This window comes from Rhodococcus sp. NPDC056960 (assembly GCF_042674125.1).
Taxonomy (GTDB): domain Bacteria; phylum Actinomycetota; class Actinomycetes; order Mycobacteriales; family Mycobacteriaceae; genus Rhodococcus_F.
In genome coordinates, this window is the sequence record NZ_JBHURF010000032.1 from 57,672 (window position 1) to 98,608 (window position 40,937).

Below are 40,937 nucleotides of genomic sequence, written 5' to 3' on the forward strand. Positions count from 1 at the left end.
CGACCGCCATGGCTGCCGCACCGACCGCCGCGGTCGACATGCTGCCACCTCCGACGAGGTCGAGGAGGACATGCGGATCGTCAACCCCGAGGCTGTGCGCCACCGCCGAGGCGGGAACCGCATCACCGACGCTGTGAGTGATCAGCCCGTCGACGTCGCCGGGCTGTAGACCCGCGTCGTCGAGCGCATCCTTGATTGCTCGAAGCGCGAGCTCGAGCGTGCTGACCCCCGAGTTCTTGAAGTAGGGAGTCATGCCGATACCGGCGATCGCCGTACGATCACGCACTGTAGCCGTCCGAGCCCGCCGCGACCTCGCCCCGTTGAGAAAGAATCACTTTGTCTCCTACTTGAGCTAGCGCTTGGTTTACAACTCAGGCTATGGTCGGTGAGGCACGGTGTCAAAGCCGGATTCCGGCATTGACCCACCTCACGGTTTCCTCGTACAGTCTATTTGAGCAAGCAGTTGCTTGTTTTTGCGGAAGGACACAGCGTGGCACGCGGCATCTACCTCTTGGAAGAGGTCTACTTTCACCCGATGAACTCGACGAACCCGCGGGAGTATCTCCAGTGGCTCGTCGACTACAAGAAGGAAGACGAACAGCGGGCGGACTCGGATGCGGAGCTGACCAAGGGACTCTCCGTGCGCTCGCGTGCGATCGACCTCATCGGCGCCTTCTACGCCATCGGAATCACCGGCCACGAGCAGTTCAAAGCGGTCACACTCTGGGACTGCCATGGCGGCTGGGACGGCGGATGGCGTCAGCAGCTCGAGATCTACAACGGCGTCAAGCCCGAACTCTTCCTTTCCAACATCGACGATCTCCGCCACAAGGCCTTTTCCCGGCCGATGGGAGCGGTCCTGGGAACGCCGGACCTCCAGGAGCTGCGTACCGAAAAGTACACGGCCCCGTTCTTCCTGCACGAGATTGCCCAGGTTCGCCCCGGCGCGGCGCAGGACTATCTCGCGGCAGTCCGAGAAGAACGCGCACCCATCCTCGCCGACCACGGCCACCGATTGGTCGGACTCTACGAGGTGATGCTGTCGGACACGGAAGTGGTCACGTTCTGGGGAACCGACATCGACAGTCACCTCCAGACCCAGCGGGCGTACGACGCCGCCGTCGGGCTCGACGCGGAAGCGAGCGCGGATCCGCGACTGGTCGAGTGGCGCAAGACCGCGCGGCAGTATCTGGATGGACCGTGGCGCGAGACGCTGTTGGCACCTTTCCCTGGTTCGGTTCTCGCTCCCAAGTAGCCCGTTCACCGTTCGGCGCAGTCGCAAGGAAAGGAAGAATCTGATGCGGTACGTACTCGGTCTGCCCACCGATCAGGTCGACAGACCCGCGGAGTTTCTCACTGCTGATGCAGTCGCTGACGTAGCACAAGCAGCCGAGAAGGCCGGGTTCGACGCCGTGTCCGTGACCGACCATCCCTTCCCTCAGGACAAGTGGCTCAGCCGCGGTGGCCACCAGGCGCTCGATCCGATGGTGGCCTTGTCCTTCGCGGCCGCGCGTACCACCCGGGTGAAACTCTTGACGAACGTGCTCGTACTGCCTTATCGCAACCCGTTTCTCACGGCCAGGGCGGTGGCGAGCCTCGACGTGCTCTCGGGTGGTCGGGTCATCTTCGGAACAGCGGTCGGCTACTTGAGATCGGAGTTCGCCGCCCTCGGGCTCGGCTATGACGATCGGGGGGCACGCACCGATCAAGCACTCCGGCTGATGAAGACGGCATGGACAGGCCGATCCGTCACCGTCGACGATCCGCCCTACTCGGTCACCGAGCACACGATGCGACCCGCCCCTCTGCAACAACCTCATCCTCCGATCTGGTTCGGTGGCAACAGTAAGCGAGCGATGCGTCGCGTGATCGAGTTCGGACAGGGTTGGATGCCGATGCCGCAGCCGGCCGAGGCGGCGAAACTGACAAGAACCCCGGGTCTGGAGACGATCGACGACCTCGCCGGGCGCATCGAATATCTGCGATCAGGAGCGCGGGAGGCCGGCAGAGACCGTCCGGACGTCTGCTTCGTCCCGTTCGGGATGCGCATGACCGACAGCCCGGATCTCGAATCCTTCGACCAACTCGGTCAGCAGGTCGACACCTACACAGACGCAGGTGTCGACTGGCTGTCCGTCCCCTTCTCGGGGACCGACCGCGATTCACTCCTGAAGTCGATCGAAGAGTTCGGCGCCCGCGTAATCGATCGATAGTCGCCTCAAACGTCCACGACCATGCCCCGCAATGCGCCCACCTGGCGGAAGTCACGCCGCCGTGGCCACACCGTCGAAAGGCTGTACACATGACTGTTCCCGTCGAGAATCGGCCGATGAAGTTTTCGGCCTTCCTGCTGTTTCACCGGCCGGACCGCAACAACAGCATCAAGGAGGTGTACGACTACAACCTCCGGGTCGCCGAACTGCTCGAAGAACTCGGCTTCGACGGCGTCTGGGTATCAGAACACCACTTCCGCGACTACGGCACGGTACCGAGCATCTTCACCATGCTCGGCTACCTGGCCGGCCGGACAGAGAACCTCCGACTCGGCACGGGTGTTGTCGTCCTCCCGCTCCACAATCCGATCCATGTCGCCGAACAGGCGGCACAGCTCGACCTTCTCTCGAACGGCCGCCTCGATCTCGGTCTCGGTCGCGGGTACCAGAGCATCGAATTCGATGGGTTCGGAATGAGTCTCAGCGAGGCCCGGGACCGCTTCGACGAGGGACTCGAAGCGATTACCGGTCTGTGGACCAGTGACCCCTACCAGCACCAAGGCCAGTTCTACCAAAGCGGCGAGGTGTCCCTCACCCCGAAGCCACTGCAGTCGCCGCACCCGCCGATCTACGTGGCCGCCGTGAGCCCCGAAACCGTCGAACGATATGCCCGCCGAGGCCTTCCGATCCTCGCCGACCCCGCGGCGCCGTTCAAGAAGATCCACCAGGCCGCCGAGACGTGGCACCGGATCGCGGGCGAATCAGGTCACGATACCGCCGGCACCGACCTCGTGGTCTCGCGGTCGGTGTGGTTGGCGCCGACGGTCGAACAGGCCAAGCGGGACCAGGCGTCTTTCGAAGCCAGCTTCGACCGATCGCGCATCTTCAACGACAAGAGCGCTCCGATCGATTCGAAGACCGGCGAAGTCGCCAAGGGCTTCGAGTTCTGGGAAGGCCGTTACCTCAAGGGCGGTGAGGTCGGCAACGACTTTCGCTGGGAGCAGCTTGAGGTGATCGGTGATCCGAAGCGTGTCATCGGCCAGGTCGCGATGCTGCAGGAATTCGGGTTCAACCACCTCATGTGCGATTTCGGCAGTACCCGGCACATTCCTTTCGACGAGATGGCAAAAGCCATCACGTTCTTCGCCAAGGAAGTCATCCCGGCATTCCGCTGATGCCGCCCACCAGCCCCTCGTGAAAGGCGCGCTTCGTGTACACAGAGTTGTCTCTGGCCGACGTGGTCCGTGAAAACTGTCGCGGCCGCGGCGATGGGATCGCCGTCGTCGACGGCAACCGGCGCTTCACCTATGCGCAGTTCGATCGCAGAACGGATCGGCTGGCCCACGCTCTTCAGAGTGAAGGGGTGCAGGCCGGCGACCGCGTGCTCTGGCTGGGGGCGAACTCCCACCGCCTCCTCGAGTTGCTCGTTGCCGCGGCCAAAGCCGGCGCCCTGCTGTGCCCGGCGAACTGGCGCCAGAGCGTCAACGAAATCCACTTCATCATCGATGACCTGACACCGAAGGTGGTCGTGTTCGAGCCGGGCACCGTCGGCGAACTTCACGAGACCATGAACGTCGGTTCCGCAGCCTGGATACGAAGCGAGAGGGACACCGACGACGAGTACGAGCGCTGGCTGCAGTCGTTCTCGCCGGAGTACACCGTGGGTGAGGGGTCGGATCGCGACGGGGTGCTCTTGCTCTACACCGCCGCGTTCGACGGCCACCCCAACGGCGCTGTCATCTCGCACCGTGCGCTCATCACGCATGCCATGGTCCTTTCCGCACAACGACGGATCGAAGAAGGGTTCGTGTTCCTCGAAAGTGGTCCGATGTTCCATGTCGGTACCATGATGTTCGCGGTGGCGACTCTCCTGTGCGGAGGAACGAACGTCGTTCTTGCCCAGTTCGATCCACGATTGGCATGTGAGCTGATCGAGCGTGAACGATGCACCGGCGCAATGCTGTTTCCGGCGATGATCGATCAGCTCGTCGCCGCGAACGGAGACGACCGCTTCGACCTCTCGAGCCTGCACTTCGCCCAGGGAAGTCCCACCTGGAACCATATGGTCAGCATCGACTACAGCCCGTGGGGGCGATCGAACGCGGGATACGGGCAGACGGAGGTCGGCGGGATGCTGACCTTTCACGCGCTCGGGTTGGGTGGATCGGGTACGCACGGGAGATCGAGCCCCCTCATGCAAGTCCGGATCGTCGATCCCGAAGGGCGGGAGGTGCCGGTCGGTGAAGTCGGGGAAATGACGACACGTGGATTGCATCTGTTCAACGGGTACTTCAACCGTCCCGAACTGAATGCTGCACGATTCCGCGATGGTTGGTACTTCACGGGTGACCTGGGACGGCGGGAAACCGATGGCACCCTGTCGTTCGTGGGTCCGAAGCTGCGGATGATCAAGTCCGGCGGCGAGAACATCTATCCCGCCGAGGTGGAGCGTGTGCTGCTCGCCCACCCCGATGTCACGGACGCCGCGGTCATCGGGCGGCCCAACGAGGTGTGGGGGCAGTCGGTAGTGGCGATCGTCGTGCGGAACGGTGCGACGGCGGTGTCCGAAGAGGAACTCATCGCCCACGTACGGACGCAGATCGCGTCGTACAAGAAGCCCAAGTTCGTTGTCTTCGTCGACACTATTCCCCGGCGTGGCTACCTGACGGACTACGACGTACTGGACGAGTTACACGGGGGCGGGGGATACCCCGGCGGCGAGAGCGACCGCGCTGCTCAAGACTCAATCGAGACACACAGGTGAAACCCATGACACGCTCCCGCTACTCGAACTTCGGCTACACGGTGTTGTCGGCGCAGCGCGATCGCGCGCCCCACCGTCTCGCGTTGTCCTACGGATCGACCCGACAGCTCACCTACGCGGAGCTGGACAGCCGCGTCAATCGGACGGCCAACGCTCTCCTCTCTGCAGGGGTTCAACCGGGTGAGCGCGTCGCGACGCTCCTCGATTCCACACTGTCGGTCGCCGAGAACTACCTGGCGCAAACGAAGCTGGGGTCGGTGCTGTGCGCACTGAACCCGTATTGGGACGCCGCGACATTCGAGAAGATCGTGACCTCGATCGAGGCCACCGCCTTCGTGTACGACGTGAAGTTCGACGAGCTGGCCGACCGATTGCGGCCGCGACTCCCGCAGGTGACACGATGGATTCGAGCGGGTGCGCAGCGGGACGGCTCCGAAGTGCTCGATCTCGACGAACTCACGGCAGAGGCGTCGGATGCCGAACCCCCGCTCGGCGCCGGTGGCGACGATCCCCTCGCACTCTTCTTCACCTCGGGGACTACCGGACTGCCGAAAGCCGTGCAGTACACCCACGCGTCGGGCATCGCGATCGCACAGGGACTGTGGGCCGATGTACCGGCTCTGCAGGACGCGGCATTGGGCACGGGACCGATCATCTGGGGCGTCGGGTTCATCGCGGTCGCCGCGCCCGCACTGGCAGCCGGAATTCGGCTGGTGCTCGAGGACGACTTCGGCCCCGTTCAGTTCCTCGAGACGGTGCCTCGCGAGGGCATCACCCACATCAGCGTAACCCCCAGCTTCTTTGCCGAATTACTGGCCAATTCCGATCACTCGGCCGCAAACCTCGATTCGCTCCGTGTGGCATTGCTTGGCGGAGAGCCACTGCTGTCGTCGTTGCAGGAGCGGATCGCACAGCGACTACCGAATCTGTCGCTCTACGGCTACTACGGTCAGACGGAAGCGCCGTACAGCGTGATCGGCAGACGCGACGACGGTAGCGTCCCCGACGGCGTCGTGGGACGAGCGCGTTTCGGTGGTGCAGTGCGAGTGGTCGACTCTACCGGTGTGCCCGTCCTGGACACCGTTGGTGAGATTCAGATCAGCGGTCCCCACGTGACGGCCGGGTACTTCAGCCAACCCGAGGCCACCGCCGAGGCACTCCGGGACGGATGGTTCGTGGGCGGTGACGTCGGATCGATCGATGCCCAGGGGCTGCTCACCGTGCTCGGACGTCGGGCGGATTCGATCGAACGAGGTGGCGTGCTGACCCTCCCCGCACAGATCGAGGACGCCGCCTCCCGGGTGGAGGGAGTCGCCGAAGCCGGTGCCATCGGACTTCCCGTTCCCAATGCGGAACCCCAGATTCTGTTGGTTCTGTCGCCCGAGCGTGGGTGCGAACTCGACAGCGGGGTCGTAGCCGACCGACTCGCGGTCGCGCTGCCGGCACCGTCACGACCGGATCACATCGTCATCGTCGACAGCCTTCCGCATGCCAATGACGGCTCCGGTGGAAAAGGGAAGCTGTTACGCCGGGTGCTGGTCGAACAGTTCGGACACCTCGCTGCTTCGTCGACGGAACGAGGGTGACAATGGGATTTCTCGAGGGGCAGGTCGTCGTCGTCACCGGCGGCGCCCGTGGACAAGGGCGTTCCCACGCGATCGCTGCGGCGCAGGAGGGTGCGGACGTCGTATTGCTGGACCGCTGTGCCGATGTGCCGTCGATCCGGTACCCGCAAGCGGCCGAATCGGATCTGCGTGAGACCGAGGCTATGGTCCGCGTGCACGGTGTCCAAGCGCTCGGCATCGTGTGTGACGTCGGAGACCGCGACCAGACGGCTGCCGCCTTCGACGACATCCATGACCGCTTCGGGCGGGTGGATGTGCTGATCGCGAATGCCGGGGTGTACGGCGGTGGGTCCATCCAGGACGCTGATGCGGATGTGTGGGACGAAGTGATCGGCAGCAACCTCACCGGTGTCTTCCACAGCATGCGCGCCGTGAGTCCGCGGATGATTGCACAGGGCTACGGGCGAATCGTGGTGACCGCGTCGAACCAGGGGCGCAGCGCGGTGCCCGGTTCGGTTCCCTATGTCGCCTCGAAATGGGGGGTGATCGGCCTGGTGAAGGCGGCGGCGCACGATCTTGCGCCGTTCGGCGTCACGGTCAACGGTGTGGCACCCGGGAATACTTCCACGAAGATGGTCCACAACGAGACCTTGTACCGCGCAATGCGACCGGACCTTCCGAACCCCTGCTGGGATGATGTCGAACCCGCCCTGAGAGTGCATCACGTCCAGCCGATCGCGCTCCTCGAGCCGAGCGAGATCACCGCCGCCGTCATGTTCCTCATCGGGCCCGGCACCCCGCATGTCACCGGCAGCATCATCGACGTCAACGCCGGTACGGCCGCCCGGACCACCGCCTAGCGACAGCCTTCTGGCGCTCGCACGAGAAACCGAAGGACACGTGATGACGATCCGCGACCAGGTGATCGACTATTTGCAGCTAATCGACGGTGAACTGCTTCCCGCCCGCAACGGTGAGTGGATCGACAGCGTCAATCCAGCATCGGGACGGGTGTGGGCACGGGTTCCGGCGGGCACCGCCGACGACATCGATGACGCAGTCCGCGCGGCACGGGGTGCGCTCGGCCCGTGGCGGTCGTTGCCGGCGGCGGCCCGCGCGGACGCGCTCCGCGCCTGGGCGGCGACTGTCCGCGAGAACCTCGACACGCTGTGGCGGTTGGACGCAACAGACAACGGTCGGGCACGCAGAGAGGCGGAACCCGCGATTGCCGGTGCCGCGGCCCAAATCGACTTCCATGCCGGCCTCGCTGAAACAATCACTGGCGATACGGTTCTCGTATCAGGAACCGCCACGACGTACTCGCTTCGTGAACCCTACGGTGTCGTCGGCCTGATCATTCCGTGGAACGCTCCGCTGGCGATGTTCCTCGCCAAGGTCTCCGCGGCGATCGCTGCGGGAAACACGATCGTCGTCAAACCACCCGAACGGGCCTCGGTGTCGGTCCTCGCCGCCGCGCAGCTGCTCGGAAAGGCGGGCATACCAGACGGAGTGGTGAATGTTGTCACCGGCGACGGTGCCATGGCAGGCGAGGCGCTGGTCAAGCATCCGGATGTTCGGAAGATCAGTTTCACCGGGTCGACGGCGACGGGCCGCCGTATCACCGAGAACTCGGTAGGCAACGTCAAGGCCCTTGCGCTCGAACTCGGCGGGAAATCGCCGAACATCGTCTTCGCTGATGCGGATCTCGATTCGGCGGCCGACAGCGTCGCGGCGGGAATCTATACAGCGAGCGCGGGACAGGCCTGCATTGCGGGCTCGCGAATTTTGATTCAGCGGGAAATCTTCGACGAATTCGTGGAGCGGCTCCGCGCGCGGGCATCTGCAATGACTTTGGGGGACCCACTCGATTCTGGGACCGATATGGGACCGCTGGCATTCGGCGGTCAGTACGAGAAGGTCCGCGAGTACCTCCGGAGCGGGCGCGAGGACGGTGCGACGGTTGCGTTCGGCGGTCGCTGCGGCAGCGCGCTGTTCCCCATGGAGAGTCCCTTCGCGGCGGGCTACTTCGTCGAGCCGACACTGTTCGTCACCGAAGATCCGCATCTGCGGGTATGCCGGGAGGAGATCTTCGGCCCCGTCGCGGTGGCATTGCCGTTCGCGGACGACGACGAGGCGGTCAGGTTGGCCAACGACAGTGGCTACGGCCTAGCTGCCGGTGTGTGGACGCAGGACCTTTCGCGCGGCCACCGACTCACGCGCCGTCTCGAGGCGGGCACCGTGTGGGTCAATACCTATCGTCGTCTCCACTGGGCACTGCCGTTCGGCGGGCAGAAGGAAAGCGGAAATGGGATCTCGAACGGCCCAGGCACCCTGGACGAGTGGCTCGAACACAAGAGCGTGTGGATCGAGCACGGGTAGCGCCTCGACCTGCCTGGCGTCGCTCGCGTGCGATTCCGTGTCCAGTGCCTTGTGAACGGCGGCTTTCTGTGAACTAGAGTTGCAGTTCAATCGGTATACAGGAGGTAGGTCTACGACATGACCGACGTGGTGCGCACGAACATGCGCGACCTCCAGAAGGAGATGACCAGAAATCGGCTGAAGGAAGCTGCCGTCGCCTGCTTCGTAGAGAACGGGTACCTGGCGACTGCGGTCACCGACATCACCAAGACCGCCGGTGCCACCCGCGCCACGTTCTATCTGCACTACAAGACGAAGGCCGACGTCGTCAATGCACTCCTCGACGAGCTCGACGTCGCCTACGCGCAACCCTTCGCCGAGCTCGCCACAGTACTGGCGGAACCGACTCTGGAAGGTTTCCGTACCTGGCTGACCGCGATCATCGGCATGTGGGAGCAGACCCGCGATGTCTCGATTGCCGTAAGTGACGCGGCCAGCGTGGAGCGGGAAATTGGGGATCGCCGTGCTCGCAGCTTCGAGTTCGAAACGGACAGGATCGCCAAGGCGCTCTCGACGTCGGGCCAGTGGTCCGCGAAGCAGGCACGGATCCGCGCAGTTTTGCTCTTTTCGCAGCTCGGGAGCCTGTTCATGCAGTGGTCGGCGCGCGATTCAGACCTTGACGCAGAAGAAGCCATCGACGTTCTGGCGGCGATGTGGATGGCCGCGCTGGATCCCCAAAATTTTCACTAGACTCGCTGCCTCTTGACTAGACGCTGTGATCGCGGTTACATAGGCGATACCCCACCTTGTCCGGAGGAATCGCCCCATGTTGGTCAGCTCAGATCTCGCGCCCCGTTTCTCCCGTCTCGCCGTCGCTCGTGTCGAGGAACCTTCATTCGGTCTCGCAGGCACGACTCCGAGATTGCGCCGTCACGGGGGATCTCGCGCGGCGGCCGGCCGGGCGCAGTTGGCTGCTCACGCCTACCGTGACGCCGAGAATTGGGGCGATCAGGCCTCCGCTCACATGATGGACGCCGCCCTCGGCGCGATCTTCGACGCCGTCGCCGTACAACCCGACGCGGACGAGACCGGACCGGGTCTCGACGGACTCGTCCTGATCGTGGAATCGGGAAATCGTTCCGCTGGGCGCGACGAGCTGCGGCGTCTGGTCACCCTCGAACATGCGCACGCGAGCATGCGGTACGCGGCCGTGGGCGTCGTCGTCATCGGCGCGTCCGCCGCCACCGCGGCGACCGATGTCGACTTTCTCGCGCGTTCGGTGCGCAACCTCGGTGGATACGTCGTCGGCGGCGCCGGCACGGTAATCACCAAGAGAGACGCAGATACCGAGACGTCGTGGGACGGAGACGCGCAGTTTTCCGATGTGACGCTGGCATCGAATATCAGCCTGCTCGGACGCCGAGTTGCTACCCTGGCCCGCTCTGGGCACACCCTCCGCGCTGCCTGACTGCGCGCACCATCCGTATCTCCGCTGTCTCGAGCTCAACGGGCTGAGGCAAAAAGCAATCGCTTGCTCAACGAAGGGACAAAAATGAAGTTTTCCATGATTTTCGAGGCGCAGATCGCCGACCCGACCCCCGAGAAGGAACGCCAGACCTACCACGACTCGATCGAGCAGGCTGTGTACGCCGAAGAAATGGGTTTCGACGGCATCTGGGCAGTCGAACACCATGGGCTCGAACACTACTCACACATGTCGGCGCCGGAGCTGTTCCTCGCGACCGTGGCGGCGAAGACCTCACGCATCCGGATCGGACACGGCGCCGTCTGTATGCCGTTCAACTTCAACTACCCCACGAGGGTCGCCGAACGCGCAGCCATGCTCGACGTGCTCTCCAACGGCCGCCTCGACCTGGGAGCCGCACGCGGCGGCACACTGCAAGAAGCAGCGATGTGCAACGTCGACCCCGCGGAAACCGCAGCGCAGGTGGAGGAGGCTCTGCGCGTCGTCTCGGCGGCGTGGCGTTCGCCCGACTTCGAGTATCACGGTGAGCTTCTCGACATCCAGGCTCCGGAGGGCAACTCACCGCTGCGCGTCCTGCCCCGGCCCGTGCAGACACCGCATCCACCGCTCTTCCTGGCCAGCACCAAGCCCGACACCGTCGTCCACTCGGCCGAACTCGGTGTCGGTGCCCTCGTCTTCGGATTCGGCGGCCTCGACAGCATCAACATGCAGCACCGACTGTATTGGGACCGGGTAGCGAGCCGCACCGGTGAGAAGTTCGTCTCCGACGTCGTCAACGATCACTTCGTCGCGCTCTGCCCGACGATCGTCCTCGACGACGAGCAGGCAGCCAAGGAAATCGGTGCACGCGGGCAACGATTCTTCGGCGAATCGATCGGGTACTGGCACCTCGGTGGAGCGAAGCCGCCCACGGGGGACACGGTGAACGACGACAACATCGCATACATGCACGCGAAGGCGGAGGCGGAAAAGGCCGCGTTCGACCGCGGAGACCGACCTCAGTACTCCGAACGATCACTTGCCGCAGCCAACTTCAACATCGACCACGCGTACGGCACCGTCGACACCGCGATCAAGTATGTCGAAGAGCTGGAGACGGTCGGTGTGGACGAGGTACTTTGCCTCATCCAGATGGGCACCGTTCCGCAAGACGTCTGCATGGCAACCATCAAGGCGTGGGGTGAACACATCATTCCGCACTTCCGCCTTCCGGTGACCGACCGCCAGCGGGCCACGGCCGCAGTATGAGCCGGCTTGCCGGAAAGGTCGCACTCGTCACCGGAGGCGCTCGCGGACAAGGCGCAGCAGAGGCCCGGGCCTTCGCACGCGAGGGGGCCAGAGTGCTCATCGCCGATGTCGACGATGATCTCGGCGCTACAACGGCAGCCGACATAGATGGCGATGTCCGCTTCGCTCGTCTGGACGTATCCGACGCGGACTCGTGGAAGGCGGTGGTCGCCGCGGTTGAGACCGATTTCGGCCGACTCGACGTGCTCGTCAACAATGCTGCGCGATACTGGACACGTTCGATTCTGGAGGAGTCCGACGACGCGCTCGACGCGATGATCGCCGTCAACCTCAAAGGCTCGTTCCTCGGCATCCGAGCCGCCGCACCGCTGATGATTGACTCCGGCGGCGGCTCGATCATCAACGTTTCGTCCACCGCCGGGTTGGGCGGACACGTCGGACACGCGGCATACGGGATGACGAAGTGGGGCCTGCGGGGCCTGACCCGCGTTGCCGCAGCGGAGTTGTCGCCGTCGAATGTCCGCGTAAACTGCCTCGTACCCGGCGCGATCACAGGACCGATGCTGGGCGTCAACATCCCCGAGCAACAGCAGCGGGACCCCGACCTCTGGAGTGGACTTCCCCTGCGCCGACCCGGGGAGCCCGAGGAAATAGCCGAAGGTGCGGTATTCCTGGCCTCCGACGAGTCTTCATACATCACGGGTACAGACCTCGTGCTCGACGGTGGTGCTACCGGAACAGGTTGACCCGCAGACGTGTTCGCTCACAACTCGACACAGGAGAACCAGTGGATGCCGAATTCGAAGGTATAGTAGCCAACTTTCCACCGTTGCAGTTCGACGACCCCGCCGCCCAGCGGGCGAGTTTCGCGGAACTGCACGCGTCGATCGAGCCACCACGGCTACCCGGAAACATAGAGATACTCGTCGACCGCAGCGTTCGTAGCGTCGACGGGCACCACGTAGAGACGAGGCTCTACCTGCCGACCGACCTGTCGGCTCATTCCCCGACACTCGTGTGGATCCACGGCGGCGGCTACGTTGTCGGAACCGCGGACGAGGACGACAGTCTCTGTGCGCGAATCGCATCCGACCTCGGGATCGGGGTCGTTTCGGTCGACTACCGGCTCGCGCCGGAGCATCCCTATCCCGCCGGATTCGAGGATTGCTACGCCGTGGTGACGGCGCTGGCAGCGGCCGGTGGGTCAGCGCAATTCGACAGGCTGGGCGACGGAAATATCGTGATCGGCGGTGGAAGCGCCGGCGCCGGACTTGCGGCCGCCGTTGCTCTGAGGCTGCGCGACGAGGGTCTCACCTTCGTGACGGGTCAGATCCTCCTCTACCCGTTCATCGATTCCACGCTCGGCTTCGACTCGATGCGCAGGTACGCCGATGGCGCGATCTTCAACGCTCACGACGCTGAGGTATGCTGGCAGCACTATCTGGGCGCCGAGCGGTCCGCGCCACCTGCTTATGCATCTCCTTCCGCAACGACGAACCTGGTCGGACTTCCGCCCGCGTACGTCGTGGCGGCGGGCGCGGACTGTCTGCACGACGAGGCCATCGACTATGCCCTCCGGATGATCCGTGCGGGCGTATCGGTCGAGTTGCACTCCTTTCCCGATGTGCCACATGGCTTCACAGGAGTCGCGCCCCGAACCTCGGCGAGCAAGCGGGCGCTCTCCGACCTGCTGGAAGCAGTTCGCCGATTCGGCGGACTGCGGGAGGCAGCACCGAAGCCCGTTCTGGTAGCAGTGAGCGAGGAATGAAGGCAGATGACAACTGACAATGTGACTAAGCAATTCAAGTTCGGCGTGGTCGTTCGGAAGGCCGAGTCGGGTCGGGCTTGGGCGGAGCGGGCGCGGCTCGTGGAGCAATCCGGCTTCTCGACGATGCTGATGCCTGACCATTTCGTGGGTCCTCGGTTTGCGCCGATCGCGGCGTTGTCCGCCGCGGCAGCAGCAACATCGACACTCCGCATCGGAACACTGGTGTTCTCGAACGACTATCGTCACCCGGTCGTACTGGGGAAGGAACTGGCGACCCTGGATGTGTTGTCCGATGGCCGACTCGATGTCGGGCTCGGCACGGGCTGGATGCGCGAGGACTACGATCGCGCCGGACTGAGTTTCGATCCGCCGAAGGTGCGATTCGATCGCTTCGTCGAATCACTCGAGGTCCTGCGTGGGGTGTGGGGCGAGGGGCCATTCTCGTACCGGGGCGAGTACTACCAGATCGATGAACTGGTGCAGGAGCCGAAGCCGGTACAGAAACCGTATCCGAAGTTCCTCTTCCCTGGCGGTGGCCCGAAGATGTTGCGTCTGGCCGGCAAATACGCTGACTACGTCAACTTGACCTTGCGGGTTCGGGCCGACGGCACGGCGCCCGACGAGAAGGACGGTGGTCTGGAATCGTTCCTCGGCAAGATCGACACCATCCGGGAGTCGGCAGGCACGCGATTCGACGACATCGCGATCGGCACGAGCATCCAGGAAGTGGGAATTCCGCAGAGCACGGAAAGCTGGAGTGCGGTCAATCTGTCTCGGCAGGAGGACACTCCGCAGATCTTGCGCGGTGATGTCAGCGAGATGGTCGACAAATTGCGGTTCTGGCGGGACACGCATGGCCTGAACTTCTTCGTCCTGCACAACGACAAGGATCTGGAAGCATTCATCCCGGTCGTCGAAAAACTGGCCGGAGAATAGCGGCCCGGTGACGACGATGGGGGCGGCTCGGACCGAGCCGCCCCCACAGTTCATATGCGAAAGGCTCTAGACGCCATATCCTCCGTCGACGTCGAGAGTCTGCCCGGAGATGAAGTCAGCCCGGTCGGACGCCAGGAACGCGACGGCTTCGGCGATGTCGTCGGCGTCGCCGAACCGGCGCAGCGGAATGTTGCCACGGGTGATCTCCAAGGCTCGGTCGTCGAGGTCGCCGGATCCGATGAGTCGCGCAGCCATACCGTCGGTGAGCATTCCCGGTCCTACGCAGTTCGCGCGCAGACCGAATCGTCCCTCCTCGGCAGCCAACGCCCGAACGACGGATTCGACGGCGCCCTTGGGGGCCGATGACAGGCCGTCGCGGACAGGGAACCGCCGGGTTGCGGCGGTGGTGACGGCGACGATGTTGCCGCGTGTTTCGCGCAGGAGCGGGAGCGTGGGATGGACCAGGTTGAAAAAGGCAGCAGCGTCGCTGTCGAGTTGATGTCGAAATTGTTCAGGCGTGACCTTGCTCAGGTGGGTCATCGGGACATGAGGACCGGCGGCGTAGACCACGGTATGGATTGCGCCGAACGAGGCCCGTACCTGGGTGACGAGCTCGCCGACCTCGTCGCTATTCGCGAGGTCCACTCGTGCGAACTCCGCTTTGGCGCCCAGCGCGCTGAGTTCGGATGCCAGGCCGGCGGCACCTTCTTGATTTCCGCGGTAGGTGAAGAACACGTCGCTGCCGCGTTCGGCGAACAGACGGCTGATCGCGCGACCGATGCCGCCCGTTCCACCCGCGATGAGGGCCGCACCGGGCCGTTTCTCGAAGTCGAGCATTCGCCCGCTCCTTTCCTCGGATAATGGTGTGAGGACTATACCAAGCAATCGCTTGCTCTAGTAGCGTGGAGGAAAATCAACAGGAAGGAACGGGCTAATGGTCGACTGGGATGGAAAGGTCGCGATCGTCACCGGCGCAGCACAGGGGGTGGGACGAACCGTGTCGCTGCGACTGGCGGAGCTGGGTGCATCCGTGGTGATCAACGACATTCAGGAGGAGAAGCTCCTAGCGGTAGCGGACGAAATCGCCGCAGCGGGAGGATCGGTGCATGCCGTCGTCGCCGACGTAGGCGTGCAATCGGACGTCGAGAAGCTCATCGCTCAGGCCGAGACCACGTTCGGTCGAATCGACAGCCTGATCAACAACGCCGTCGCCTACGGCGGCGTGGAGAAGGCTGATGTGAACGTCGAAATCACACCAGACGACGCGTGGGAACGCACCTTCGCCGTCAACTTCTACGGTGCCGTCTGGGCGACGCGTTACGCCATTCCGATCATGCAGCAAAGCGGCGGAGGAGTGATCGTCAACGTCGGTTCTACATCGGGATTCAGCGGGGACACCGTGCACGTCGCCTACGCGGCGTCGATGGCAGCGAAATACTCACTCACCCGCTCGGTCGCCACCTCGCACGGCAAGAGGGGAATCCGGGTCAATGCCGTTGCCAGCGGCCTGATTCTGAGCCCTACTGCTCAGCAGAACCTGTCCCCGGACAAGCTCGCGGCGTACAACGCCAATCTATTGGTCGACGACTTCGGCGAGACCGCCGACCTGGCCTCGGTCATCACCTTTCTTGCCGGGCCGGAATCGCGATACGTCACCGGTCAGACCATCATCGTGGACGGCGGGTTCCAGGCGCACCAACCGTGGCACGCGCAGAACCACATCGTGCATCCGCAGGCGCCGATCTGAGATCCTGTCCGGCTCCACCGACCTACCCGCCAGAGGAAGAATAGAGATGACCACAGAAGCCACAATCCCAACCGCGACCGGCGAAGTGCCGGTATCCGCGCTCGGTCGCACTCTGATGCACGAGCACATCTTCGTCATCAGCCCCGAAGTGCAACAGAATTGGCCTGACTACCCCGAACAGTGGGACGAGGATGCTCAGATCGCGGAAGCGGTTCAACGGTTGACAGCCCTCAAGGCTGAGGGTTTCGACACGCTGGTCGATCTCACCGTCATCGGTCTCGGCAGGTACGTCCCACGGGTGGTGCGCGTTGCCGAACAGTCCGACGTCAACATCGTGGTCGCAACCGGCGCATATGTGCTCAGCGAACTTCCCGTGTACTTCCACTACCGCGGGCCCGGTACGCCGGCGGGCGGACCCGACCGCCTTGCGGAGTTCTTTGTCCGCGACATCACCGAAGGCATCACCGGCACCGGAGTCCGGGCGGCACTGCTCAAGTGCGTCACCGACGAGGCGGGACTGACCAAAGACGTCGACCGCGTGCTGCGGTCGGTCGCGCACGCACACCGGGAGACCGGTGCCCCGATCACCACGCATACGCACTCGGGACTGCGCCGAGGATTGGACCAGCAGAAGGTCTTCAAGGAAGAGGGCGTCGACCTCACTCGCGTGGTGATCGGTCATTCGGGTGATACCGACGACTACGGATATCTTGCCGAACTTGCCGACGAGGGTTCATATCTGGGGATGGACCGATTCGGGCTCAACACCGTTCCTTTTGCGAAGCGGGTCGAGATCGTCGCCGAGATGTGTCGACGCGGGTATGCCGAACGCATGGTTCTGTCGCACGACACCTCGTGCTTCTCCGACATGTCGGATCCCGTCAGGCGGCGGGAGTTGAACCCGCAATGGAGGTGGACCCACATCCCACAGGATGTCGTTCCTGCCCTGTTGGAGAGCGGAGTGAGTCAACAGGACATCGACACCATGCTCGTCGACAATCCGCGCCGGATCTTCACCGCCCAGGGCGGCTATTGATCCGTGACGTTCCGGTTTGTCGGAACGATGAAGGCTATTGCCAAGCATGCGCTTGGTCAATTAATGTGACTCCGAGCACGTAGTGTCGTGCGTCACATCATCCTCCGTCATCGTTCCGGATCGGACAGGAGCCGTGCATGACAACAAATTCCCCCTCCCTCGACCCCCTCGACGAAACCCGCCAGATACCAGCGGCCGACGAGAAGGCCAAGTACTGGACACCACGCTGGATCGGGGCGCTCGTCGTCGTGGTCATGCTCGGTGAACTTGCGACCTTCTCATACAGTCTCGTCGGAACTGCATTGCCCGGGATCGGTTTACACTTTCAGACAGCCGACCTCGGCTGGACGATCACCGTCGCTAACCTTGTCACCGCGGTCGGCGTCGCCCTGATCGGAAAGCTCGCCGACTTACGCGGCAAGCGCAACCTTCTGGTCATCGTCACCGGCTTGTCGGCCATCGGCGGAGTCGTGTCAGCGATGGCACCGAACTATGAGATCTTCCTCGTCGGCCGCGGCCTGCAAGGACTGCTCTACGTAACCCCAGCACTCGGGTACTCCCTCATCCGGGATGTCTTCCCGAAACCGCTGATCGCCTTCGCAATCACGGTGACCTTCACCGGCGCCGGCGCATTGTTGGTGGTGGCGCCGTTCATTGCCGGCTGGCTGATCGACTCGTACGGCCCACTTTCGGTGTTCTGGTGTATCGCCGCCTTCCAGGCGGTATGCATCGTCGGTGTGCTGGCACTGTTGCCGGAGTCGCCACTGAGGGTGAAGTCCCGACTCGACTGGCTCGGTGCGATTCTGCTCGGCCTCGGCGGCGCGCTGCTCGTATACGGCCTGGGCAACGCAGGCACATGGGGATGGACCTCACTCTCCTTCCTCGGACTTATGGCGGCGGGTCTAGCCTGCTTCGCGGCCTGGGTCTGGTGGGACAGCTCCTTCCCGGAGCCGATCATCGAGATCTCGCTTCTGCGCACACGGCCGATGTGGACGACCCTCGTCCTCAACTTCGCCGTATACGGGCCCGCTGCAATCGTGGTCTCGCTCATCCCCCTGATCGTTCAGATGCCGCGGGATCCGAGCGGGGAGATCGGTTTCGGTTCGGACGCTTTCGGCGTCGCCGCCTACATGGCTCCGCACGGAGCCGCCATGGTCATCGGCGGCTTCGTCTGCGGAGCAAAGGCGATGCGGTGGGGTATCCGCTATCCGATGATGGTCGGGTGCAGCGCCCTCGCGGTCGGCAGTATCGGCCTCGGCTTCCTTCACTCACAGTCGTGGCAGGTGCTGCTGTGGCTGCTGTTCTGTGGCATCGGCATGGGTGCGACCTACGGTGGCCTGCCCAACCTCGTCGTCCAGTCGGCACCTCCCGAAAAGCAGGGCATCACGTCCTCGATCATGCTGTCCGCGCAAAATCTGTCGAGCGCGCTCGCAGTGCAGCTGGTCTTCGCGATGCTCGCGATGCACACGTTCACCACCGAACTGGGAACGTTCTTCGGACCGCAGGGATATCGCATCGCGTTCCTCATCGCTGCCGCATTCGCGCTGACCGGCTTGCTCGTGTTGAAGATCATGCCGCACGGCCGCGCCTCCGACGTCCGCACCGTCAAAACGGCCTCGGACGTTGTTGCGCACTGATATCTAGGCCAGATTGTCAGGTCCGCGAGGCGAAGCGGCGCCCATGACTGTCGTCGTGGGCGCCGCTTGTTGCGTTCGGCGCCGGGTGTGCGCGATATCGTGACCGACAGCAAAGCGCCGGGCTCGAGCCCGGCGCTTTGCGCTTCTCGGGAGCGATCAGGCCTCGGTTATCCGGCAAGCGTCGAAACACTGAGCTGCGGCGACTGCGCTCGCGGCCTCGTCGAAGCCGCGGTACACCGCGAGACCGGTTTCCCTCACGAATGAGTTCATGAGCTCGATGTCGGACGGCGGGCACACGTCTGCGTTCCGGATGACCACTGCGACGCGAACCGGCAGTTCGGCCCCGATGACGGTGTGCAGCGAATCGATCAGGGGTTGGATGCCCGCGGTCCCGTAGTTGTAGTAGGCGGCCGCGTTGAAATGAATGAGGAGATCCTGGTAACTCTGCCCTTCGGAGGCGAATACGGGTGTGAGGGCATCGACGAGAATCGACGGGGGTGATGCGGGACCGACCGGCACCTCGAGAGGATTGGCCACGCTGGTTCCCGCTCCGTAGCCGCGCTCGCGCAGTTCTCGTCGCAGATCGTCGCGCAGGGGACTGAGCCGAAGCCCGGCCCGATCGCAGGCATCGGTCGCGAGTACGGATGCGCCGCCGCCCAGTCCGATGACGAGGACCCCGTCGGCGTCGGCGGCAGGTCGGTGGTCGATGTACTGCTGAAAATAGCTCAGGCAGGACAGGAAATCTTCGAGGGAACCGACCTGGACGGCACCGGTGGATTCGGCGACAGCGGACCACACCTTCGTGCTGCTGGCCATCGATCCGGTGTGAGAACTGACCGCCACCGAGCCTTGGGCGCTCGAACCTCCGCGCAACACCACCACCGGTTTGGTGCCCTTCGCGCGACGCAATGCATGCAGGAGAGTCGAACCGTCCCGGGTGCCCTCCAGGTAGATGCCGATCACTCGCGTCTCGGGGTCGTCAACGAGCCAGTCGACGAGTTCGCCTTGGGTTACGTCAATGGCATTGCCGATGCTGACCAGCTTGGAGAAGCGGATACCCCTGCGCGACCCGACAGTGATCATGTCACCGGACAGACCGCCGCTCTGCGACACCACGGAAACGAATCCGGCCTCGATCGGTGCGCCGAGGGTGAATGTCTGCCTTCCTCCGGGCGCGAATACTCCGAGGCAGTTCGGCCCGAGAATGCGCGTCGTCGTGCCGTCTGCGCCGCGCGTCAGTTCGTTCTGTAGGGCGGCACCGGCCTCGCCCATCTCGGCGAAGCCGCCGGTGACGACGTGGACGAAGCCGACTCCGGCGGTGGCCGCATCCGCCACGACCTTCGGTGCCGCGTTTGCGGGTACGGCCACCACGACGTAGTCGACGGCGGACGGCATCGCCTCGATCGAGGGGAAGGCGGGTACGCCGTCGACCTCTGTGGCCTGCGGGTGAAGCGCGTAGAGACGTTCGCTCCATCCGGCCGCTCGATAGGCGGCGAGGAAACGGTTGCCGAAGGTGGAGCGACTGGTGGATGCGCCGGCGACGGCGATCGCGCGTGGCGCGAACAGGCGTGAGAAGTCGGTGGCGGGTGCAGGTTCAGCTTGGGCGTGCGTGGTAGAGGTGAGGATGAGACGTGCATCGAGCGCCTGCACGCCAGTCGACGTCACGACGATCGGGTTGCACTCGAATTCCTCCAACCGGTCGCCGAGATCGTGGATCAGGCCCTGTTCGCCGGCGATTGCCAGCAGGAAGTCGACGAGTGCGCCACGATCGGCCGGCGTGCGACCCCGGGCTCCTTCCAGTAGTGGGGCGCCCGGGAAGCCGTCCACGAGTGCCTCGGCATCCTCACGGGTGAGCGGTGCGACGCGCAGCGCAGACAGGTCGAGCATTTCCGTGGCGATACCACCGAGCCCGAGGAGAACGACGGGACCGAAGGTGGAATCGCGGACGACGCCGACGATCAGCTCGAGCCCGCCCGGGTGCTGTTGCTCGACCAGGTACCCGGTCGGGACGAGATCCCTGCCGGCCAGTGAGGTTTCCATCTTGGCGGCCGCTGCCGGAACGTCGTCGGCGTCGAGGCCGAGGACGACGGCGCCGACATCACTCTTGTGGAGGAGGCCGGGGCCGAAGGCCTTCAGGACAAGTGGACCACGCAATCCGCTCACGGCCTCGGCTGCTTCACCGGCGCAACTGAAGGTCGCGCCGGCGGGCACGTCGATTCCGTACTGCGTGAGCATCGCCTTGACTCGGTGCTCCGGAACTTGCTCGTGAGCCGGTGCCGCCGAGCTGTGTGGCTCCGGTGCTGCGCCGTCGGCGGGCTCGGACGGATGGAGGACGGGGCTCGAATTCTGGGGCATCGGCGCATCCTTCTTCATAGGAAAGTATTTAAGCAAGCGATTGCTTGGTATCATACGCTGAAGGTCAGATGCTGCGCCGAAAGGATGGACGACATGGCGGAACCGACTGAACACGACAGGGACGAGCACTTCGGGAACTGGGGTCGGTGGGGAGCAGATGACGAACGCGGCGCCGCGAACCTCTTGACCGCGGAAGTTGTGCGAAACGCGGTCGACTCCGTCCGGGACGGGACGGTCATCTCGCTGGCCCTGCCCATCCGGGGGGCGACCTCCGGGCCGGCCGCATCCCGCATCCCCCATCTCGCCGGGCGGCCACTGCCGCAGCATTTCATGTCGATGGACGGCGGGGACTATGCCGCCGGGACAGGTCGGATCAAGGGCGAGATGTCGGTGGCAGATGATGCATTGATGCTCTCGCCGCACGGCACGACTACTCACATCGATGCGCTGTCGCACATGTGGCGCGGTGATTCGTTGTTCAACGGTCATTCGGCAAATCGGGTGCGCAGTTACGGCGCGACACGGTGTGGGATCGACAAACTCGGCCCGCTCATCACCCGCGGTGTGATGCTCGACGTTGCCAGTCATCTCGGCGTACCGCACCTGTCGGCGTCGGTGCGAATCGACGATCAGTTGCTCGCGGATACGGCGCAGTCTGCCGGTGTAGAAATTCGCAGCGGCGATGTGGTACTTGTCCGGACCGGATGGGCCACCGTTTTCGCGCAGGACCCGGCAAAATACAACGACGAGCAGCCAGGTCTGTGCCACAGCGGGGGCCGGTGGCTGGTCGAACGTGACGTTGTGGCTATCGGCAGCGACAACATCGCGGTGGGTGCACTCGATCCCGGGGGCGTGTTCCATGGGTCCGTCGATGAGGACATTCACATGCTGACCCTGTGGGAGCATGGTGTATCGCTCATCGAAATGCTGTGGCTGGAGGAGCTTTCGCGAACAGAGAGGGCGGAGTTTCTCTTCGTTGCCGCGCCATTGCCCATTGTGGGAGGCACTGCGAGTCCGATCAATCCGGTGGTGGTTCTCTAGGCGGGAGTTACCCGAAGTTCCTCCCGGCACGACAGTGACGAGCACCGTCGTGCCGAAGAGATCGATCCTCATCGAGTCATGCGGGCCGAGCGTCCGCATCACATCATGGTGATACCGCCGTTCACGCTGAAGGTTTGGCCGGTGACATACCCGGAGTCGGCGGAGCAGAGGAACTCAATTGCCGCCGCTACTTCGTCTGCGGAGCCCATGCGGCGCATTGGGATGGCGCCGATCAGCTTGTTCATCAATGCAGCGTTGTTCTCCGCAACAGATTGCAGCATGGCCGTGTCGATCAGCCCTGGACAGACGACATTGCTCGTGATGCCGTCGCGAGCCGTCTCTCGTGCCAGAGTTTTCGAGAACCCGAGAAGGCCGGCTTTCGTCGCGGAGTAGATGCCCTCTCCGCCGCCACCCGCTCGCGCGCTGTCGGTGGCGACGAAGACGACGCGGCCCCATCCCCGTTTCGTCATCTCTGGGATGATTGCGCGGCAGAGTTGCATGGGCGCGCGAAGATTGACCTGCCACAGCGTGTCCCACGCCGAGGGATCACTGTCGACGAACCGTTCGACCCGGGTCAGGCCTGCGTTGTTCACGAGGATGTCGACCTCGCGCAGAGCTGCGTTGTCTGCGAGAGCGAGGGCGATGGATGCGGAGTCCGCGAGGTCCATTTGGACGGCGGTTCCCCGGTCGATCGCGTTCGCTACGGATTTGGCCGCGCTGAGGTCGCGATCGAGCACGAGAACTGTTGCGCCGCGCTGGGAGAGGCGGCGGGATAGTTCAGCGCCAATGCCGGCGCCGCCACCGGTTACCAGCGCTACCTTGCCTGCGAGATCGGTCTGCATGGCTCCCGAAGATACACTACTGAGCAAGCGCTTGGGTAAGTGTATAGTGACCCACGACACCGAAAGGGGTGAAGATGGCTTCTACTGGCCAGCGCCTCGGGCGTGGCGATCGCAGTGTCGTCGCGTTACTCCTGCAGAACGACGGCGACCTGTGCCTGCTGCGGAGGAGTTCGTTGGTTGCCAGCGATCCGGGAAGGTGGCACTGTGTCACGGGCTATCTCGACTCCGGTGCCGATCCCACGGAGCACGTGTTGGTCGAATTGGTCGAGGAGACAGGGCTGTCCCGCCTGGACCTGGCCGATCTCGTCGAGGGTCCGGTGTTGTGCCTGCCCGGCGATGACGGGAATTGGACGGTGCACGTCTTCGTGGCGACCACACGCCATCAGCGGGTCCGGCTCAACTGGGAACATGAGGACGTCTGCTGGACCCCGTGGAGTAGGGCGGGGGAGGACGGCCGAGAGTTGGTGCCGTGGCTGTCCGTCCTCGTCGCCGAATCGCGGTCTCAACTGCGCACCATCATCTCATAGACAAGCGCTTGCTCAAGTAGTTAGGGTGACTCCATGTCAGCAGATCCGAACCACTCGCCGAACGGGTACGCCCTCGGCATCGACGTCGGGGGCACTTTCACCGACGTCGTCCTCGCCGGTCCGGCCGGCCAGGAATCGGTTGCCAAGACGCTCAGTACTCACGGCGACCCCACCGAAGGAATCGTCAAGGGCGTTCAGGCGGCCCTCGCCACCGCGGGCGTGGAGCCGACCGCAGTGAATCGGGTGGTCCATGCGACCACACTTGCCACCAACGCGATTCTGGAGCAGAAGGGTGTCCGAGTCGCGCACATAGGTACGCGTGGGTTTCGTAACCTGCTTCCCCTCGGCCGCTACGCGCGGGTGGAGGAAGACCGATTCGACACATTCTTCGATCCGCCGTTGTCGCCGATCCCGGCGGCCGATTGTTTCGACGTGCACGAGCGCCTCGACAGCGCTGGTGAGGTCATCATTGCCCTGGACGAGTCGTCCGTGCGCACAGTCGCCGAGCAGATCCGGGACCGCGGTATCCGATCGGTGTCAATCGCTTTGCTGCACTCATACGTGAATCCTGCTCACGAGTTGCGCACCGCAGAGATTGTGCGCGACGTGCTCCCCGCAGGGGCGACAGTCGTGACGTCGGCCGAGGTGTGGCCAGAGTTGCGTGAATACGAACGCACCACCACCACCTTGATGTCCGCCTACGTCGGCCCGGTGATGGTCTCGTATCTGCGCAAGCTCGAGCAGCGGCTTCGCGACGCCGGAATCGACGCGCGCGTGCAGGTCATGGAGTCCGGCGGGGGTGTCATGTCTGCGGACCTCGCCGGGCGGCGCGCGGTCGCGACCATCGAGTCAGGTCCCGCCGCCGGAGTGCTCGCCGCCCGTGCGGCAGGTCTGTCGGCGGGTAAACCGGATGTGATTTCGTTCGACATGGGTGGAACGACCGCGAAGGCCTCGGTGGTCCGCAACGGCGCCCCGGCTATCACCACCGAGTTCCACGTCGGCGGCAAGGGGAGCTTCGGAGGGCGCCGCGCCGGTACCGGAGTACCGATCAAGACGCCGGCGATCGACCTTGCCGAGGTCGGAGCCGGCGGCGGCAGCATCGCCTGGGTCGACCAGGGTCGGTCGTTGCGTGTCGGACCTCATTCGGCCGGTTCGGAGCCGGGCCCGGCGTGCTACGCCCGCGGCGGGCTGGACCCAACTGTCACCGACGCGAACCTCGTCCTGGGCTACCTCGATCCGATTGGTTTCGCGGGAGGAACGATGGGCCTGGAACCCGAGAATTCAGACCGCGCGATCCGCGAGCGTGTGGCGGAGCCGCTCGGTGTCGGTCTCGAAGCCGCGGCAAACGCGATTCACGAGATCGCAAACGCGACAATGGCTGCCGCGGTGCGGGTGGTTACTGTCCAGCGTGGCCTGGATCCTCGGAATTTTTCCGTCGTCGCATTCGGCGGCGCGGGCCCGATGCATGCGGCGCGAGTGGCCGAGGAGTTCGACATCGGCACCGTCATCATTCCCCCGTCCTGCGGTGTCGGCTCCGCGGTCGGGCTCTTGGGCACCGACTTGAGCACCGATCGTGTCCTCACCCGCCTGTGCCACGAGAACGAGATCGACGGTAGGTCGGTCGACGACACCTTCGTTCAGCTCTCCGAGGCCGCGGCCACGGATCTCGGTGTGGAACTCGCCGCACCGACCACCCGAGTCGAGCGATCAGTCGACGTGCGCTTGGCCGGCCAGGCACACGAATTGACCATCCGGATCAGCGACGGCGGCAGCGGCAGGCACTGGGATGACACGTCGCTTCCGGAATTGCGTGCGCGCTTCGCCACGAAGTACAAGGAGGCATACGGAATCGACGGTTCCGGCCCGATCGAACTGGTGAGTTACCGAGTCCGGGTCACCCATGTCGTCCCCAAAGTACCTCTCGGGCGCCGCGCGACTTCCGATGCACGGGGCCAGGGGCCATCACGGAAGCGACGCGTATGGTTCCGGGAGTTCGGTGAATACCGGGAAACCCCTGTCTACGAACGCGAAGGAATCGGCGCCGAGCCGGTGCCGGGCCCCCTCGTCATCGCGGACGGTGAATCGACCATTGTGGTCCCACCGGCATGGAATGCCCTGGTCGACGGCGAGTTCAACGTAATTCTCTCGCGCGCTTCGGAGGAGAAGTAATGACGCACGTTCTAGCCGGCGGATCGGCCCCGACTCTCGACGCCAGCGGACAGAGCGCAGCGCAACTGACGTCCGAGGTGCTCCGCAACGCACTCGTCGTCGCAGCGGAAGAGGCGAGCATCGTCGTCGTGCGGTCCGCCTTCTCGACCTTCGTCGTGGAGGGTTCCGACGCGTCGGCGGCCATTCTGGACAAGGACGGCCGCCTCATCGCTCACTCGATGGCCACGACCCTGATGAACAGCATGGCGCTGTCGGTGGCGGTGCCCTTCCTGCTCGCCGACATCCCGATCGACACGATGCGTCCCGGAGATGTGTTCGCCACCAACGATGCGTACAAAGGCGGGGTACACACCAACGACATCCTCATCTTCAAGCCGATCTTCGTCGCGGGCACGGTGGAGTACTTCACCGCGACCTTGATCCATGTGTCGGACATCGGCGGGGCCTCAGCCGGTGGAATGGCGTCCTTGGCCACCGAGATCTTCGCCGAGGGACTGCAACTGCCGCCGGTCCGCGTCGCCAGTGCGGACGGGCTGGAGGACCCGATCATGCGGATCCTTGCACTGAACAGCCGGACACCGGACAAGGTGCAAGGCGATGTCCGCGCACTCATTGCGGGCGCGTCGACCGCGGCCAAACGCGTCGAAGAACTCATCGAAGAATACGGAGTGCAGGGATTCGCGGACGGCGTCAACGACTACCTGGACTACACCGAAGTACTCACCCGAGCGGCGATCGCGGAGTTGCCTGCCGGAATCTACTGTTCGGACTACACAATCGACGACGACGGTGTAACCGGCCTGCACCACCATCGTGTGCAGGTGGCGGTGACCATCGGCGACCGCGAGATCTCGTTGGACTTCGAGGGCACCGACAAGCAAGTCGCTGCTGCCGTCAATTCGAGTATCTCCCAGTCGCTCGCCGCAGCGGTGTTCGCGTTCAGGTGCTTCGTCGACCCGACGATCCCGATGAACGACGGGTGCCTGCGCGTCCTGCAGGTGAATCTCCCCGAGGGCACACTGCTGAATGCCCAGTCGCCGTACCCCTGTGGTGGACGCTTCCTCCCGGCATACGCGGCGATGGAGGCCGTCCTCCAGGCGCTGTCCGATGCCGTCCCTGAACGAGCCATCGCGGCATCAGGGATCCTGCAACCCTTCTCGATCGCCGCGACGACGGCACCGTACTGGGTCCATCTCGCCTACGAATTCGGAGGAGTGGGAGCCCGTTTCGGAAAGGACGGGCCGGATGCCACCGGGATTCACTTCGGCCTCGGGCGGAACTCGGTTCCTCAGGTCGAGCCGGTAGAAGTGCGCTGCCCGCTCATCGTCGAGGAGGTCGAGTACATCGCGAACTCCGGCGGGCCAGGACGCTGGCGCGGCGGCCTCGGAACCCGCACGGTGTTCCGGCTTCTCGCCGACGCCTACGTCACCACTCGCGGCGATCGGCTCGAAACCGGCCCCCGCGGGCGTGACGGAGGGAGCCCCGGGGTCACCGGCGCCTTCAGGAAACGCACACTCGCCGGAGACACTGTCGTTCTCAACTCGAAAGTCAACAACGAACTCTTTCTCGCGGGTGAGAAGTTCATCGTCGAGACGAGTGGCGGCGGCGGAATCGGAAATCCATTCGAACGGCCCGTGGAAAGCGTCGTCGACGACGTCGCGGCCGCACGGATCACAGTTGAGGGCGCACGCAGTGCCTACGGCGTGATCATCACCTCGGACGGCGAGATCGACCACGCGGCGACCGATGCACGAAGGGCTGCCACCCATGAATAGATCACCAGCCGTCGAATGGACAACCCGCGTAACCAAAGGAAGTGATCGATCGTGACCAGCCCTGACCGCACACGGATGAAGTTCGGTGTCTTCCTCGGGCCCGAGCACAAGCCGTCGAACAATCCCACCTGGGACCTCGAGCGCGACCTCCAGTTCATCGAACACCTCGACAAGCTCGGGTTCGAGGAAGCCTTCGTCGGTGAGCATCACTCGAGTGGCTGGGAAATCATCTCCAGTCCGGAACTCTTCATCGCGGCAGCCGCTCAACGCACCCGAAACATCAAACTGGGCACCGGAGTGGTCTCGCTTCCCTACCACCATCCGTTGATGGTGGCCGAACGGATGACACTGCTGGACCATCTCACCCGCGGTCGGCTCATCATGGGCGTCGGGCCGGGTGCACTGCCGTCCGACGCGGCGATGATGGGGCTCGAGTACTCATCGCTCCGTGAACGAATGGAAGAATCCCTCGAAGCGATTCTCGCATTGTTCACCGCCGACGAATGTATCGACCGCAAAACCGAGTGGTTCGAACTGCGACAGGCCCAGCTGCAGATGCTGCCCTATACGCGCCCCCACCCGGAGGTGGCTGTCACGGCCGTCATCTCACCTGCGGGCGCTATGTTGGCCGGGCGATTCGGATTGCCGATGCTCGCTCTCGCAGCCGCCACCGACGCCGGCAGCCGCGTGCTCGCCGAACACTGGGACATCTACTCGGAGCAGCGCGCGCTGCACGGACACGGACCGGGCGACCGCCGAGACTGGCGGCTGGTGAGTGTCATTCACGTGGCTCCCACACGGGAAGAAGCTGAGCGTCAGGTCTCGTACGCCATAGAAGACGCCGGCCGTTACCTGTTCCGGGATGCGAGCTTTCTGAAGGCCATCTACGATTCGTCGGGTCTGGATGAGGGGGCTTCGGTCCTCGACGTGTTCCGCGCGTCCAATCTCGGTGTGGTCGGAACGCCGCAAGATGCGATCGAGCACATCGAGCGCATGCAAGAAATGTCCGGCGGCTACGGCACCCACCTGATCCGAGTGCTCGATTGGGCATCACCGCAGGACACGCTGAACTCGTACGAGTTGTTTGCGAGGGAGGTCGTGCCGCACTTCCAGGATTCGAATCGTCGTCGAATCGAGAACTGGAACACCTTCCACAACTCCGAGGGTGACTTTCAGGTAGCGCTCGGAGCGGCGAATGCCCGCGCCCGCAAACGCTACGAAGACACGAAGTCGAATCGGTTGTGAGCGCCGGCGTCCGCAAGTTCACGCGAGAGAATTGGAGAATCCGATCATGACCCAGCAGGTTTCCGTCGGGAACGTGTTGTATCCCGTCGACGATGTCGACTCCGCGGTGAAGTTCTACGAATCGGTGTTGACCCTTCCGACGAAATTTCAGGACGGCACTCGATTCGCTGCGCTCGACGGTCGCAAGGTCACCGTCGCCATCGCCGGTCCCGAAGAGGACGTCACCGACGGTCGCGTCGCAGCGTCCTTCAAGGTGTCCGATGTCGCGTCTGCGGTGGATGCCGCTGTCGCCGCCGGCGCGACGATCGTCCGCGATCCGGAGGACGGGCCGCACGAGACACGTGCAGTTGTGCTGGACCCCTGGGGCAACGCACTAGTGCTGTACGCGCCGTTGAAGGCGTGAGGGGCGGCATATCAGGTCGATTCAGCGGGCCATACAAGTGTGGGGAGACCGAATGTCCAACAACATCTTCGGATTGGACGGTCGCACCGCACTGGTCACCGGCGCCGGAAATGGTATCGGCCGTGCGACGGCGATTGAACTCGCCGCCGCGGGAGCCGTAGTGGGCTGTGCGGATATCGACGACGAGTCGTGCCGAAGCTGTGCAGACGAGATCACGGCGAAGGGTGGCACCGCATTTTCCTACACCTTGGACGTGCGCTCACAGGCCGGCTTCGAGTCCGTTGCGTCGAATCTGTTCCTCCGGACGGGCCGGATCGATGTTCTGGCGAACGTCGCCGGCGCGATCACTGCCCGCGGGCCCCTGTTATCCATGCGCGACGACGAGTTCGACCACGGGCTCACTCTCAACCTGAAAAGTCTCGTATACGGATGTCGAGCCGTCGGCAACGCGATGATCAGTGGCGGCGGTGGAAGCATCGTCAACATCTCGTCCGGAACGGTTGACGGCCGCGCGCCCGACCTCGGGGCATACAGCATCCCGAAGGCGGGTGTTCTACAGCTCACCCGAACCCTCGCCATGGAACTAGGCGGCGATCGCGTCCGGGTGAACACCGTGTCTCCCGGATACATCTCGACATCGATGACCGCAGCTCACTATCGGAACCCGGACGGCACAGTGAACCAAGAGCAACAGAACACAATCGACGGTGAACACAGTGCCGAAATTCCTCTCGGTCGACCCGGTCGAGCGAGCGAGGTCGCCGCCGCTGTCACGTTCCTGGCCTCGGATGCCGCGTCGTACATCACCGGGCAGATCTTGCGAGTCAACGGCGGATTGGCGATGCCGCTGTGACCTTCCAGCTTCCACCAGTTCCCGACTTCGCATTTCCCGGGTTCGCGGACAGCTGCGCGGTTGTCGTCGGTGGGGCGAGTGGTGGTGTCGGCTCGGCATTGGTCCGGCTGCTTCTTCGCGCCGGCTCGGCTGTGATCGTCGTGGACCGTGACGAAAAGCGTTCAGAAGAACTCGCCGCAGCCGTCGGCCACACCGAATCGCTGCGCTCAGTGCTGACAGATATCACCACCGAAGGTGGGATCCGTGACCTCGAATCTGTCCTCGACCGACCCGGCCGCCCGGTCCGGCACCTCGTCAATGTCGTCGGCGGCGTGACCGGTGACGAGATCGGACACTTCCTTCACCTGGATTCAGACCAATGGGGTCGTGCTCTCGCGACGAACGTGACCTACGCGCTGCGAACCAGCCAGACGGTCGCGCGCCACATGGTCGACGAGCGCCGTGGTTCGATCGTCAACCTGTCCGTCGCGGACGCCGAGCGAGCAATGCCCTGGTTTTCGTACTATGGCGCGACACGATCGGCCCTCGATTCCCTGACTCGCACCATGGCCGTCGAACTCGGACCCTTCGAAGTTCGAGCAAACACCGTGTCGTGGGGGCTGATCAATTCACCGAGAATGCATCCCGCGCGCACATCCGAGAGAAACCGGGAACGTGACGTCATTCCGCTGGGCAGACGTGGGCTGGTCGCAGACGTCGCCTGCGCGGCGATGTTCTTGCTGTCAGATCTGGCTCAGTACGTCACGGGCCAGAACCTCGCGGTCGACGGAGGACTGTCACTGTGCGGGCCGCAGTACGAGCACACCGAGAACATTCCGGTGTTCCTGGAATCAGAACCCGCGCGCAAGATGCTTCGCGGGCAGTTCGACAGCATCATGCGCCACGACGATGGGCGGCTTCGCCGCCCGTGAGTGGGTGAGGAGTCCAGAGACCCGTCACCCACTCACGGGCCGTTAGACCGCAGACTCGGCGACGTTCGAGACCTGCAGGATCGAATGGCCCAGTCTGCTGTCCTTCGTGCGGAGATAATCAATGTTGTGCGGATTGACGTATGGTGGCCGGGCAACGCGTTCGGTCACCGTGACTCCGTACTCCGACAAGGCTTTAACCTTCTCGGGGTTGTTCGTGATCAGTCGGGCCCGCGTGATCCCGAGATCCCTCAGAACGGCAGCGGCGACCGCGTAATTCCGTGAGTCGACAGGCAGGCCCAGCTCGATGTTTGCGTCGACGGTGTCGTACCCCGCATCCTGCAGCCCGTATGCGGCGAGCTTCGCGCCGAGACCGATTCCTCTCCCTTCATGGCCTCGCACGTAGACGAGCACTCCAGAGCCCTCCGCTGCGATGGTTTCGAGCGAATCCCTCAGCTGTGGACCGCAGTCACACCTGAGGGAGCCCAGAATATCGCCCGTCAGGCATTCACTGTGCACGCGAACGAGGGGAGCAGTGGCGGTGGCGGCGGAATCGGCAAGATGGGGTGCCCCGGCCACGAGTGCGAGGTGTTCAATGCCGTCGTGGGCGCGAAACGCGTAGGCGGCGAACTCTCCGAAGTCTGTCGGAATACGGGCGTCGGAAACGCGGCTGACCATGCGCTCGTTCCGCCTACGGTACTCGACGAGGTCCCGCACGCTGATGATCGGCAGGTGGTGCTGCCGCGCGAATCGGAACAACGACGTCCGGCGCGACATCTCACCGTCGTCGTCGACCAATTCGCACAGCACTCCGACAGACTCGACTCCTGCGATGCGGCACACGTCGACCGTCGCCTCGGTGTGCCCAGCCCGCTCGAGTACTCCGCCCGCCTGAGCCAGAAGTGGCATGACGTGCCCGGGCCGGGTGAGGTCGTCCGCACGGGTGCGCGAGCTGGCGAGCTTGCGTGCAGTCACTGCACGATCGGCCGCGGAAATACCTGTCGTGACATCGTCTCTGGAGTCGACCGATACTCCGAACGCGGTTCCGAGGCCTTCACCGTTGGCGGTCGCCGGCACCATCAGGGGCAATCCGAGTGCCGCAGCTCGTTCTTCCGGCATGGCGACGCAAACGAAGCCGGAGGTGTGACGAACGATGAACGCCATCTTTTCGGTGGTGACGTGCTCGGCAGCCATGACGAGGTCTCCCTCGTTCTCACGGTTCTCGTCATCGACGACGACGATGATCTCGCCGCGTGCGATGGCATCGAGAGCTTCGGTGACGGTGTCGAACTCGTCGTGACGAACGGGGTCGATCTGTTCGACAGATGGAAAACGGTGAGTTCTCATGATGCCTCCCACGGGGCAGGAAATCGGATGATTCTCGATCGTGAGTTGAGCCCACTCGGATCGGACGCAGGTTCAATCCGAGTGGTGGGCGGCGAGTCGTCGCGCCGCTGAGCGGGGATGATCAGTCTGCTGCGAGGTGCAGACGACCGTACTTTCCCTTGTGGAAGAGAAGCGGTGTCCGGTCGTCGGCGTACAGGTGCAGCACTCTCGATACGACGATGACGTGGTCGCCGGCGATGTGTTCGGCTTCGATGCGAGCTTCGATCCAGGCAACTGCGTCTTCGACGATCGGCGCTCCGGAGGGGGACGGATTCCACGCCAGTCCCGCGAACTTGTCGCCACCCTTGACCGCGAGCTTCCGGCCGACATGTTCCTGATCCTCGGCGAGAATGTTGATGACGAAGGTTTCTGCGCGTTTGATCGCGGGCCACGAGCTGCTGGTGTGGGCGACGCAAAACGCCACCAGTGGCGGATCGAGTGACACCGAGGTGAAGGAGTTCGCTGCCAGCCCTGCTCCCTGTCCGGTGGTCGGATCGAAGGCGGTGATTGCGATGACTCCGGTTGCGAAGTGTCCCAGTACGGATCGCATGGTTGAGGCATCGACCTCGGGGAGATTCGCGAGGTGTTCCGGTGTTGACGTCGTGCTCATTTCGGCCTCCGAAGGGTTGTCGGTTACAGGTGGTGCCCGCGGTCGTCGTGAATCGACGGCGGCGCCGAATCCTCACGTACGTGCGGGTCGATCTCGACGTCGATGGAGATTGGTGTGATTGCGGTGATGGCTTGGGCGATGCGGCCGTGCCACATTCCGTTCGCGACCAGACTTTCGCGGTTGAACGACACGAACACCGTCGCGGAGTCGAGGGTGCCCTGCCGTGCAATGCGCAGTTCCCAGTGCGCGATGCCGTCGATACCTCGCAGGGCGCGGGTCAGTGCGGTGAAGGAGACCCACCTGCCGCGGATGAGGATCAAATCGCCGTAGGTATGGGTGGGCGCGGTGATCGAGTCGCCGTCGGGGGTGCTGAGGTATCCGGTTCTGATGCTCGCTTCGCTGAGGGTCGAGTGCCACGGGTACCGGACCACGATCTCGGCGAGGTGCCCGTCGGCGACGGGGGTCGCCGACGGTACGAGTGCGATCAGGCTGTCGCGCGTCGGGATCAACGCGGTAGCCTTCGGTGCCTTGTGCGCGATCGGAATACCGCTGATCGGGTCGCTGAACAGTTCGACGGTCTGTGCACCGAATTCGCGTCCCAGGTGCTCGATCTTCTTCGGGTCGGCGATCTCACCGGTGAGCAGGATCATGCGAAGTTCGAGGTCGAGGGGGTCGACGAGGAATTCGAGGTGTAGGCGAGCGAGGAAGTCGGCGACCCCGGTGGGGGTTCCCACCAACACGTTTGCGCGGATGTTCTCGAGCGTGCGCAGAAGCCTCATTCGTCCGCGTGGGCCGACGGTGGCCGCGGCGGCGGCAATTTCGGATGCCGCCTCGGCGACCAGGACCCCGCCGAGGTCTCCGTCGTTGTTGAGAGCCACGACGACGCGGTCGGTGGTCTTGATCCCCGCGGCAGTCAGGGTCTCGGCCGTCAGTGAGAGCGCCGCGGACCGGTCGTCGGCGGCGAGGGGGAAGGCGGTCGACGCCGTCGGATCGACATGCAGGAGTCCGGTCGCCTTGGCGGCGGCGATGCCGGGGGCCGTGTTGCGGCAGAGCGGTTCCGGACGTGTCTCCACGGATTCGGTATGTGTCATCGGATCTCCACGACATCGGAGGCGAACAGTTTGATCGAGCTGAGGACATGCTCGTTGTCGAGGCCACCGACCTGGAACTGTCCGATGAGGTCGGTGACGCCGGCTTCCTCGAGTCGCTGCACTGCCTTACGAGATCCTTCGACGTCGTCGATGACGATCATGAGGTTCTCGCGGAGTGTCTCGATCGCCTCTTCCTGGGACTGCCCCGCGGCCAGGGCGCCGAGAACGCGGTGGCTGGCGTGACGCGCGTCGTAGTAGTCGGGGGGAGCCACCAGGTTGACCTGGCGGCGGATGTACCACATCACGGCGTCGGCGGCGTTGGCGTGTGCCTCGTCCGTGGTCGGGGCGACGTGCCAGGGAATCATCAGGGCGATCTTGCGAGTCTCCGGATCGAAACCGTGGCGGGCGAGTTCTTCTTTGTACTTCGCGATGTCTTCGGCAACGTCGTCGATGCCTTTGAGCATCGTCATGCCGAGGAGGTTGTAACCGCGACGGGCGGCCTGCAGGTAGCCGTCGAGGCTGGTCGATGCCACCCAGACGGGAGGGTGTGGTTCCTGGACCGGGCGCGGGTAGACGCCGACGTCGGGGACGCTCCAGTATTCGTGCTCGGCGCTGTAGGGCTCGCCGTCTGCTTCCCAGATGCCGAGGACCGTGTCCAGGTTGTCTTCCCACAGGGTGCGGGACTGTTCGAAGGGACGCTGGAACGCCTGGTATTCGAGTGGGGAGGCGCCGCGACCTGTGCCGAACTCGATGCGGCCACCCGAGACGATGTCCATGGTGGCCACGCGCTCCGCGGTGCGGATGGGGTGGGAGAACGGCAGCAGGACGACCCCGAGTCCGAGTCGGATCTGCTTGGTCACCCGTGCCAGTGCGCTCAGAACGATGTCCGGTGCCGACGAGTGGGAGAAGCCGCGTGTGAAGTGGTGCTCGACCATCCAGGCGGTGGTGTAGCCGAGTCCGTCGGCCAAGGTGACCTGTTCGATGAGGTTCTCGAACGCCTGCTGCTCGACCTCTTTGGTGCGTCCGCGTACCTCGAGTTCATATCCGAGGCCTGCCCGCAGCTTTGCCATGCTGAAACTCCTGTCGGTTGTACCAAGCGATTGCTTGAGGTTGCCCCTGTGTGCGGCTCTGAAAAGAGCGTAACCCAAGCGCTTGCTCAAATGCTATACGCTGACGCCATGGAGATATCGGATTGGGTCGGATACAAGCTGGGAACGCGGTTGGTTCGGTATCGAGAAGAGGACGCGATCTTGTACGCCCTTGCGGTCGGTGCGCGCGCCGATGAGCTACCACTCGTCTTCGAACGTGAACTGAAAGTTCTGCCGACATATGCGCTTACACTAGGTTTGTGGGTCGCCGACGCGGCATCCGAGGCCGGAGCATTCGTGCCGGCGCACGCTCTCCACGGCGCGCAATCGCTGACCATGTACGGCCCCCTGCCCCGCGCGACCGCATTCGAGGTGACCGGGCACGTCGAGGCCGTTCGGGATACGGGTAAATCCGCAATCCTCGACATCGTTGCCGAGAGCGACTACTTTTCCGCCACGTACTCGATCATCCTTCCCGGTCGCGGCGGGTTCTCGACGCCGGTGGCCGGGACGTCGAACACGGTCAGCCGGCAGTGTGCCGCGGAGTTGGAAGACACGCTCTGTGTCGAACTGCCGTCGGAACGAGCCGTCCTGTACAGGCTCACCGGCGATCGCCACCTCATTCACGTCGACCCATCGGCCGCTCGGGCGGCGGGATTCGCCAGGCCGATCCTCCATGGACTCTGCACTCTCGGGACCGTTGCGAAAGCGTTGGCCGAACCGTTGGGCAGGCAACCATGGGAGCTCTCGGCAATCGAAGCGCGATTTGCCGCACCTGTGTATCCGGGCAGCAAGCTCGATATCGCCATGGAGAGGTCGCCCGTGGAGGGCATGGAGCGTATCGCGTACACCGCCTCGGTCGACGGGATCGGTGTTCTCACCGGTGGGAAAGTGAGTTACCTGCACTGCGACTGAGGTCGGAAGTCTCGCCGATCGATACGCGGTCGGCGAGATGTCAGGGCCGCTCGAGAATCGCTGCACTGCCGTAACTTCCACCGAACCCGGTGCACAATGCGACGTGTGGCGATGCGACTTGGTGGGACGTTGCAGTGCCACGCAGCTGCCGGACGGCTTCGAGGATGTTGTTGAGTCCGTGCACGTAACCCTCCGACAGTAACCCGCCGTGCGGATTGACCGGCAGCGTCCCGGAGGGGAGGGTGTTACCCGAACGTACGAAATGTCCGCTTTCGCCGCGGTTGCAGAAGCCGAAATCCTCGAGCTGCTGGAGGACGACGGGGGAGTACGCGTCGTAGAGCAGTGCGAGGTCGACATCATCCGGTGTCAGGCCTGACATGTCCCACAGCTTTCCTGCGAGGTAGCGCGAGAACAGCGAGGAGACGTCCCCGGCCTTGTCCATGCTCGACGCTCCCGGCCCGCCACCGCGAACCACTGTGGTGATTCGGGGACTGCCCGGCCTGGCTGCGTCTGCGATGTCTGTTCTGCTCACGATCAACGCGGCGCCGGCGTCGGTTTCTTGGCAGCAGTCCGCGCGGCGCAAGGGCGTCGATATCCAGGGGCTCGCAAAATAGTCGCCGGTTGTCATCCCTCTGGTGAGTAGGGCGCGGGGGTTCGAAGCAGCGAGGTGGCGGGACTGGCAGACTACGGCGGCGAGGTCGTCCTCGGTTGCCGCGGTGTCGTGCATCCAGCGTGCCGAGGACAAGGCGAACAAATTGACCGGTCCGGCCATGCCATACGGCCGGGTGAACTGCGCTTCGCCGCCGGCCAATCGCAGTGGGGCTTGGCTCATCCGTTTGCCCGAGCGCCCGTTGAGGGCGCGATAGATCAGGACGTTCGATGCGGTGCCCGAATGGATGAGCATGGAGGCATCGCCAAGGATCGAGGCGGATTGCGTTCCTCCGCCGTATATTTCGTTTGTCCATATTGCGGGGGGCAGGTGGAGTCGCTCAGCGACTTCCGTGACGGGCGCGGAGTCGTTCATGTGGTAGCACAGGACACCGTCGATGTCGGAGGCGGTGAGACCGGCGTCGGCGATTGCGGCGCGGCTTGCTGTCAATGCGAGTTGGAGTGGGCTGACGCCGGAGTCCCGCGAAATGTCGGTGAGGCCGATGCCGGTGACGGCTGCTGCTCCGGTGAATGCTTGCTGTGCCATTTGCTCCCCTTGTAAACCAAGCGCTTGCTTGAAACAATACTGCCATGCGAATTCGTGTGGCACCCGAACCGAGCGAGATCGCTCGTCCGTTCTGGGAGGGGTGCAACGTCGGGAAGCTCTTGATTCAGCGGTGCCGCCAGTGCGGAACCTTCATCCATCATCCGGAGCCCGAGTGCGTCCGGTGCGGGAGTGCGGATCTCATCTTCGATCCAGTTGACGGCACGGGGCGAATCGAAACGTTTACGGTGGTGCACCGGAGTTTCGTGCCGAGCTACCAGGACGCCACACCATACGCGGTCGGTTGGATCGCGCTGCCGGAACAGAGAAACCTCAGAATCTTCAGCGCAATCCACGGGAAGGATGTGCTCGACGCGGTGGTGATCGACGCACCGGTCGAGGTTCGGTTCGAACAAGTGGAAGGCTTCGGAGCGGTCCCTGTCTTCGTGTTGCGGTGACGCATACACGGGCGCGGACCAATTGCCGACGGCGCTGCTTCATGTCGGCTGCTCCCGCTTTCGGACCCATCGGGCGACGTTCGCACCCGTCAAGTCTCACCGCGGCCTCACACGTTCGCGAAATCTCTTGGCTTCATCGACTTTGAAAAGGACGCCGAACTTTGAAAATGGGATTGATAGGTCTCGGGAAAATGGGACACAACATGCGGGAGCGGCTACGTGCTCACGGCCACGACGTCGTCGGATTCGATCCGCACGTGGCCTCCGCCGACGTCGACACCTTGGCGCAGCTGGTGTCCGGACTCGACGTACCCCGAACCGTCTGGGTCATGGTTCCGCACGGACAGCCCACCCGGCGCACAGTCGAGGAGCTCGCGGGGCTCCTCGATCCCGGTGACCTCGTCATCGAGGGCGGAAACTCCCGCTTCACCGACGACCAACTGCACGCGGAGCAATTGGCGGCGCGCGGCATCGACTACCTCGACTGCGGCGTCTCGGGTGGTGTCTGGGGCCGGGAAATCGGATACGCGCTGATGGTCGGCGGTGACACCACCGTCGTACAACGAGCGATGCCGCTCTTCGAGGCGTTGCTGCCAGAGGGGGAACTTGCAAAGTGCTTCGTCCACGCAGGACCGGTCGGAGCGGGTCACTTCGCGAAAATGGTGCACAACGGTGTGGAGTACGGCCTCATGCAGGCATACGCCGAGGGGTACGAACTTCTGAACGCCCAGGACCTCGTCACGGACGTGCGCGGTGTCCTGGAAGCGTGGACAGCAGGAACGGTCGTGCGGTCATGGCTGCTGGATCTGCTGGTCGAGGCGCTCGCAGCCGATCCCGGTCTGACAGACATATCCGGCTATGTCGCCGATTCGGGTGAGGGCCGTTGGACAGTTGAGGAGGCAATCGCGCACTCGGTGCCGATCCCGGTGATCTCGGCGGCGCTGTTTGCTCGCTTCGCCTCGCAACAGCCGGACTCGCCGGCGATGAAAGCGGTTTCCGCCCTTCGGAACCAGTTCGGTGGGCACGCAATGCAGAAGGTCGCCCTGTGACCGCCGCACAGTCCCGGATCCCGGCGTCGGCGCGTCCCGGGCGAAATCTCGGCAGGGAGATGTTTGCGGCAGCGTGGAGCGACCTCGAGGCCGAGAGTGTGACGGTCCGCGCCCACCATCTCCGGACCCTGTTCGCCGAAGATCCGGCGCGCGGTCACGAACTGACCATCACGGCGGGCGACCTGTACATCGACTACAGCAAGAATTTGCTGACCCGCGAGACTCTCGACAAGCTCATCTCTCTCGCTCGGGCTGCGGCCGTCGAGGAACACCGAGACCTCATGTTCGCCGGTGGGCGGATCAACACCAGCGAGGACCGGGCGGTGCTGCACACTGCGCTGAGGATGTCACCCGGGACATCGTTCTCGCTCGGCGGTCGCGATATCGCAGCCGAGGTCCGTGACGTGCTCGACCGGATGGGGGACTTCACCGACCGCCTGCGTTCGGGGGACTGGCGAGGAGCGTCCGGTGAGCGGATCTCCACGGTGGTCAACATCGGCATCGGAGGCTCCGATCTCGGGCCCGCGATGGTATACCGGGCGCTTCGACCCTATGTCGGTGCCGGCATCGAGGCCCGGTTCGTCTCGAACGTCGACCCGGCCGACATGTCCGCTGCGTTAGAAGATCTCGATCCGGCCCGCACACTCTTCATCGTCGCCTCGAAGACGTTCACCACCCTGGAAACCTTGTCCAACGCCGGCCTCGCACGCTCATGGTTGGTGGATTCTCTCGGTGAGAGCGCAGTCTCACGGCATTTCGTTGCCGTCTCCACGAACACAGAGGCGGTCGCCGCATTCGGCATAGACCCGGCAAACATGTTCGGATTCTGGGAGTGGGTCGGCGGCCGCTACTCGGTCGGCTCATCGATCGGTCTGGCCGTCATGGCCGCTATCGGCAGGGAACGCTTCGCGGAGTTCCTAGCGGGTTTCCACACGATCGACGAGCACTTCCGTACCGCACCGCTCGAGCAGAATGCACCGATAGTACTCGGGCTGCTGAATGTCTGGTACGCGAGTTTCCTGGATGCGCACTCCCGGGCAATCCTGCCTTATGCGCATGATTTGGCGAGGTTTCCGGCGTATCTTCAGCAGCTGGCGATGGAATCGAACGGAAAGTCCGTTCGTCGGGACGGCACACCGGTGCGCTCCCAGACCGGCGCGGTCCTGTGGGGCGAGCCGGGAACGAACGGGCAACACGCTTTTCATCAACTGCTGCACCAAGGTACACGCCTCGTTCCTGCTGATTTCATCGGATTCGCAACGTCGGCGGCGGACCTCTCCGCGGCGTCGGAGACCATGCACGAGATCCTTCTCAGCAATCTGCTGGCGCAGGCCCAGGTCCTGGCATTTGGACGGGAGAGCGGTGAGATCGAATCCGAGGGCACCGCTCCGGAGCTCTTGGCACACAAGGTGATGCCGGGAAACCGCCCCAGTACGACGATCCTCGCTCCACGGCTGACACCGTCGGTGCTGGGGCAACTCATCGCCCTCTACGAACATCAGGTTTTCGTAGAGGGGGCGGTCTGGGACATCAACTCGTTCGATCAGTGGGGTGTCGAGCTGGGGAAGGCGCAGGCGCTGGCCCTGCAGCCGGCGCTGGCACGGTCGGAGGCGGTCGCGGATTGTGGTGATCCGTCGACCGACACGCTCGCGAATTGGATCCGCGCTGCGCGCCGTGCAGCACCGTTCGACTGAGAGGCGGAACGGTGTCAGCCCGCGACTCGCGGCCTGGCACCGTTTTCCATCGCCCACACGGAACGACGTCGGTACGCTTTCCGATCGTCTTCCGACAGTCCACCCCAAGTTCCGTATCGTTCGCCGGCTTTCTCTGCGTACGAACGGCATTGGTCGCGGACAGGGCACCGTTCGCAGATCTGCTTCGCCGCCCGTGCCCGCGCAGAGCGCTCGCGACCGCGTTCATTGTCAGGGTGAAAGAACAATGCGGCGTCGTCGCTTCGGCACCGTGCGCGCAGTTGCCAGTCCCAGGCGTCGGTAAGGGGCGGGGGAAGTTCCATCGGAATTGGGGCGGGCATGGGTCGTCCTGTTCGTCTCGTGCGCTGCGTACACCCTTCCGGAAGACCGACGGTGTCGCCGCAACCGCAGCTAACCAAGCGATTGCTTGGTATTCTACAGCCTGACGTGCACGACGGAATACCCCAAGGACAGTCAAACCCGGAAGGCCCGCACAGTAACTGTGCGGGCCCTCGTCGGTGTTCGGGTCAGAAGTTGATCATGTGTCCGGCGAGACCGTGGATGGCCTCCTGCAGGGCCTC

General features: G+C 64.0%; 38 protein-coding genes (1 of these 38 only partly in view). 28 read left to right on the forward strand and 10 right to left on the reverse strand.

The window, feature by feature from the left end; genetic code table 11:
• Window positions 1–286, reverse strand: partial view of an acetyl-CoA acetyltransferase gene (locus ACFTWF_RS37135; RefSeq protein WP_378466070.1) — the 5' portion only. Its footprint begins 866 nt before the window's first position; only the first 286 of its 1,152 coding nucleotides appear in the window; the start codon lies at window positions 284–286; the stop codon falls past the left edge of the window.
• Window positions 287–490: 204 nt separating this feature from the next.
• On the opposite strand from ACFTWF_RS37135, the gene ACFTWF_RS37140 reads away from it, so the two are divergent.
• The 13 genes from ACFTWF_RS37140 to ACFTWF_RS37200 all read left to right on the forward strand — a co-directional run bounded on the left by ACFTWF_RS37140 (window position 491) and on the right by ACFTWF_RS37200 (window position 14,338).
• A complete protein-coding gene (locus ACFTWF_RS37140; RefSeq protein WP_378466071.1) occupies window positions 491–1,255 on the forward strand; it encodes a hypothetical protein in 765 nt (254 codons plus the stop codon).
• 43 nt (window positions 1,256–1,298) lie between these two features.
• Entirely contained in the window at window positions 1,299–2,213 is a 915-nt protein-coding gene (locus ACFTWF_RS37145; protein ID WP_378466072.1) for an LLM class F420-dependent oxidoreductase, read from the forward strand.
• Between the two features lie 89 nt (window positions 2,214–2,302).
• A complete protein-coding gene (locus tag ACFTWF_RS37150) occupies window positions 2,303–3,388 on the forward strand; it encodes an LLM class flavin-dependent oxidoreductase (protein WP_378466073.1) in 1,086 nt (361 codons plus the stop codon).
• A 35-nt stretch (window positions 3,389–3,423) separates the two neighbouring features.
• Window positions 3,424–4,977 (forward strand): AMP-binding protein, encoded by a 1,554-nt coding sequence (locus ACFTWF_RS37155; protein WP_378466074.1) that lies wholly within the window; start codon window positions 3,424–3,426, stop codon window positions 4,975–4,977.
• A 5-nt stretch (window positions 4,978–4,982) separates the two neighbouring features.
• Window positions 4,983–6,563 carry a class I adenylate-forming enzyme family protein gene (locus ACFTWF_RS37160; RefSeq protein WP_378466075.1) on the forward strand — a complete coding sequence of 527 codons (1,581 nt, stop codon included), beginning with the start codon at window positions 4,983–4,985 and terminating at the stop codon, window positions 6,561–6,563.
• A 2-nt stretch (window positions 6,564–6,565) separates the two neighbouring features.
• Window positions 6,566–7,402, forward strand: a complete 837-nt coding sequence (locus ACFTWF_RS37165; protein ID WP_378466076.1) for an SDR family NAD(P)-dependent oxidoreductase — start codon at window positions 6,566–6,568, stop codon at window positions 7,400–7,402.
• A gap of 43 nt (window positions 7,403–7,445) precedes the next feature.
• The gene (locus tag ACFTWF_RS37170) at window positions 7,446–8,921 is read left to right on the forward strand and encodes an aldehyde dehydrogenase family protein (protein WP_378466077.1); all 1,476 of its coding nucleotides are present in this window, start codon (window positions 7,446–7,448) and stop codon (window positions 8,919–8,921) included.
• 117 nt (window positions 8,922–9,038) lie between these two features.
• Window positions 9,039–9,650: a TetR/AcrR family transcriptional regulator gene (locus ACFTWF_RS37175; RefSeq protein WP_378466078.1), complete on the forward strand. Its 612-nt coding sequence runs from the start codon at window positions 9,039–9,041 to the stop codon at window positions 9,648–9,650.
• A 76-nt stretch (window positions 9,651–9,726) separates the two neighbouring features.
• Window positions 9,727–10,368 (forward strand): hypothetical protein, encoded by a 642-nt coding sequence (locus tag ACFTWF_RS37180; RefSeq protein ID WP_378466079.1) that lies wholly within the window; start codon window positions 9,727–9,729, stop codon window positions 10,366–10,368.
• Between the two features lie 84 nt (window positions 10,369–10,452).
• Window positions 10,453–11,634, forward strand: a complete 1,182-nt coding sequence (locus ACFTWF_RS37185; protein ID WP_378466080.1) for an LLM class flavin-dependent oxidoreductase — start codon at window positions 10,453–10,455, stop codon at window positions 11,632–11,634.
• Window positions 11,631–12,380, forward strand: coding sequence for an SDR family NAD(P)-dependent oxidoreductase (locus tag ACFTWF_RS37190; protein WP_378466081.1), 750 nt, complete (start codon window positions 11,631–11,633; stop codon window positions 12,378–12,380). The genes ACFTWF_RS37185 and ACFTWF_RS37190 overlap by 4 nt, the downstream gene beginning before the upstream one ends.
• Window positions 12,381–12,421: 41 nt before the next feature.
• Window positions 12,422–13,402: an alpha/beta hydrolase gene (locus ACFTWF_RS37195; RefSeq protein WP_378466082.1), complete on the forward strand. Its 981-nt coding sequence runs from the start codon at window positions 12,422–12,424 to the stop codon at window positions 13,400–13,402.
• Window positions 13,403–13,408: 6 nt separating this feature from the next.
• Window positions 13,409–14,338, forward strand: coding sequence for a TIGR03621 family F420-dependent LLM class oxidoreductase (locus ACFTWF_RS37200; protein ID WP_378466083.1), 930 nt, complete (start codon window positions 13,409–13,411; stop codon window positions 14,336–14,338).
• A 66-nt stretch (window positions 14,339–14,404) separates the two neighbouring features.
• On the opposite strand, the gene ACFTWF_RS37205 is transcribed toward ACFTWF_RS37200, so the two are convergent.
• Complete coding sequence (locus tag ACFTWF_RS37205; protein WP_378466084.1) at window positions 14,405–15,175, reverse strand: SDR family NAD(P)-dependent oxidoreductase; 771 nt, start codon at window positions 15,173–15,175, stop codon at window positions 14,405–14,407.
• Window positions 15,176–15,272: 97 nt separating this feature from the next.
• Here ACFTWF_RS37205 and ACFTWF_RS37210 point away from each other — a divergent pair, with 97 nt between their 5' ends.
• The 3 genes from ACFTWF_RS37210 to ACFTWF_RS37220 all read left to right on the forward strand — a co-directional run bounded on the left by ACFTWF_RS37210 (window position 15,273) and on the right by ACFTWF_RS37220 (window position 18,758).
• Complete coding sequence (locus ACFTWF_RS37210; RefSeq protein WP_378466085.1) at window positions 15,273–16,085, forward strand: SDR family NAD(P)-dependent oxidoreductase; 813 nt, start codon at window positions 15,273–15,275, stop codon at window positions 16,083–16,085.
• 46 nt (window positions 16,086–16,131) lie between these two features.
• Window positions 16,132–17,121, forward strand: coding sequence for a phosphotriesterase (locus ACFTWF_RS37215; protein ID WP_378466086.1), 990 nt, complete (start codon window positions 16,132–16,134; stop codon window positions 17,119–17,121).
• 137 nt (window positions 17,122–17,258) lie between these two features.
• Window positions 17,259–18,758, forward strand: a complete 1,500-nt coding sequence (locus ACFTWF_RS37220) for an MFS transporter (RefSeq protein WP_378466087.1) — start codon at window positions 17,259–17,261, stop codon at window positions 18,756–18,758.
• 156 nt (window positions 18,759–18,914) lie between these two features.
• On the opposite strand, the gene ACFTWF_RS37225 is transcribed toward ACFTWF_RS37220, so the two are convergent.
• Window positions 18,915–21,113, reverse strand: a complete 2,199-nt coding sequence (locus tag ACFTWF_RS37225) for an acetate--CoA ligase family protein (protein WP_378466088.1) — start codon at window positions 21,111–21,113, stop codon at window positions 18,915–18,917.
• 93 nt (window positions 21,114–21,206) lie between these two features.
• On the opposite strand from ACFTWF_RS37225, the gene ACFTWF_RS37230 reads away from it, so the two are divergent.
• Window positions 21,207–22,154, forward strand: a complete 948-nt coding sequence (locus ACFTWF_RS37230) for a cyclase family protein (protein ID WP_378466089.1) — start codon at window positions 21,207–21,209, stop codon at window positions 22,152–22,154.
• Between the two features lie 98 nt (window positions 22,155–22,252).
• On the opposite strand, the gene ACFTWF_RS37235 is transcribed toward ACFTWF_RS37230, so the two are convergent.
• Window positions 22,253–22,996 (reverse strand): SDR family NAD(P)-dependent oxidoreductase, encoded by a 744-nt coding sequence (locus ACFTWF_RS37235; RefSeq protein WP_378466090.1) that lies wholly within the window; start codon window positions 22,994–22,996, stop codon window positions 22,253–22,255.
• A 74-nt stretch (window positions 22,997–23,070) separates the two neighbouring features.
• Here ACFTWF_RS37235 and ACFTWF_RS37240 point away from each other — a divergent pair, with 74 nt between their 5' ends.
• From ACFTWF_RS37240 to ACFTWF_RS37270, 7 genes are read left to right on the forward strand one after another with little or no spacing between them, the layout of a single operon-like run.
• Window positions 23,071–23,523, forward strand: coding sequence for an NUDIX domain-containing protein (locus tag ACFTWF_RS37240; RefSeq protein WP_378466091.1), 453 nt, complete (start codon window positions 23,071–23,073; stop codon window positions 23,521–23,523).
• A 33-nt stretch (window positions 23,524–23,556) separates the two neighbouring features.
• The gene (locus ACFTWF_RS37245) at window positions 23,557–25,692 is read left to right on the forward strand and encodes a hydantoinase/oxoprolinase family protein (RefSeq protein WP_378466092.1); all 2,136 of its coding nucleotides are present in this window, start codon (window positions 23,557–23,559) and stop codon (window positions 25,690–25,692) included.
• On the forward strand, window positions 25,692–27,467 hold the full coding sequence (locus ACFTWF_RS37250; protein ID WP_378466093.1) for a hydantoinase B/oxoprolinase family protein: 1,776 nt from the start codon (window positions 25,692–25,694) through the stop codon (window positions 27,465–27,467). The genes ACFTWF_RS37245 and ACFTWF_RS37250 overlap by 1 nt, the downstream gene beginning before the upstream one ends.
• 51 nt (window positions 27,468–27,518) lie before the next feature.
• A complete protein-coding gene (locus ACFTWF_RS37255) occupies window positions 27,519–28,712 on the forward strand; it encodes an LLM class flavin-dependent oxidoreductase (RefSeq protein WP_378466094.1) in 1,194 nt (397 codons plus the stop codon).
• A gap of 46 nt (window positions 28,713–28,758) precedes the next feature.
• Window positions 28,759–29,115, forward strand: coding sequence for a VOC family protein (locus tag ACFTWF_RS37260; protein ID WP_378466095.1), 357 nt, complete (start codon window positions 28,759–28,761; stop codon window positions 29,113–29,115).
• 52 nt (window positions 29,116–29,167) lie between these two features.
• Window positions 29,168–29,968, forward strand: a complete 801-nt coding sequence (locus ACFTWF_RS37265; protein WP_378466096.1) for an SDR family NAD(P)-dependent oxidoreductase — start codon at window positions 29,168–29,170, stop codon at window positions 29,966–29,968.
• A complete protein-coding gene (locus tag ACFTWF_RS37270) occupies window positions 29,965–30,879 on the forward strand; it encodes an SDR family NAD(P)-dependent oxidoreductase (protein ID WP_378466097.1) in 915 nt (304 codons plus the stop codon). The genes ACFTWF_RS37265 and ACFTWF_RS37270 overlap by 4 nt, the downstream gene beginning before the upstream one ends.
• Before the next feature lie 42 nt (window positions 30,880–30,921).
• Here the strand turns inward: ACFTWF_RS37270 and ACFTWF_RS37275 are convergent, their stop codons facing one another.
• The 4 genes from ACFTWF_RS37275 to ACFTWF_RS37290 form a co-directional block, all read right to left on the reverse strand.
• On the reverse strand, window positions 30,922–32,223 hold the full coding sequence (locus ACFTWF_RS37275) for a bifunctional 3,4-dihydroxy-2-butanone-4-phosphate synthase/GTP cyclohydrolase II (RefSeq protein WP_378466098.1): 1,302 nt from the start codon (window positions 32,221–32,223) through the stop codon (window positions 30,922–30,924).
• A gap of 121 nt (window positions 32,224–32,344) precedes the next feature.
• The gene (locus tag ACFTWF_RS37280) at window positions 32,345–32,872 is read right to left on the reverse strand and encodes a flavin reductase family protein (protein ID WP_378466099.1); all 528 of its coding nucleotides are present in this window, start codon (window positions 32,870–32,872) and stop codon (window positions 32,345–32,347) included.
• A 23-nt stretch (window positions 32,873–32,895) separates the two neighbouring features.
• Window positions 32,896–33,963 carry a hypothetical protein gene (locus tag ACFTWF_RS37285; protein WP_378466100.1) on the reverse strand — a complete coding sequence of 356 codons (1,068 nt, stop codon included), beginning with the start codon at window positions 33,961–33,963 and terminating at the stop codon, window positions 32,896–32,898.
• Window positions 33,960–35,033 carry an LLM class flavin-dependent oxidoreductase gene (locus ACFTWF_RS37290; RefSeq protein WP_378466101.1) on the reverse strand — a complete coding sequence of 358 codons (1,074 nt, stop codon included), beginning with the start codon at window positions 35,031–35,033 and terminating at the stop codon, window positions 33,960–33,962. The genes ACFTWF_RS37285 and ACFTWF_RS37290 overlap by 4 nt, the downstream gene beginning before the upstream one ends.
• Window positions 35,034–35,081: 48 nt before the next feature.
• On the opposite strand from ACFTWF_RS37290, the gene ACFTWF_RS37295 reads away from it, so the two are divergent.
• A complete protein-coding gene (locus tag ACFTWF_RS37295) occupies window positions 35,082–35,966 on the forward strand; it encodes a MaoC/PaaZ C-terminal domain-containing protein (RefSeq protein WP_378466102.1) in 885 nt (294 codons plus the stop codon).
• A 40-nt stretch (window positions 35,967–36,006) separates the two neighbouring features.
• Here the strand turns inward: ACFTWF_RS37295 and ACFTWF_RS37300 are convergent, their stop codons facing one another.
• Window positions 36,007–37,224: an acetyl-CoA acetyltransferase gene (locus ACFTWF_RS37300; RefSeq protein ID WP_378466103.1), complete on the reverse strand. Its 1,218-nt coding sequence runs from the start codon at window positions 37,222–37,224 to the stop codon at window positions 36,007–36,009.
• On the opposite strand from ACFTWF_RS37300, the gene ACFTWF_RS37305 reads away from it, so the two are divergent.
• The 3 genes from ACFTWF_RS37305 to pgi all read left to right on the forward strand — a co-directional run bounded on the left by ACFTWF_RS37305 (window position 37,218) and on the right by pgi (window position 40,359).
• Window positions 37,218–37,616 carry a Zn-ribbon domain-containing OB-fold protein gene (locus ACFTWF_RS37305; protein ID WP_378466104.1) on the forward strand — a complete coding sequence of 133 codons (399 nt, stop codon included), beginning with the start codon at window positions 37,218–37,220 and terminating at the stop codon, window positions 37,614–37,616. The genes ACFTWF_RS37300 and ACFTWF_RS37305 overlap by 7 nt on opposite strands.
• Window positions 37,617–37,777: 161 nt before the next feature.
• Complete coding sequence (gnd, locus tag ACFTWF_RS37310; RefSeq protein ID WP_378466105.1) at window positions 37,778–38,665, forward strand: phosphogluconate dehydrogenase (NAD(+)-dependent, decarboxylating); 888 nt, start codon at window positions 37,778–37,780, stop codon at window positions 38,663–38,665.
• A 59-nt stretch (window positions 38,666–38,724) separates the two neighbouring features.
• The gene (pgi, locus tag ACFTWF_RS37315; protein WP_378466107.1) at window positions 38,725–40,359 is read left to right on the forward strand and encodes a glucose-6-phosphate isomerase; all 1,635 of its coding nucleotides are present in this window, start codon (window positions 38,725–38,727) and stop codon (window positions 40,357–40,359) included.
• A gap of 14 nt (window positions 40,360–40,373) precedes the next feature.
• On the opposite strand, the gene ACFTWF_RS37320 is transcribed toward pgi, so the two are convergent.
• Window positions 40,374–40,697: a WhiB family transcriptional regulator gene (locus tag ACFTWF_RS37320; protein ID WP_378466106.1), complete on the reverse strand. Its 324-nt coding sequence runs from the start codon at window positions 40,695–40,697 to the stop codon at window positions 40,374–40,376.
• Window positions 40,698–40,937 lie beyond the last annotated feature (240 nt).

Bases quoted from the DNA above. Each gene is read 5' to 3' on its own strand.
- ACFTWF_RS37145 (WP_378466072.1), top strand. From the start codon at position 1,299: ATGCGGTACGTACTCGGTCTGCCCACCGATCAGGTCGACAGACCCGCG.
- ACFTWF_RS37150 (WP_378466073.1), top strand. From the start codon at position 2,303: ATGACTGTTCCCGTCGAGAATCGGCCGATGAAGTTTTCGGCCTTCCTG.
- ACFTWF_RS37160 (WP_378466075.1), top strand. From the start codon at position 4,983: ATGACACGCTCCCGCTACTCGAACTTCGGCTACACGGTGTTGTCGGCG.
- ACFTWF_RS37165 (WP_378466076.1), top strand. From the start codon at position 6,566: ATGGGATTTCTCGAGGGGCAGGTCGTCGTCGTCACCGGCGGCGCCCGT.
- ACFTWF_RS37170 (WP_378466077.1), top strand. From the start codon at position 7,446: ATGACGATCCGCGACCAGGTGATCGACTATTTGCAGCTAATCGACGGT.
- ACFTWF_RS37175 (WP_378466078.1), top strand. From the start codon at position 9,039: ATGACCGACGTGGTGCGCACGAACATGCGCGACCTCCAGAAGGAGATG.
- ACFTWF_RS37180 (WP_378466079.1), top strand. From the start codon at position 9,727: ATGTTGGTCAGCTCAGATCTCGCGCCCCGTTTCTCCCGTCTCGCCGTC.
- ACFTWF_RS37185 (WP_378466080.1), top strand. From the start codon at position 10,453: ATGAAGTTTTCCATGATTTTCGAGGCGCAGATCGCCGACCCGACCCCC.
- ACFTWF_RS37190 (WP_378466081.1), top strand. From the start codon at position 11,631: ATGAGCCGGCTTGCCGGAAAGGTCGCACTCGTCACCGGAGGCGCTCGC.
- ACFTWF_RS37200 (WP_378466083.1), top strand. From the start codon at position 13,409: ATGACAACTGACAATGTGACTAAGCAATTCAAGTTCGGCGTGGTCGTT.
- ACFTWF_RS37205 (WP_378466084.1), bottom strand. From the start codon at position 15,175: ATGCTCGACTTCGAGAAACGGCCCGGTGCGGCCCTCATCGCGGGTGGA.
- ACFTWF_RS37210 (WP_378466085.1), top strand. From the start codon at position 15,273: ATGGTCGACTGGGATGGAAAGGTCGCGATCGTCACCGGCGCAGCACAG.
- ACFTWF_RS37215 (WP_378466086.1), top strand. From the start codon at position 16,132: ATGACCACAGAAGCCACAATCCCAACCGCGACCGGCGAAGTGCCGGTA.
- ACFTWF_RS37220 (WP_378466087.1), top strand. From the start codon at position 17,259: ATGACAACAAATTCCCCCTCCCTCGACCCCCTCGACGAAACCCGCCAG.
- ACFTWF_RS37225 (WP_378466088.1), bottom strand. From the start codon at position 21,113: ATGCCCCAGAATTCGAGCCCCGTCCTCCATCCGTCCGAGCCCGCCGAC.
- ACFTWF_RS37230 (WP_378466089.1), top strand. From the start codon at position 21,207: ATGGCGGAACCGACTGAACACGACAGGGACGAGCACTTCGGGAACTGG.
- ACFTWF_RS37235 (WP_378466090.1), bottom strand. From the start codon at position 22,996: ATGCAGACCGATCTCGCAGGCAAGGTAGCGCTGGTAACCGGTGGCGGC.
- ACFTWF_RS37240 (WP_378466091.1), top strand. From the start codon at position 23,071: ATGGCTTCTACTGGCCAGCGCCTCGGGCGTGGCGATCGCAGTGTCGTC.
- ACFTWF_RS37245 (WP_378466092.1), top strand. From the start codon at position 23,557: ATGTCAGCAGATCCGAACCACTCGCCGAACGGGTACGCCCTCGGCATC.
- ACFTWF_RS37250 (WP_378466093.1), top strand. From the start codon at position 25,692: ATGACGCACGTTCTAGCCGGCGGATCGGCCCCGACTCTCGACGCCAGC.
- ACFTWF_RS37260 (WP_378466095.1), top strand. From the start codon at position 28,759: ATGACCCAGCAGGTTTCCGTCGGGAACGTGTTGTATCCCGTCGACGAT.
- ACFTWF_RS37265 (WP_378466096.1), top strand. From the start codon at position 29,168: ATGTCCAACAACATCTTCGGATTGGACGGTCGCACCGCACTGGTCACC.
- ACFTWF_RS37275 (WP_378466098.1), bottom strand. From the start codon at position 32,223: ATGAGAACTCACCGTTTTCCATCTGTCGAACAGATCGACCCCGTTCGT.
- ACFTWF_RS37280 (WP_378466099.1), bottom strand. From the start codon at position 32,872: ATGAGCACGACGTCAACACCGGAACACCTCGCGAATCTCCCCGAGGTC.
- ACFTWF_RS37285 (WP_378466100.1), bottom strand. From the start codon at position 33,963: ATGACACATACCGAATCCGTGGAGACACGTCCGGAACCGCTCTGCCGC.
- ACFTWF_RS37290 (WP_378466101.1), bottom strand. From the start codon at position 35,033: ATGGCAAAGCTGCGGGCAGGCCTCGGATATGAACTCGAGGTACGCGGA.
- pgi (WP_378466107.1), top strand. From the start codon at position 38,725: ATGTTTGCGGCAGCGTGGAGCGACCTCGAGGCCGAGAGTGTGACGGTC.
- ACFTWF_RS37320 (WP_378466106.1), bottom strand. From the start codon at position 40,697: ATGCCCGCCCCAATTCCGATGGAACTTCCCCCGCCCCTTACCGACGCC.